Origin of the sequence: Amycolatopsis sp. NPDC057786 (genome assembly GCF_042797905.1) — a bacterium.
Classification (GTDB): domain Bacteria; phylum Actinomycetota; class Actinomycetes; order Mycobacteriales; family Pseudonocardiaceae; genus Amycolatopsis.
Window position 1 is genome coordinate 1 of record NZ_JBHVKW010000052.1, and the last position, 55,405, is coordinate 55,405.

55 protein-coding genes and 1 pseudogene are annotated in these 55,405 nt (G+C 68.4%); 32 read left to right on the top strand and 24 right to left on the bottom strand.

Annotated features, from left to right (window positions below):
- The first annotated feature begins 213 nt into the window (after positions 1-213).
- The 3 genes from hxlB to ACFVM3_RS24350 are packed head-to-tail and all read left to right on the top strand — an operon-like array spanning position 214 to position 3,225.
- Complete coding sequence (hxlB, locus tag ACFVM3_RS24340; RefSeq protein ID WP_378441992.1) at positions 214-801, top strand: 6-phospho-3-hexuloisomerase; 588 nt, start codon at positions 214-216, stop codon at positions 799-801.
- Positions 802-851: 50 nt separating this feature from the next.
- A complete protein-coding gene (locus ACFVM3_RS24345; protein ID WP_378441993.1) occupies positions 852-1,808 on the top strand; it encodes a fructose-bisphosphatase class II family protein in 957 nt (318 codons plus the stop codon).
- Between the two features lie 34 nt (positions 1,809-1,842).
- Positions 1,843-3,225 (top strand): ATP-dependent 6-phosphofructokinase, encoded by a 1,383-nt coding sequence (locus tag ACFVM3_RS24350; protein ID WP_378441995.1) that lies wholly within the window; start codon positions 1,843-1,845, stop codon positions 3,223-3,225.
- A gap of 20 nt (positions 3,226-3,245) precedes the next feature.
- Here the strand turns inward: ACFVM3_RS24350 and ACFVM3_RS24355 are convergent, their stop codons facing one another.
- From ACFVM3_RS24355 to ACFVM3_RS24375, 5 genes and pseudogenes are all read right to left on the bottom strand, one after another.
- On the bottom strand, positions 3,246-3,668 hold the full coding sequence (locus tag ACFVM3_RS24355) for a YkvA family protein (protein WP_378441997.1): 423 nt from the start codon (positions 3,666-3,668) through the stop codon (positions 3,246-3,248).
- Positions 3,665-4,267 carry a Chromate resistance protein ChrB gene (locus ACFVM3_RS24360; RefSeq protein WP_378441999.1) on the bottom strand — a complete coding sequence of 201 codons (603 nt, stop codon included), beginning with the start codon at positions 4,265-4,267 and terminating at the stop codon, positions 3,665-3,667. The genes ACFVM3_RS24355 and ACFVM3_RS24360 overlap by 4 nt, the downstream gene beginning before the upstream one ends.
- A 116-nt stretch (positions 4,268-4,383) precedes the next feature.
- On the bottom strand, positions 4,384-5,043 hold the full coding sequence (locus tag ACFVM3_RS24365; protein WP_378442001.1) for a CBS domain-containing protein: 660 nt from the start codon (positions 5,041-5,043) through the stop codon (positions 4,384-4,386).
- 151 nt (positions 5,044-5,194) lie between these two features.
- Positions 5,195-5,557 carry a hypothetical protein gene (locus ACFVM3_RS24370; RefSeq protein WP_378442082.1) on the bottom strand — a complete coding sequence of 121 codons (363 nt, stop codon included), beginning with the start codon at positions 5,555-5,557 and terminating at the stop codon, positions 5,195-5,197.
- An 82-nt stretch (positions 5,558-5,639) separates the two neighbouring features.
- Positions 5,640-5,810, bottom strand: a pseudogene (locus ACFVM3_RS24375) (transglutaminase domain-containing protein); the annotation flags it as partial.
- Between the two features lie 900 nt (positions 5,811-6,710).
- On the opposite strand from ACFVM3_RS24375, the gene ACFVM3_RS24380 reads away from it, so the two are divergent.
- The 3 genes from ACFVM3_RS24380 to ACFVM3_RS24390 all read left to right on the top strand — a co-directional run bounded on the left by ACFVM3_RS24380 (position 6,711) and on the right by ACFVM3_RS24390 (position 10,588).
- Positions 6,711-7,502: an ArsR/SmtB family transcription factor gene (locus tag ACFVM3_RS24380; RefSeq protein WP_378442003.1), complete on the top strand. Its 792-nt coding sequence runs from the start codon at positions 6,711-6,713 to the stop codon at positions 7,500-7,502.
- Between the two features lie 32 nt (positions 7,503-7,534).
- Positions 7,535-8,314, top strand: a complete 780-nt coding sequence (locus ACFVM3_RS24385) for a DUF3800 domain-containing protein (RefSeq protein WP_378442005.1) — start codon at positions 7,535-7,537, stop codon at positions 8,312-8,314.
- 105 nt (positions 8,315-8,419) lie between these two features.
- On the top strand, positions 8,420-10,588 hold the full coding sequence (locus tag ACFVM3_RS24390) for a germacradienol/geosmin synthase (protein WP_378442007.1): 2,169 nt from the start codon (positions 8,420-8,422) through the stop codon (positions 10,586-10,588).
- 124 nt (positions 10,589-10,712) lie between these two features.
- On the opposite strand, the gene ACFVM3_RS24395 is transcribed toward ACFVM3_RS24390, so the two are convergent.
- Positions 10,713-11,900 carry a glycoside hydrolase family 64 protein gene (locus ACFVM3_RS24395; RefSeq protein ID WP_378442008.1) on the bottom strand — a complete coding sequence of 396 codons (1,188 nt, stop codon included), beginning with the start codon at positions 11,898-11,900 and terminating at the stop codon, positions 10,713-10,715.
- 305 nt (positions 11,901-12,205) lie between these two features.
- Here ACFVM3_RS24395 and ACFVM3_RS24400 point away from each other — a divergent pair, with 305 nt between their 5' ends.
- The 4 genes from ACFVM3_RS24400 to ACFVM3_RS24415 all read left to right on the top strand — a co-directional run bounded on the left by ACFVM3_RS24400 (position 12,206) and on the right by ACFVM3_RS24415 (position 15,567).
- On the top strand, positions 12,206-12,826 hold the full coding sequence (locus tag ACFVM3_RS24400; RefSeq protein ID WP_378442010.1) for a sigma-70 family RNA polymerase sigma factor: 621 nt from the start codon (positions 12,206-12,208) through the stop codon (positions 12,824-12,826).
- 303 nt (positions 12,827-13,129) lie between these two features.
- Positions 13,130-13,864 carry a GAF and ANTAR domain-containing protein gene (locus ACFVM3_RS24405; protein ID WP_378442012.1) on the top strand — a complete coding sequence of 245 codons (735 nt, stop codon included), beginning with the start codon at positions 13,130-13,132 and terminating at the stop codon, positions 13,862-13,864.
- Positions 13,865-13,886: 22 nt separating this feature from the next.
- Entirely contained in the window at positions 13,887-14,600 is a 714-nt protein-coding gene (locus ACFVM3_RS24410) for a GAF and ANTAR domain-containing protein (protein WP_378442014.1), read from the top strand.
- A 52-nt stretch (positions 14,601-14,652) separates the two neighbouring features.
- Entirely contained in the window at positions 14,653-15,567 is a 915-nt protein-coding gene (locus tag ACFVM3_RS24415; protein WP_378442016.1) for a LysR substrate-binding domain-containing protein, read from the top strand.
- Here the strand turns inward: ACFVM3_RS24415 and ACFVM3_RS24420 are convergent.
- Complete coding sequence (locus tag ACFVM3_RS24420; protein WP_378442018.1) at positions 15,549-16,556, bottom strand: small ribosomal subunit Rsm22 family protein; 1,008 nt, start codon at positions 16,554-16,556, stop codon at positions 15,549-15,551. The genes ACFVM3_RS24415 and ACFVM3_RS24420 overlap by 19 nt on opposite strands.
- 132 nt (positions 16,557-16,688) lie before the next feature.
- On the opposite strand from ACFVM3_RS24420, the gene ACFVM3_RS24425 reads away from it, so the two are divergent.
- Entirely contained in the window at positions 16,689-17,108 is a 420-nt protein-coding gene (locus tag ACFVM3_RS24425; RefSeq protein ID WP_378442020.1) for a YciI family protein, read from the top strand.
- 30 nt (positions 17,109-17,138) lie between these two features.
- Positions 17,139-18,413, top strand: a complete 1,275-nt coding sequence (locus ACFVM3_RS24430; protein WP_378442022.1) for an RNA polymerase sigma factor — start codon at positions 17,139-17,141, stop codon at positions 18,411-18,413.
- Between the two features lie 56 nt (positions 18,414-18,469).
- On the opposite strand, the gene ACFVM3_RS24435 is transcribed toward ACFVM3_RS24430, so the two are convergent.
- From ACFVM3_RS24435 to ACFVM3_RS24460, 6 genes are all read right to left on the bottom strand, one after another.
- Positions 18,470-18,865 carry a sigma factor-like helix-turn-helix DNA-binding protein gene (locus ACFVM3_RS24435; protein WP_378442024.1) on the bottom strand — a complete coding sequence of 132 codons (396 nt, stop codon included), beginning with the start codon at positions 18,863-18,865 and terminating at the stop codon, positions 18,470-18,472.
- 124 nt (positions 18,866-18,989) lie between these two features.
- Entirely contained in the window at positions 18,990-19,862 is an 873-nt protein-coding gene (locus ACFVM3_RS24440; protein ID WP_378442026.1) for a nuclease, read from the bottom strand.
- A gap of 107 nt (positions 19,863-19,969) precedes the next feature.
- Positions 19,970-21,658, bottom strand: coding sequence for an L-lactate permease (locus tag ACFVM3_RS24445; RefSeq protein ID WP_378442028.1), 1,689 nt, complete (start codon positions 21,656-21,658; stop codon positions 19,970-19,972).
- A 1-nt stretch (position 21,659) separates the two neighbouring features.
- Positions 21,660-22,442: an IclR family transcriptional regulator gene (locus ACFVM3_RS24450; RefSeq protein WP_378442029.1), complete on the bottom strand. Its 783-nt coding sequence runs from the start codon at positions 22,440-22,442 to the stop codon at positions 21,660-21,662.
- 281 nt (positions 22,443-22,723) lie between these two features.
- Complete coding sequence (locus tag ACFVM3_RS24455) at positions 22,724-23,131, bottom strand: CoA-binding protein (protein ID WP_378442031.1); 408 nt, start codon at positions 23,129-23,131, stop codon at positions 22,724-22,726.
- A gap of 34 nt (positions 23,132-23,165) precedes the next feature.
- Positions 23,166-23,738 (bottom strand): hypothetical protein, encoded by a 573-nt coding sequence (locus ACFVM3_RS24460; RefSeq protein ID WP_378442033.1) that lies wholly within the window; start codon positions 23,736-23,738, stop codon positions 23,166-23,168.
- Positions 23,739-23,868: 130 nt separating this feature from the next.
- On the opposite strand from ACFVM3_RS24460, the gene ACFVM3_RS24465 reads away from it, so the two are divergent.
- Together ACFVM3_RS24465 and ACFVM3_RS24470 are read left to right on the top strand one after the other, a co-directional pair.
- Positions 23,869-24,666, top strand: coding sequence for a 2-keto-4-pentenoate hydratase (locus ACFVM3_RS24465; RefSeq protein ID WP_378442034.1), 798 nt, complete (start codon positions 23,869-23,871; stop codon positions 24,664-24,666).
- Positions 24,663-25,424, top strand: coding sequence for a 2-keto-4-pentenoate hydratase (locus ACFVM3_RS24470; RefSeq protein ID WP_378442036.1), 762 nt, complete (start codon positions 24,663-24,665; stop codon positions 25,422-25,424). Before ACFVM3_RS24465 ends, ACFVM3_RS24470 begins: the two co-directional genes overlap by 4 nt.
- Here ACFVM3_RS24470 and ACFVM3_RS24475 read toward each other — a convergent pair.
- Both ACFVM3_RS24475 and ACFVM3_RS24480 read right to left on the bottom strand, forming a co-directional pair.
- Positions 25,405-26,289 (bottom strand): alpha/beta fold hydrolase, encoded by an 885-nt coding sequence (locus ACFVM3_RS24475; RefSeq protein WP_378442038.1) that lies wholly within the window; start codon positions 26,287-26,289, stop codon positions 25,405-25,407. The genes ACFVM3_RS24470 and ACFVM3_RS24475 overlap by 20 nt on opposite strands.
- A 32-nt stretch (positions 26,290-26,321) precedes the next feature.
- Complete coding sequence (locus ACFVM3_RS24480) at positions 26,322-26,513, bottom strand: hypothetical protein (protein ID WP_378442040.1); 192 nt, start codon at positions 26,511-26,513, stop codon at positions 26,322-26,324.
- A 349-nt stretch (positions 26,514-26,862) separates the two neighbouring features.
- On the opposite strand from ACFVM3_RS24480, the gene ACFVM3_RS24485 reads away from it, so the two are divergent.
- The gene (locus ACFVM3_RS24485; protein WP_378442042.1) at positions 26,863-27,285 is read left to right on the top strand and encodes a hypothetical protein; all 423 of its coding nucleotides are present in this window, start codon (positions 26,863-26,865) and stop codon (positions 27,283-27,285) included.
- Here ACFVM3_RS24485 and ACFVM3_RS24490 read toward each other — a convergent pair.
- Positions 27,282-27,737, bottom strand: coding sequence for a cupin domain-containing protein (locus ACFVM3_RS24490; RefSeq protein ID WP_378442043.1), 456 nt, complete (start codon positions 27,735-27,737; stop codon positions 27,282-27,284). The genes ACFVM3_RS24485 and ACFVM3_RS24490 overlap by 4 nt on opposite strands.
- A gap of 61 nt (positions 27,738-27,798) precedes the next feature.
- On the opposite strand from ACFVM3_RS24490, the gene ACFVM3_RS24495 reads away from it, so the two are divergent.
- From ACFVM3_RS24495 to ACFVM3_RS24510, 4 genes are read left to right on the top strand one after another with little or no spacing between them, the layout of a single operon-like run.
- Positions 27,799-28,341 carry a TetR/AcrR family transcriptional regulator gene (locus ACFVM3_RS24495; RefSeq protein ID WP_378442045.1) on the top strand — a complete coding sequence of 181 codons (543 nt, stop codon included), beginning with the start codon at positions 27,799-27,801 and terminating at the stop codon, positions 28,339-28,341.
- Between the two features lie 38 nt (positions 28,342-28,379).
- On the top strand, positions 28,380-29,972 hold the full coding sequence (gene boxC, locus ACFVM3_RS24500) for a 2,3-epoxybenzoyl-CoA dihydrolase (RefSeq protein ID WP_378442047.1): 1,593 nt from the start codon (positions 28,380-28,382) through the stop codon (positions 29,970-29,972).
- A 7-nt stretch (positions 29,973-29,979) separates the two neighbouring features.
- Positions 29,980-31,401, top strand: coding sequence for a benzoyl-CoA 2,3-epoxidase subunit BoxB (gene boxB, locus ACFVM3_RS24505; protein WP_034308181.1), 1,422 nt, complete (start codon positions 29,980-29,982; stop codon positions 31,399-31,401).
- A gap of 19 nt (positions 31,402-31,420) precedes the next feature.
- The gene (locus ACFVM3_RS24510; RefSeq protein ID WP_378442049.1) at positions 31,421-33,028 is read left to right on the top strand and encodes a benzoate-CoA ligase family protein; all 1,608 of its coding nucleotides are present in this window, start codon (positions 31,421-31,423) and stop codon (positions 33,026-33,028) included.
- Positions 33,029-33,278: 250 nt separating this feature from the next.
- Here the strand turns inward: ACFVM3_RS24510 and ACFVM3_RS24515 are convergent, their stop codons facing one another.
- Complete coding sequence (locus ACFVM3_RS24515; RefSeq protein ID WP_378442051.1) at positions 33,279-33,740, bottom strand: MarR family winged helix-turn-helix transcriptional regulator; 462 nt, start codon at positions 33,738-33,740, stop codon at positions 33,279-33,281.
- Between the two features lie 97 nt (positions 33,741-33,837).
- Between ACFVM3_RS24515 and ACFVM3_RS24520 the strand changes: the two genes are divergently transcribed.
- Genes ACFVM3_RS24520 through ACFVM3_RS24535 form a run of 4 tightly spaced genes read left to right on the top strand, consistent with a single transcriptional unit; the run spans position 33,838 to position 36,979 of the window.
- Positions 33,838-34,797, top strand: coding sequence for a ring-cleaving dioxygenase (locus tag ACFVM3_RS24520; protein WP_378442053.1), 960 nt, complete (start codon positions 33,838-33,840; stop codon positions 34,795-34,797).
- Positions 34,794-35,426, top strand: coding sequence for an alpha/beta hydrolase (locus ACFVM3_RS24525; RefSeq protein ID WP_378442055.1), 633 nt, complete (start codon positions 34,794-34,796; stop codon positions 35,424-35,426). Before ACFVM3_RS24520 ends, ACFVM3_RS24525 begins: the two co-directional genes overlap by 4 nt.
- A 9-nt stretch (positions 35,427-35,435) precedes the next feature.
- Positions 35,436-36,584 (top strand): dipeptidase, encoded by a 1,149-nt coding sequence (locus ACFVM3_RS24530; protein ID WP_378442056.1) that lies wholly within the window; start codon positions 35,436-35,438, stop codon positions 36,582-36,584.
- A gap of 38 nt (positions 36,585-36,622) precedes the next feature.
- Positions 36,623-36,979, top strand: coding sequence for a lipopolysaccharide assembly protein LapA domain-containing protein (locus ACFVM3_RS24535; RefSeq protein ID WP_378442058.1), 357 nt, complete (start codon positions 36,623-36,625; stop codon positions 36,977-36,979).
- Between the two features lie 99 nt (positions 36,980-37,078).
- Here ACFVM3_RS24535 and ACFVM3_RS24540 read toward each other — a convergent pair whose 3' ends face one another.
- A complete protein-coding gene (locus ACFVM3_RS24540) occupies positions 37,079-38,026 on the bottom strand; it encodes an AraC family transcriptional regulator (RefSeq protein ID WP_378442060.1) in 948 nt (315 codons plus the stop codon).
- A 173-nt stretch (positions 38,027-38,199) separates the two neighbouring features.
- On the opposite strand from ACFVM3_RS24540, the gene ACFVM3_RS24545 reads away from it, so the two are divergent.
- Positions 38,200-38,598, top strand: coding sequence for a pyridoxamine 5'-phosphate oxidase family protein (locus ACFVM3_RS24545; RefSeq protein ID WP_378442061.1), 399 nt, complete (start codon positions 38,200-38,202; stop codon positions 38,596-38,598).
- On the opposite strand, the gene ACFVM3_RS24550 is transcribed toward ACFVM3_RS24545, so the two are convergent.
- Positions 38,561-39,430, bottom strand: a complete 870-nt coding sequence (locus tag ACFVM3_RS24550; RefSeq protein ID WP_378442063.1) for a maleylpyruvate isomerase family mycothiol-dependent enzyme — start codon at positions 39,428-39,430, stop codon at positions 38,561-38,563. The genes ACFVM3_RS24545 and ACFVM3_RS24550 overlap by 38 nt on opposite strands.
- Before the next feature lie 80 nt (positions 39,431-39,510).
- On the opposite strand from ACFVM3_RS24550, the gene ACFVM3_RS24555 reads away from it, so the two are divergent.
- The 8 genes from ACFVM3_RS24555 (at position 39,511) to ACFVM3_RS24590 (ending at position 51,559) form a co-directional block, all read left to right on the top strand.
- Positions 39,511-40,293 carry an Abi-alpha family protein gene (locus tag ACFVM3_RS24555; RefSeq protein WP_378442065.1) on the top strand — a complete coding sequence of 261 codons (783 nt, stop codon included), beginning with the start codon at positions 39,511-39,513 and terminating at the stop codon, positions 40,291-40,293.
- A gap of 7 nt (positions 40,294-40,300) precedes the next feature.
- Complete coding sequence (locus tag ACFVM3_RS24560; protein WP_378442067.1) at positions 40,301-41,545, top strand: DUF445 domain-containing protein; 1,245 nt, start codon at positions 40,301-40,303, stop codon at positions 41,543-41,545.
- Between the two features lie 181 nt (positions 41,546-41,726).
- Positions 41,727-44,699: a patatin-like protein gene (locus ACFVM3_RS24565; RefSeq protein WP_378442068.1), complete on the top strand. Its 2,973-nt coding sequence runs from the start codon at positions 41,727-41,729 to the stop codon at positions 44,697-44,699.
- A gap of 223 nt (positions 44,700-44,922) precedes the next feature.
- Positions 44,923-45,414: a diaminobutyrate acetyltransferase gene (ectA, locus tag ACFVM3_RS24570; protein WP_378442070.1), complete on the top strand. Its 492-nt coding sequence runs from the start codon at positions 44,923-44,925 to the stop codon at positions 45,412-45,414.
- Between the two features lie 38 nt (positions 45,415-45,452).
- Positions 45,453-46,703 (top strand): diaminobutyrate--2-oxoglutarate transaminase, encoded by a 1,251-nt coding sequence (gene ectB / locus ACFVM3_RS24575; protein WP_378442072.1) that lies wholly within the window; start codon positions 45,453-45,455, stop codon positions 46,701-46,703.
- A 44-nt stretch (positions 46,704-46,747) separates the two neighbouring features.
- Positions 46,748-47,137 carry an ectoine synthase gene (locus tag ACFVM3_RS24580; RefSeq protein WP_007033454.1) on the top strand — a complete coding sequence of 130 codons (390 nt, stop codon included), beginning with the start codon at positions 46,748-46,750 and terminating at the stop codon, positions 47,135-47,137.
- Between the two features lie 24 nt (positions 47,138-47,161).
- Positions 47,162-48,061, top strand: coding sequence for an ectoine hydroxylase (gene thpD / locus ACFVM3_RS24585; protein ID WP_378442074.1), 900 nt, complete (start codon positions 47,162-47,164; stop codon positions 48,059-48,061).
- A 708-nt stretch (positions 48,062-48,769) separates the two neighbouring features.
- Positions 48,770-51,559 (top strand): BTAD domain-containing putative transcriptional regulator, encoded by a 2,790-nt coding sequence (locus tag ACFVM3_RS24590; RefSeq protein ID WP_378442075.1) that lies wholly within the window; start codon positions 48,770-48,772, stop codon positions 51,557-51,559.
- Positions 51,560-51,766: 207 nt separating this feature from the next.
- Here the strand turns inward: ACFVM3_RS24590 and ACFVM3_RS24595 are convergent, their stop codons facing one another.
- From ACFVM3_RS24595 to ACFVM3_RS24615, 5 genes are all read right to left on the bottom strand, one after another.
- Complete coding sequence (locus tag ACFVM3_RS24595) at positions 51,767-52,417, bottom strand: DUF4190 domain-containing protein (protein ID WP_378442076.1); 651 nt, start codon at positions 52,415-52,417, stop codon at positions 51,767-51,769.
- Positions 52,418-52,578: 161 nt separating this feature from the next.
- The gene (locus tag ACFVM3_RS24600; protein ID WP_007033450.1) at positions 52,579-53,463 is read right to left on the bottom strand and encodes a hypothetical protein; all 885 of its coding nucleotides are present in this window, start codon (positions 53,461-53,463) and stop codon (positions 52,579-52,581) included.
- Positions 53,460-53,936: a DUF6932 family protein gene (locus ACFVM3_RS24605; protein WP_125782200.1), complete on the bottom strand. Its 477-nt coding sequence runs from the start codon at positions 53,934-53,936 to the stop codon at positions 53,460-53,462. Before ACFVM3_RS24605 ends, ACFVM3_RS24600 begins: the two co-directional genes overlap by 4 nt.
- Positions 53,937-54,027: 91 nt before the next feature.
- Positions 54,028-54,456, bottom strand: a complete 429-nt coding sequence (locus ACFVM3_RS24610; protein ID WP_378442079.1) for a hypothetical protein — start codon at positions 54,454-54,456, stop codon at positions 54,028-54,030.
- Positions 54,457-54,463: 7 nt separating this feature from the next.
- The gene (locus tag ACFVM3_RS24615; RefSeq protein WP_378442080.1) at positions 54,464-55,180 is read right to left on the bottom strand and encodes an OmpA family protein; all 717 of its coding nucleotides are present in this window, start codon (positions 55,178-55,180) and stop codon (positions 54,464-54,466) included.
- Positions 55,181-55,405 lie beyond the last annotated feature (225 nt).

A 55,405-nucleotide genomic window follows, 5' to 3' on the forward strand; every position in this document is an offset into this window, starting at 1 on the left:
CGCCCCCTGTTTCGGTTCCCGGCGCCCGGGGGGGCCGGGGGGGCCGGCCGACCGCGCGCTGATCACGGTGTCCATTCGTTTTCGTGATCAGGGGATAGCGGTTCCCGATGCCGGACGTCTTGAGGGGTTTCACCCCGGTGGGCAATCATTTTTTCTCAATGAAGCGAGTGGACGGTGAAGACCACCCGTCCCGCGATGCGGAGGAAGATCTCGATGACGCAATCGATTTCGAAGAATCTCGATCCCGGTCGTTTCTCGGACGCGACGCGTGCCGTCGTCGGAGAAGTGGACAAGGTCAGCGCCGGCGTGCACTACCCGGCCTGGACGCGTGCCGGAGCGTTGTTGCTCAAGGCGCCGAAGGTGTTCACGATCGGTACCGGGCGGAGCGGTCTGGCCCTCCAGATGGCCGCGATGCGGTTCATGCACCTCGGGCTCCCCACCCACGTCGTCGGTGAGGTGACCGCGCCGGCGATCGGCTCGCGCGACGTGCTAGTGGCGGCGTCGGGCTCGGGGACGACCGCACGGGTGGTCCGGGCCGCGCAGACCGCACGCGACCAGGGCGCGGACGTGATCGCGCTGACCACGGCGGCCGACTCGCCGCTGGGGAAGATCGCGACCGAGGTCCTCGTCGTCCCGGCCGCGGACAAGCAGGACTTCGACGGAACCGCGTCCATCCAGTACGCGGGCAGCCTGTTCGAACAGTCCGTCCTGCTGATCACCGACGCGTTGTTCCACACGCTGTGGAAGTCCGGCGGTACCCAGGCCCGCGAACTCTGGCGCCTGCACGCGAATCTCGAGTGACCGGTACCGCGATCTCGTCCTGATGCCACGTCCGAACAGAGGAGTCCAAGATGCAGGTCGCACCGCGGAACACCGCCGACATCCACACCTTGGAGGCGGTGGCGCTGGCCGCCACCTGCCGCGCCGCGGTGGCCAGCTACGCGTGGGTGGGGCGGCACGATCAGAAGGCCGCGGACGCGGCGGCGACCACGGCCATGCGGGAAGCGCTGGCCGACGCGCCAGGGCGGGGGACCGTCGTCATCGGGGAGGGGGAGAAGGACGACGCCCCGATGTTGTTCAACGGGGAGATCGTGGGCGACGGCCAGGGGCCGGACTTCGACATCGCCGTGGACCCGCTCGAAGGAACCTCCTTCTGTGCCAAGGATCTCCCCGGTTCCCTGGCGACGATCGCGTTCGGCGAGGCCGGCACCCTGTGGTCGCCAGGGCCGGGGTTCTACATGGACAAGATCGTGGTGCCGCCCCCGGCGAAGGACGTCATCGATCTCGACGACTCTCCCGAGCGCACCTTGAGCAAGGTCGCCAGGGCGCTCGGCAAGAAGGTCTCCGAGCTTCGCGTCGTCATCATGGACAAGCCGCGGCACAAGGACCTGATCGCCAGGGTGGTCGACGCGGGCGCGGCGGTGCAGACACCGGCCGGGGGCGATGTCGGGGGGAGCCTGGCGGTGCTCCTGCCGACGCTCGACGTCGACCTGCTCCTCGGGGTCGGCGGCACGCCGGAAGGGGTGATGACCGCCGCGGCGGTCCGCGCGCTGGGTGGCGGCATGCTGGGCCGCCTTGTCCCGCAACGGGACGAGGAGGCGGCGGCGATCCGCGCGGCGGGCATGTCCGTCGACCGCGTCTACGAGCGTGACGAACTCGTGGCGGGCGACGCCTTCTTCGTCGCCACCGGCGTCAGCGGCGGGCCACTCGTCGGACGGCCGAGAAAAGGTGACGGCGGGACGATCGTCGAATCACTCCTGATCTCCAGGGGCCAGGTTCGGCACGTCACGCACACGATCTTCGGATAGCCAGCCGGAAAGCACCTACGATCAAGGAGATTCGGTGACGTTGCACCTGGACGACCTCCGCGTTCGCCGCCTCGGCGAGTGCCGTTTCGATTCGCCGTTCTCCGAGATGCTCTCCACCAAGCAGACCTCTCCGCATTACGTCGCGGAGGGCGACCGTGTCCTGCTCGAGGACACCGTGTCCATGCTGGCAGGCCACGACCTCCCGGCCGGTGCGGTCCCGAGTTTCGAAGCCGCCGGGCCTCGCCGGAAGATCTATTTCGACCCCGCGAACGTGACCGCCGGCATCGTCACCTGCGGAGGACTGTGTCCCGGTCTCAACAACGTCATCCGCGGTCTCGTCCAGGAACTCGCCGTGCACTACAAGGTCAAGCGGATCCTGGGTTTCCGGAACGGCCTCCAGGGGCTGACGGCCGAACACCGCCACGACACCGTCGAACTGACCCCCGAGCGCGTCCGCGACATCCACAACGCCGGTGGCACCATCCTTGGCAGCTCACGCGGTGGCCAAGACGCCGACGAAATGGTCGACAGCCTCGTCTTGCGAGACATCAACATCCTGTTCGTCATCGGTGGCGACGGGGGGATGCGCGCCGCGACGTTCCTCAGCGAGGCGATCAAGGCACGTGGTCTCGACATCGCGGTCATCGGTGTGCCGAAGACGATCGACAACGACCTGCCCTTCACCGATCAGTCGTTCGGTTTTCAAAGCGCGTTCGCGCGGGCCACCGACTTCATATCGTCGGTCTCCGTCGAAGCCGCGTCCAGCCCGAACGGTGTCGGGATCGTGAAGCTGATGGGCCGGCATTCCGGGTTCATCGCCAGCTACGCCGCGTTGGCCGCCAACGGCGCGGACATCGTCTTGATCCCCGAGGTCCCCTTCGCCCTCGGGGGAGCGGACGGCCTGCTGGCCCATGTCGAGCGGCGCGTGCGAGCCAAGGGCTACGTGGTCATCGTCCTCGCCGAGGGGGCGGGCCAAGACCTTCTCGAAAAAGAGGGCCTGCTTCAGCTCAACGGTCGTGGCACCGACGCCTCGGGCAACCTCAAACTCGGCAATATCGGGGAGCTGCTCAACGAGGCCATCGCGGCCCACCTGACCGCGGTCGGCCTTGTCCCCACGATGCGCTACATAGACCCGAGTTACGCGATCCGCAGCATCGCCGCCAACGCTTATGACAGCGTCTACTGCCTGCGTCTGGCCCATGCCGCGGTGCACGCCGCCATGGCAGGTCGTACCGAGGCCGCTGTCGCACGCTGGCGGCGACGCTTCGTCCATGTCCCGTTGTCGCTGATGACCAGCCGTCGCAACCAGGTCGACCCCGACGGCGATCTGTGGATGTCCGTGCTCGAAACCACCTGCCAACCGGGTGAATTCGGTTCGGCGCCAGACCGTGAGAAGGTCCGCGCAGGGTTCTGCTGACACCTTGGAGTTTCCCGCTTTCACGGGGCGAGGTGCTTCAAGCCGGCGAGGCGGGTGACGGCGGCGAACCCGTCGTCGGTGCCGGGCCAGTGTCCGCGGACGGCGTCGATACCCGCGCGGCGGACGACGCCGCGCAGGACAACGGTGACGATGATGGCGTCGTCGGCGTAGCCCAAGATCGGGATGAAGTCGGGTATCAGGTCGATCGGGAGCGCCAGGTACGCCAGCAGCAGACCCAGCCGGATCCGGACGCCGCGAGGCAGCGTCTTGTCGGCTGCCAGCCGACGCACCAGGCGCAGTAGGTCTGGCAGCAGCCGTAAAGCTTCCCGTAGCAGCCCGCCACGCGGTCGGGCGATGGCCAGCACGATGACCAGGGCGAGCCAAGTCAGCAGCAGCGCGGCGGTGATGCCGAGGAGCAGGTCGGCCCAGAACGAGCCGGTCACGGCCGATCCGCCACCCGTAGGCGCGGTGCGGCCTCGCCGGTCGGGGTGGGTTCGGGAGCTTCGGCGCGCAAAGCGGCTTCCTCGAACGCGGCCAGCTCGGCGGCTGCCTCCTCGATGGCGTCGCGGGCGGCCTGGCCGCCGGGTGCGGCGAAGTAGTCGCGGGCGGAGATCTTGCCCAGCCAGGCACGGAAGCGTTCCAAGTCGGCTTCGGACTCCTCGACCTCGGCGTAGGTGGCGTTGCCGCGAGCGCGTTCGTCGGCCAGTTCCTGGCGCAGCGCGGGTAACCGTTCGAGGACTTCGGCGTATTCGGCGTCGCGGGCGACGTTGAGATCGGCGATCACCGCCTGCTCGTCGCCGTGGTCGGTGAACGTCATCCGCAGCACGCGGGCCTGCCCGCCCTGGTGGTGGATCCGGTCGGTCAGCCGCCGCACCTCCCGCACCACCTCGGGCCGGGCGGGCAGCAGGCACACCGACTGCTGCAGGTAGAGCGCTCCGAGCGAGCGCAGCTTGCGCCACACCTGTACCCGCAGCGTTCCGGCCGCGCCCGCGGTGGACACGCTGATCACCAACCAGGTCGACTTGTGCGAATCATCGGTCACACAACTATGTTACACCCGTAACAACGCGGCGATACGCGTGCTCGACCTGGTGGCATGGCTCTGGACCTGCGTCAGCGCGTCGTACCGGCTGGACAACGCGCCTTCGCTGCGCATGATCAGGTGCACATCTGGTCGTCGAATTCGAAGCGCAGGTTGTTGTGAATGGCGACCACGCCGGGGACGCCGCATGCCGTCCGACCGGCGTGTTCGACGGTGCTACGCAGGGCGAGTGTGCCGTCAAGGGTGACGATTCCAGCACTGACCTGGACGGTCACGTCGTCGGCTCCGTAACGGGCGCCGACGGCGAGTTCCTCGATGTCGGCCTTGATGGCGGCGTCGCTGCGCAGGAACAGGCGCAGGGCGTCGGGGCGGGCGAGCACGCCGACCAGCAGGTCGGTGTGATCCACCACGCACAGTTGGCGGAGCTGCGCGCAAGCAAGACTTCGCATAGCGGCACTGAGTGGAGCTTCGGCGCCGATCGTGGTTGCCGGCGCGGTCATCAGGTCAGCCGCGGTTGTCGCCGAGGACTTGCGCCATCGTGCCCGGGTCTGGGCGCCCGCCAGCAGTGGCCGCGCGTCGGTACCGCAACGGAATTCGAGCTTGGCCAGAACGTCCGCCTCGTCGACGACCCCGATGAGCCGACCTGCAGGGTCGATCACCGGCAGCGCGCTGGCCCCGGTGTCGATCAATGCGGAGACAATCTCACTGAACGTCGTATCGGGTGCCGCGGTGACGGTGGCTCTGGTCATTACGTCGGCGACGGTCGGTTCGCGCAACTCGTGCCTCTCAATGCGATGCACTCAGTGTCCACTAGGGATTTCAGACCCACCAACATTAGCAAGTATCGACCGCGATGCCAGTTGTCGGACAGTTCGATGTCGCGGATCGCCACATCCGGTTTCAGTACCGGTTATCCGCGCGGTCGCCTCACGACTGGGCCGACGACAACGTGCGAGGGTTCACGGCGGTACGTAGCCGCGCGCAGTCTACGCCGGGCAAGGCCGCGCCGCACTGCCCGCACCGCTGCCCACGCCTGCAGGCCGGTGTGTGGCCCCCGGTGCCTACGCCTGACCACAGTGCCACGTCCACTGTGGACTGGTCGACGGTGCCGTGAGCGGCCGCAGCCAGGTCGCGGACCGTCGTGCCCGCGGTACACGAGACGCGCTGCTTGCATAGCAGGTCCTTGGCCTCCCGGCAGGCACCGAGTACCGCGCCGATGTCCGGCTGACGTCGCCGTCGCCACGCCCGCGCACCCTTGGCCAGCGGGATCCCGGCGAACCAGGCCACCATCAGCGACGCGAGAGTGATCAGGACCGGACCGAACGGGAATGTCCAGCCGTCGTCTCCGGTGCCGTCCTCCCCGTGGCCGGAAGCCGACCACCAGCCGAGCCGGGATGGCGAGGGTCCGCGCGAGGGCGACGTACGCGCTCGCGAACTGCTCGCTCGTACCCAGTTCGGTCTCGAAGAGGAACTTCCGTAGTTGCGGCCAGCTGTGCCCGCTCGGCAGGTCGGCTCCGGTGGCCAGCCGGTAGTGCTCGCGCAAGAACCGCTCCAGTGATCAGATTGCGGTGAGAGCGGCCGCCGAAGGGGCCGCCTGATCGGTTTCAGGACGCGACGGCCAGGGTGGACGTCAGTATGGTCATCCACTTTTGCGAAGCGGGTGTCTGCACCCCAGGGCAGTCGTGCATACCGGACAACGGAATGTTCTGGCAAGGCAAACTGGCCGGTATCAGTGGATGGTGCCTCGGTGAAATGGAATGGAATCCTGCCTAAGGCAACTTCGAGCACCTGCGCCCGATCTGCCGGGCTTTAACGCTGAGCCTACCGGACACGCAGTCTCCGATTGGGCTCCGTTGCCGAAGTAGAGCCCGACACGGCATGGCACGGCGCGACACCCGCCGCAGTCAGAGGTCCGCGTTGACCTGCATGGATGGTCAAAATTCGGCACTTCGCGGCACTGGCTGACATGGCTGCGGAGGGGACTTGTAAACAGAAGGTCAGGGGTTCGAGCCCCCTTGGCGGCTCAAGATCGACCGTCCTCAGGGCGTCGCCGTCTCCCGCGCCGGGCGAATCCGGCTCAGCCGCGGAAGGCTGAAGCCGAACAGCGGGACACCGAGCGGGGCTGACGGCAGGATCAGCTTGGGGAACCGCCGCCCGGGCCGCGCTTTCGGCGCCCTAGCCGTGCACCAGGCCACGCTGCTCAGTACATGGAGTCAGAGCAACGGCTGTCTCGCGTGTTTGGTCCGTGATTTCTTCCCCCATGTGGTCGAAGCCGGGATGACGCGCCCTTAGGGGGAGGCACGGCCCGATTCCGAGGTCCTCGACGGTGACGGCGGAAACAGCGGAATTCGTGCGGGGAAACCTGAGCGACCGCTTGACATGCAGCCACTTGGCTGCCTAACCTGCAAAGGCAGCCAAGCAGCTGCATATCAGGGAGAGCGGCATGGACGAGGTCTTCAAGGCATTGGCGGACCCCAGTCGTCGCCGGTTGCTCGACGACCTGAACGCCCGCAACGGGCAGACCCTGCGTGAGCTGTGCGCGGGGCTGGACATGGCGCGGCAGTCGGTCAGCAAGCATCTTGGCGTCCTGGAAGCGGCCAATCTGGTGACCACGGTGCGTCGTGGCCGCGAGAAGTTGCACTACGTGAACGCGGAGCCGATCAACGCGATCGCCGAGCGCTGGATCGACCGGTACCACCAGGGCCGCGTCGACGCGCTCGCCGACCTCAAGAAGGCATTGGAGCAGGAACCCATGAGCACCGACGAATTCGTGTACACCAGCTACATCAGGACGACGCCGGAGCGGCTTTGGCGGGCGCTCACCGATCCGGCCTTCACCAAGCGGTACTGGGGTTGTGAGTTCACTTCGGACTGGAAGCCCGGGTCGACGGTGGCCTGGGAGCAGCTCGGCGTGAAGCTGGAGGACCCCGAACAGGTCGTCCTCGAATCCGACCCGTACCGGCGGCTGTCCTACACGTGGCACACTTTCACGCCGGAGTTCGCCAAGTCGGTGGGGCTCGACGACGACGTGTCGGCGAAGCTCCAGGCGGAATCGCGGTCGAAGGTCACCTTCGATCTCGAACCCGCCGGTGACACGGTGAAACTGACCGTGGTGCACGACGGTTTCGACCCTGGCAGCACCGCGCTGGAGATGGTCAAGGGCGGTTGGCCGTCGATCCTGTCGAGCCTCAAGACGTTGCTCGAGACCGGTGAGCCGCTGCCCGAGCCCGCGTAACCGGCTCGACGTCGCCGGGGTGATCGGGCACGATGCGCGGCGTGCCCCTGGAGATCTCCTGCGACGAGTCCGGGTCCGAGGGCGAGAAGCTGATCGGCGGGGAGACCGACGTGTTCGCGCACGCCGGGGTCCGGCTGAGTCCCGAAGAAGCCGCCGCCTGCCTGGTCGAGCTGCGGCGGAGGATCCGTTCGCCGGCGGTCGAGTACAAGGCGAACCATCTTCTCCGGACGAAGCACCGGCGTGTCCTCGAATGGTTCCTCGGGCCGCTCGGCCCGGTCCACGGGCGAGCCCACGTGTACCTCGTGGACAAGAAGCGGCTGCTGGCGAACGAACTGCGCGCGCTCGCCGGGCCGGGGATCCGGCCGGACGACGAACTCCTCGCCGCGTTCAACGACGTGCTGCGGGCCAGGAATCGCGGGGATCCGGCGGCGGAGTCGTTCTTCGCCATGGTCGGCGACAGCGCGGAATTGAGGGCGAAGGTCGCCGCGGCGCGTGACGCCAAGATCCTCGATCCGCTGGTGCCCGCGATCCTCCGCGCCGTCGAATACTGGAGCGGGGGCGGGGAGCGGGTCTTTCTCGTCCACGACGAACAACCGTCGCTCAAAGGGGACCGGCTCGCCCGGATCGAGTCGAGCCCTGGATTGGCCGGGGTGAAATTCGTGGATTCACGGACCGATCCGCGGGTGCAGGCCGCCGATTTCCTGGCCGGTGTCGCCCGCCGGATCGCCGAGGACGCTTTGAACGGGAACGGCGACCCGATCTTGACCGGATTGCTCGCGCCGTATGTCGATTCGGCGTCCCTCTGGTCTTGATTCACTCGATGGCACCGTGAATCGCTCGGGTGGACGGTTGCCCGGCGCGGCCGCGGGCTGGAAACGTCGGAACTGATCCGACACCGGCCCGGGAGGCACTCGCAGATGCAGGCTTTCACCTTGCCCGAGTTCTACGTGCCGCATCCGGCCAGGATGAATCCGCATCTCGAAGCGGCGCGGGCGCACAGTATGGCTTGGGCAAGGCGAATGGGGATGCTCGATTCACCGTCGCCGTCCGGCGATGTCGTCTGGACCGAACAGGCACTCGCGAAAATGGACTACGCGCTGCTCTGCGCGCACACCCATCCGGACTGTGACGGGCCGTCCCTCGATCTGGTCACGGACTGGTACGTGTGGGTGTTCTTCTTCGACGACGATTTTCTCGCGCAATTCAAGTACACCCGGGACATCGAGGGCGCGAAGGCTTATCTCGACCGGTTGGAACTGTTCATGACCGGGCCGGGGGAAACGTCACCGGAACCGGGGAATCCCGCCGAAGCAGGGCTCGAAGATCTCTGGGCGCGGACCATTCCCTCGATGTCGGAGGCCTGGCGACGACGTTTCGTCACCAGTACGCACAACCTGATGGTCGAATCGCTCTGGGAACTGGACAACATCGACCGCGGCCGGATCGCGAACCCCATCGAATACGTCCAGATGCGTCGCCGGGTCGGCGGTGCGCCGTGGTCGGCGAACCTCATCGAATACGCCGTCGGCGCCGAAGTGCCGGACGGGATCGCGGCGACCAGGCCGATGGAGGTCCTGCGCGACACGTTCGCCGACGCCGTCCACCTTCGCAACGATCTCTTTTCCTACCAACGCGAAGTACGCGAAGAGGGAGAGAATTCCAACGCGGTCCTCGTTTTCGAGAAGTTCCTCGACTGCCCGACGCAGGATGCCGCCGATCTCACCAACGACCTGCTGACCTCGCGGTTGCAGCAGTTCGAGAACACCGCGCTGGTCGAGGTGCCCGCGCTGCTGGCCGAACGCGACGTCTCGCTGTCCGAGCAGATCGCGGTCGGCCTTTACGTCAAGGGCCTGCAGGATTGGCAGTCCGGCGGGCACGAATGGCACGCGCGGTCGAGCCGGTACATGAACGAGGGCGTGACCGAGCCGACGGGGCTTTCGCCGAACCGGCTGGGGCTCGTCCAGCGGGTGCGGCAGCAGGCGCCCCCGCCGTTCGCGAAGGCCGGGCAGCTGCCCCTGCCGGATTTCCGCATGCCGTATCCCGTGCGCACCAGCCCCCACCTCGCCGCCGCCCGCGAGTACGCGCCGGGCTGGGCACGGGAGATGGGGATGTTCGAGGAAGGCGGGATCTGGGACGAGCGCCGCATGCGCGGTATCGACCTGCCGCACTGCGCCGCGATGATCCACGCGGACTCGGATCTCGAACAGCTCAAACTGTCGTCGGACTGGCTGACCTGGGGAACCTACGGCGACGACTACTTTCCGCTGGTCTTCGGGATGAGAAGGGACCCCGTCGCCGCGAAACTGTGCGATGACCGGCTTTCCCTCTTCATGCCGCTCGACGGCGAGCCGGTGCCGAAGCCGTCGAACCCGGTCGAGCGCGGCCTCGCGGACCTGTGGAACCGCGCCGCCGGACCGCTGACCCCACCCGCGCGGGCGGAGTTCCGGCGGGCGATCGAGCGGATGACCGCGAGCTGGGTCTGGGAGGTGGCGAACCAGGCGCAGAACCGGGTCCCCGACCCGGTCGACTACGTGGAGATGCGGCGGCGGACGTTCGGTTCGGACCTGACTAAGAGCCTCGCCCGGCTCCGGCTCGGCGAGGTCGTGCCGCCGGAGATCCACCAGAACCGGGTGCTGTTCGAGCTTGACACCGCGGCTCAGGACTACGCGACTTTCGCCAACGATCTCTTCTCCTATCAGAAGGAGATCGAGTACGAGGGTGAGGTGCACAACCTCGTCTTCGTCGTCGAACGTTTCCTGGAGGTCGGCCGGATCGAGGCCCGTGACATCGCGGCCCGGCTGATGAACGCGCGGATGGAGCAGTTCGAGCAGCTCGCCGACGAGGGGCTGCCGCGGATGTGCGACGACCTCGGGCTCGACGACGACGTCCGCGCGGTGCTGACCCGGTACGCGGACAACATGAAGGACTGGATGGCCGGAATCCTGGAATGGCACCGGAAATGCGTGCGGTACACGCCGGAGGAGCTGGAGCGCCTGAGCACTCCCGAGCCGCCGCCGACGACGTTCTCGCGCGTGCCGAGCGGGATCGGCATGTCGGCCTGGCGGATCGGGAGCGGGGCGAGGTAAGGCGAACGTGGCGTGTTGCGAACTATCGGGGTAAGGCGAACGTGTCGTGTTGCGAAAGCCACTTTCGCAACCTTCACCGTTGCGAAAGTGGCTTTCGCGGCAGGAGCGCCTGGCCGCCCGGACCCTAGAACGCGGTGAGGACGATCCGCGCCGTCCGCGGGTCGCCGTCGTGCACCAGCGACTCGAAGTGCCCGACGTCGTCGAAGGCGAAACCGTACGCCTTCCCGTCGACCATCTGCTCGTGCACGATCCGCGAGTAGTGGTCGGTCACGGGCTGCTTGTAGAACTGGCCCGCGTCGTAGGTCGGCTGCGTGTGCAGGGTGCCGAGCGTCGAGCGGTGCAGGGCCGCGCACAGTGTCCGCGCGATCGGGCCGACGACCTGGTCGTTCGGCGCGTGCAGCCGTCCGTCGCAGTTGAAGACGTCACGGGTGCTCGGCTTGCTGAACGACGCCACCGTGGCGCCCGAGGTGTCGGTGAAGCGCAGGACGTCGTCCCCGCCGGTCCGGCCGGTGAACTTCTTGCCGGGTTCGGCTTCGAACGGGACCACGGTCAGCGGTGTCGACTTGTAGGTGTTCCAGGCGCTGGTGACGTAGCCGTCGAGGTAGGTCCCGCTGAACTTGCCGGTGTCGAGCCCCTTGCCGGGAGCGAGCACCCGCAGCCGGTCCCGCACCAGGTTCGAGAAACCGGACTGCCCTTGGACGGCGTTGAAGATGGCTTCGCGGCCACCCGCCTTGAGCCGTCCGGCCTCCTTGTTCGTCCCCGCCCCGTTGGTGAGCCCGACGGCGTGCGGCACGCTGAACATGTCGACCTGCGAGCTGTTGATGAACAGCCCGCCGTTGTCGTAGGTGAATTCGCTCCAGTCGAACAGGATGTCGCGGTTCGGGTCGCCGTCGGCCCACGGCGCGGGCTGCACGAGCCCGTCCGGCGTCAGGAAGAACTTGATCTTCTGCCCGAACGACATGTAGACCCGGCCCGAGAGCATCCGCGGGATCCGCAGCGTGGTCGAGCCGCCGTTGCCGGGGCCCGCGATCGAGACGTCCGGCGCGGGGCTCGGCGGGTTCGCGCCCGGCGGCCACGGGGTGAAGGTGCCGCCGGCGTCGACGTAGCCGAGTTTCCCGGTGTTGAGGTTCGTGCCGAGCACGTAGAGGTGGACCGCGTCGGAGCGGCCCGAATCGTTGGTGACGGTCAGTGGCAGCGGATCGGGGCCCGCGGCGACCGCGGCGGGCGCCGAAAGCGCCGCTACTCCGGTGACCAGGGGGAGGGCGACCGCCAACGCGGTCAAAACGCGCCGGATCTTCTTGCGGATGCGCACAGTTCACTCCTCGGCGGAATCCCGCCGCGGAGCGCGGACGCGCCACGGCGGTGCTTGCGGATGTCGGCCGGGGGCGCGTTCCCGGCCTTGGCGTGACCTTGGCGAGGGGTCTCAGCACGGGAAGTTACGTCGCCGGACGCTGAGATGTCCAGACCATTGGTGGGAATCTGTCCGGTTTTCCGCCGGGCCGGACAATTCGTCGCGGGCCTTTCGTCGATTGAGGTGGCCGGATTCGTCGACTACCGTGGGCCGGGTTCCGTCCTGGACCCCGGCGGCCGGGTTTTCTCATCCGTGGGGAGCGGGACATGAGCGACGAGTTTCCGATGCGAAGAACCGGCGGCGGCGAGACGTGGATTTCCCCCGCCTGCTGGGACGCCCTCGCCAAGGCCGCGGTGGACGGCGCGCCGCACGCCATGGACGACCTCATGGCCGCCCTCGTGCGGTGGGCGCGGCAGTACGCCGAGACCCGCCTCGGCGGCCATGAACTGACCTATCCCGAACCGGCCGACGTCGCGCAGGAGATCTGCCTCGCGGTCTTCGTCGCGCTCCCCGGCTACGGCCGCCGCGGCGGCTCCTTCCTGTTCCTCCTGCGCGCCATCGCGGCGAACAAGGTCGCCGACGTCTTCCGGAAGGCCGCGCGGAGCAGGCAGGTGCTGACCGGCGAACTCCCCGAACGTCCGGCGGGGGCCGCGGAGGAGCCCGAGCAGCGCGCCCTGCGGACCGACCTCGGGCTCCGGCTCGGCAGGCTGATGCGGACACTGCCGATCTCCCACCGTGAGGTGCTGGGAATGCGGGTGATCGGCGAGCTGACGTCGAACGAGACCGCGGCGGCGCTCGGGACGACGTCGTCACGGGTGCGGGTGACCAAACACCGCGCGATCAGCAGGCTGCGCGCCAGCGCTCAGCGCCAGGACGCCTTGAGCTGAATGCGGATCAGCAACCGGACGAATGGATTCTCGCGTTTGGCACGGGTTTCGAGAATGCGAACGCACATGGCCCCTCCAGAGCTCGCCGACGAGTTGCCGTTGCCGGGGGCCGGGGACAAGCGGTCTCGGATTCCACCCTAGGCGCGGACCGGTGAACCGGAACCGGCCGAACGGACCATTGGGGCCGGGGAATTCGGCTCCGAAACATGGGAGAATGGCCCTGGTGCGGACAAGTCGTACGCACTGTTCGCCCTTGCTCCCGGCGGGCCCGTCCGATACCGGGCAACGCCGGGGAGGCACGCCATGGGGATTCGACGGCACGATCGCGCGGCTTCGGTCTGGGCGAAGATGTGTTTTCTCGCTTCGGAAACCGATTCACCGGTCTCGATCGAACACGCCTGCGTCATTTGCGGAGAGGTACTCGACGCCGTGGGTGTCGGGCTCGCGCTCACCGGCGGCGGAGATCTCGCCGAGCCGGTCTTCGCCACGGACGAAAGAAGCCGTGAATTGGAAGATCTGCAGTTCACCTTGGGCGAAGGTCCCGCGGTGGAAGTGGTGCGCGGCGGTATGCTCGTCGTCGTAACCGATGTGACCAGTTCGGAGGCATCACTCCGATGGCCGATGTTCGCGCCGGAGGCGAGTGACCGGCGCGTGAAATCGATCATCGCGGTGCCGATCCAGGCCGGTGCGATCAAAGTGGGCGTCGTCGACTGTTATCGCGAATTCGCCGGGGCTCCGTCGAGGGAGGGCCGGGCGCAAGCACTCGTCTGCGCCGAAGCGGTGCTGACCCTCGCCGTCGCCGAGGCCGAGGCGGGCGGGCCGGGGCTGGCCGGAATGATCGATCGCGGATTCACCGGCCATCGCGACCGGGTGCACCAGGCCGCGGGCATGGTGTCGGTCCAGCTCGGCATCGGGCTCGCGGACGCGCTCGCGCGTTTGCGCGCCTATGCCTACGCCAACGACCGGAAGCTCGACGAGGTCGCCATGGACGTGGTGCTTCGCCGGGTCACGTTCCGGTCCGAGCCTCGACGGACGTGAGCCCAAGGAGACAGCAGAGACGATGACCGACCCGACGGCCGGCTTGCGCGAGACCTTCGTCCAGTTGGCGGACACCCTCGTCGACGACTTCGACCTCGTCGAGTTCCTCGATCTGTTCACGTGCAGATGCGTCGAGCTGCTCGGTGTCGGCACCGCCGGGCTGCTGCTCGCCGACGCGCGCGGCACCCTCACCATGGTCGCCGCGTCCGAGGAAAAGACCCGCCTGCTCGAATTGTTCCAGCTGCGGAACTCCGAGGGGCCTGGCCTGGACAGTTACCGGTGCGCCGAGCCGGTCGCCTGCCCGGATCTGGCGCGGGCGGGCGGACGCTGGCCGAAGTTCTCCAGGGAGGCGGAAAACGCCGGATTCCGTTCCGTGTACGCCTTGCCGATGCGGCTTCGTGAAGAGGTGATCGGCGCGCTGAACCTCTTCGACACCCGTCCCGCGCCGCTCGACGACGACGGATTGCGCCTGGGGCGAGCGCTCGCGGACATCGCCACGATCGGCATCCTGCATCACCGGACGTGGCAGCGGCAGGAGATCGTCGCCGCGCAGCTCCAGACCGCGTTGAACAGCAGGGTGACCATCGAGCAGGCGAAAGGCGTTCTCGCCGAACGGCTCCGGGTTTCGGTGGACGACGCGTTCGGCGTATTGCGGGCCTACGCGCGGAGCAACAATCGCAAGATCCTTTCCGTGGCGAACGGGATCATCGACCGCACGGTGGAAATCCCGCGCTGAACGATACCGATTCGGCGCTTGTCCGCCCGTCGGCGATACCTAGACTGGCTGGGTGTTTTCCCTGGAGCAGCTGGTCAGTTTCGTCGCGGTGGCCGAGGAACTGCACTACGGCCGGGCGGCGGAGCGGCTCTCGATGACCCAGCCGCCGTTGAGCAGGCGGATCCAGTTGCTGGAGCGTGAACTGGGGGTCGAGCTTTTCGACCGGACGCACCGCGCGGTCCGGATGACCCCGGCGGGCCGCGTTTTTCTCGCCGAGGCAAGGAAGATTCTTCGTTCGGCACAAGAGGCGACGCTGTACGCCCGGCGGGCGAAGAAGGGCGAGGCCGGGGTCGTCACGCTCGGTTTCACCGCCACGGCGGCGTATTCCTACCTCGAACGCGTCATCGCGGTGGCGAACGCCGAAATGCCCGGCGTCGATCTCGTGCTCCGGGAGATGGTGACGTCGGCGCAGGTGGAGGAACTGCTGACGGGCGGTATCGATCTCGGCATGATCCGGCCGCCGGTCACGGGAGCCGACGTCGTGACCCTGCCACTGTGGCGGGAGCCGCTGCTGGCGGCGTTGCCGTCGGCGCATCCTTTGGCGCGGCGCAAGAAGAATCCCGAAGTCCGCGACTTCGACGGCGAACCGTTCATCATGTATTCGCCGTCGGAGGGCCGCTACTTCCACGACCTGGTCGTGGCGGTGTTCCGCGCCGCCAGGGTGCTGCCGGAGTACACGCAGTACCCCTGTCAGGTGCATACGGTGCTCGCGCTGGTGAAGGCGGAACTCGGGGTCGCGCTGGTGCCTGCCGCGGCCGCCGCGCTGCGGTTCGAGGGGGTGGCGCTCCGTCCGGTGGACGGTGTCGAAAACCGCCCGGTCGAACTCGAACTGATGTGGCGGCGGAGCAACGACAATCCGGCGCTCGGCGCGTTGCTCGCCGCCGTCGGCGATCAGGCGCGGCGCGGTCGTCAGTCCATAGTGGACTGAGCGGGCCAGGCGTCGCCCCATTCGGCGTCGCGGGCCGCGCGGTAGGCCGGGCCGTGCCGTTTGGTGACGATCGTTTCGGTGAGCCCGGCTCCGGCGCAGAGGGAGAGGCCGACCATGCCCTTGCGTTTGGCCGGATGCCGCAGGATGCGGGCGTCGGCGCGTTCCGGTGCCGTGCGCGACGCGACGACGTAGGAGAACTTCTCGTCCTCGAAGCCGAGCGTGCCGGCCTTGAGCTGACGGTGCAGGCCGGTGCGCGGGAGACGCGCGGAGAAATGACACCAGTCCTTGCCGCGCGGGATCGGGCACGCGCCCTCGTGCGGACAGGGCGCGACCAGGGAGAGCCCGAGCTCGACGAGCTGATCCCGCGCTTCGACGATCCGTTCGTAGCCGGCGGGGGTGCCGGGTTCGATCAGGACGAGCATCCCGGCCTTCGCCGACAGCCAGCGAACGGCGTCGGCCCGGCGTGCTTCGGGCAGCTCGCCGAGGACATAGGAGAGCGTCACCAGATCGGCCTCCGGCGCGGGAGCCGACGGGTCGATCAGACCACGTCGCCAGGTCGAGTAACGGACGGCCTTGTCCCCGGCGTTCCCCGCGAGCCGCCGCCCCAGCGCGATCGCGCCCGCGACCTGCTCGACGACGGTGCTCTCCTCCAGCGACGGCCACACGCCGGCCGCCGCCCAGATCGCGGCACCGGTCCCGCCGCCGACGTCGATCTGCGTCCGGGGAGCGAACCCGGGAGCGCGGAGGGCGGCTTCGGCGAGAACGGCGTGTACGGCCGCGTACGTCGCCGGCATCCGGTAGCCCGCGTACGCCGCGATCTCGACCTCGGAAGAGAGGATGGGCGCGCTCGCGGGGTTGTTCTCGCGGTAGCGCGTGCTGAGCCGCTCGACGGACTGCGTCAGCCTGTTCTGCGGGTACTTGCCCAGCTCTTCGTCGAGGGCGGAGCGGAGGGTTTCGGGGAGGGGCGCCACGGGGGGACATTCTCGCATGGGCGCTTGACCTGCGGTTTTCCGGCTGCTCGAATAGCCGCGGAAAAAGTTCGGGGACCGTGTCGAAACCGGGGGTGCCCGATCGACGCGTAGATGTGGCAGGGACGAGCCCCGCCGGAACGGAGACGCGAGATGCGGTTCATGGTGATTGTCAAGAGCGACGAGAAGACCGACGCGGCCGGTGCCCAGCCGAGCGCCGAGGACCTTCAGGAGATGGGGAAGTTCAACGAGGAGCTGGTGAAGGCCGGCGTCATGCTCGCGGGTGAAGGCCTGCTCCCCAGCGCCGAGGGTTTCCGCATCCAGTACGACGGCACCACCGAGGCCAGGGTCGTCGACGGGCCCTTCGCCGAGAGCAAGGAACTCATCGCCGGTTTCTGGATCCTGCAGGTCAAGGACAAGGCCGAGGTCGTCGAATGGATGAAGCGCGCGCCGTTCCGTGAGGGCGAGATCGAGATCCGCCGGATCGCGGAGCTGGAGGACTTCGACAACGCGACCCCGGAGATCGTCGAGCACGAGCAGAAGCTGCGGGAGCAGGCCGCCGGAGCGAACTAGTGGTTGCGGTCGTCGCGCCGACGATGTTGATTGGTCGGCGTGACGGCAACAGCAGACCCCCGTTCGGCGATCGACGCGGTGTGGCGGATCGAATCGGCCCGCCTCATCGCCGGCCTCGCGCGGATGACGCGCGATGTCGGACTCGCGGAGGAACTGGCGCAGGACGCGCTGGTCGCCGCGCTCGAACAGTGGCCTGAGTCGGGCGTCCCGAGAAACCCGGGCGCCTGGCTCATGACCACGGCGAAACGCCGCGCCGTCGACACCTTCCGGCGCAACGAGCGGTACGAGAAGAAGCTCGGCGAGATCGGCCGCGAGCTGGAGTTCGAGGAGGATCCCGACTTCACCGCGGGGCTCGACGACCATATCGAGGACGATCTGCTGCGGCTGGTGTTCACCGCCTGTCACCCGGTGCTGTCGACCGAGGCCAGGGTGGCGCTGACGCTGAAGATGATCGGCGGGCTCCAGACGCACGAGATCGCGCGGGCGTTCCTCGCCAAGGAGACGGCCATCGCGCAGCGGATCGTCCGGGCGAAGAAGACGCTCGGCGACGCCAAGGTGCCGTTCGAGGTGCCCGAGGGGGAGGACAGGGTCGCGCGCCTGTCTTCGGTGCTCGAGGTCATCTACCTGATCTTCAACGAGGGCTATTCGGCGACGGCGGGCGAGGACTGGATGCGGCCCGCGCTGTGCGAAGAGGCCTTGCGGCTCGGCCGGATCCTGGCCGGGCTGATGCCGAAGGAACCCGAGGTGCACGGGCTCGTCGCGCTGATGGAGATCCAGGCGTCGCGGGCCGCCGCGCGCGTCGGGCCGAACGGCGAACCCGTGCTGCTGATGGACCAGGACCGGACGAAATGGAACCGGCTCCTGATCGGCCGCGGGCTCGCCGCGCTGGAGCTCGCCGAGTCGCTGGCGGACGGCGCTTTCGGCGTCTACGCGGCGCAGGCCGCCATCGCCGCCTGTCACGCGCGGGCGCGAACGGGCGACGAGACGGACTGGGCGCGGATCGCCGTCCTGTACGAAGGGCTCGGGAAGCTGAATCCGTCGCCGGTGATCGAACTGAACCGGGCGGTGGCGCTGTCGATGGCCGTCGGGCCGGAGGCGGGGCTGGAGGTCGTCGACAAGCTGCTGTCGGAGCCCGCGCTGAAGGCGTACCACCTGCTGCCGAGTGTGCGCGGCGACTTCCTGGCGAAGCTCGGCCGCCTCGACGAGGCCCGCGCCGAGTTCGAGCGCGCGGCCGAGATGACCGGGAACGACCGCGAGCGCACTCTGCTGCTGAACCGGGCCGCGGAATGCACCCCCCGCGATTAGTCCTCTGAATGCGGTAGTGCGTGGTGCGAACTAACGCATTCAGAGGACGAAACGCGTCAGGCGGGGGTGGGACGCAGTGCGCTCAGCGCCCGGTGCTGCCCCAGCCGGACGGCCTGGACGGAGCAGCCGAGCGCCAGCGCGGTGTCGTCGGTGGAAAGGCCGACGAGCGACCGCAGCACCATGATCTCGCGCTGCCGGCCCGGCAGCCCCGAAAGCGGGTTCGGCAGCTCGGCGGCGGTCCGGTGGAAGTCGTCCACCAGGCCGCGCGTGACGTCGTAGGCGAACCTGAGGAGCTCGGGCGCGCCGTCCGCCCCGGCGAAGATCTCGCGGCAGCTGTCCTTCGCGATCGCGTCGGCGATGTCGTAGCTGCCCGAGCGGCGGCCGACCCGCGCCCGGCAGTAGCGCACGACAAGGACGCGGATGGTGTCGACGAGTTTCGAAGCCGTCTCCATCCGCCCACCGGCCTCCTCCGGCCGCCGTGAACCGTGTCCTCGCATCGGCTCCCTCTCCCGCCTTTCAGATGAGCACGGCGGAAGGGGAGGGAGGTACGGTGTTTTTGCCGACACGGGGCATGGTTCAGGCCTCGATGAAGACGATCCGCTCGGGCTCGGTCGTCAGGTTCGCGGTCTGCCGCTTCACGTTCACCAAGGTCTCGAATTCCGTGGCGTGCCCGTCCGGGACGGTGAACAGGCGGTCGTTGCGGGAATCGAGGAAGTCGGAGAAACCGCTCAGCGAGACCCCGCCGCTTTCGTCGAGCGCGAGGTAGTCGACCAGCCTGCGGAACAGTTTCGGCAGGATCACCAGTTCGTCGGCCAGTTGCCGCCGAGACGAGAGCTTGAACCCGGAGTTCGTGACGTCCTGCGGCCACAGCCCGAGCCCGTTCTGCCGCGCTTCGACCGCCGCTCCGGCCAGGGCGTCGCGCAGATCGGGGTAAAGCAGTGAATAGAACGTCGGGTAGACGAGCCCGTCCGCGACCTGCCGGTAGTTCGCGGAGCTCTTCAGCGTTTTGACGTCGAGATGGACCTTGGAAAGATCCGCCGACCGCCCCGGCCGTTGTCCGGGAAAGGCGAACGCCACCGCCCGTCCGTATTTGTCGGCGAATCGCGTCAGTATGTGACCGGGTACCTTGATCGGCGTCGACGAAGTGACCGTTCCCCGTTCATCGCGTTCGACCGTCTTGAAGCCGAGTGCCTTCAGCAGGTTCGCCGCGGCGGCGTCGGCGAATTCCGCGGGCTGATGCCACATCCCGCCGGTTCCCCTGGCCTGGTAATGCGTTTCGAGCGCGTCGATCGCGTCGAGCCGCAGCTGCATCCCGCCCCGCGAATTGAGCCGGACCTTCAGTCCCGCCTTCTTGGTCGCCTGTGGATCTTCGGGATAGAACCGGACCGAATCGCCGTCCGGTGAGGCTCCGACGAGCTGGAACGTACCTTTGATCAGCGTCATGGGCATGAGGACAACGGTAGTTCCCATTCCGGTGAACGAACCTGGCGTTCATCCATCCAGCCCAATGGCCGGTAAAGATCGGGTGACCATTGTGGACATTCCCGCATTCTCGTTCACGACGGGATCATGAACTCCAGCACGGTCGCCTGCAGCAACGCGATACCTCCGACCACGGCGGTCAGCACGACCGACCACAGGAAGGTCTGCCGCAGCAGCGCGCCCTCCTGCCCGGACCGCCCGATCGCGGTGGCGCCGATGGACAGGTTCTGCGGCGAGATCATCTTGCCCATCACGCCGCCGGAGGTGTTGGTGGCGCCGGCAAGGATCGGGTCGACGTGCAGTTGCTGGGCCGAAATCACCTGCATCGGCCCGAAGAGACTGTTCGTCGACGCGTCCGACCCGGTGAGGAAGACACCCAGCCAGCCGATGTAGGCGGAGAACAACGGGAACAGCACCCCGGTCGTCGCCAGCGCGAGGCCGAGTGTCTGCGTCGCACCCGAGTAGTTCATGACGAACGCGATCGCGAGGATCATGAAGATCGTCGCCAGCGCCCAGCGCATCTGGTGCAGTGTCCGGCGGTAGGTCGCCAGCAGCAGCCGCGGTTTCGCGCCCATCAGGAATCCCGCCACGATCGCCGCGATCAGGGCCACCGTTCCCGGCGAATAAAGGAAATCGACGGTCAACGTCGCCGCGTACGGGGTGTCCTTCGGCGTGATCGGCGCGTGCTGGACGACCTCCTTGTGCAGCCCCGGCCACGCGAACACCCAATCTGCCTTGTGCAGCAGTTTCGTCAGGTCCAGCCATTCGGGAAGGTTCTTGAAGATCGTGCCGATCCGGGACAGGAAGATCGCCGCGATCAGGATGATGTACGGCGCCCACGCGTACAGCGCGCCGCGTCCGGCTTTCGCCGCACCGAGGCTCGCCCCGGCCCGCACCGGTTCTTCGCCGTCGAACCGCCAGACCGCCGACGGCTGCCAGAACCGCGTCAAGATCCACAGCGAGGCCATCGCGGCGAGCGCGGCGACGACGTCGACGAGGCTCGGACTGATGAAGTTCGAGGTGACGAACTGCATGACCGCGAACGACAGCCCGGCCGTCAGCACGGCGGGCCAGACCTCGATCATCCGTTTCCAGCCAGCGAGGACCACGATCAGGAAGCCGGGAACGATCAGCGCCAGCACCGGGAGCTGACGGCCCACCATCGACGAGAACAGTTGCGTCGCCTGTTCGGGATTCTCGCCGAGGATCGGCGCGGTCAGCCTGCCCAGCACGATCAGCGGGTTGCCGAGGCCGCCGAACGCGACCGGCGCGGTGTTCGCCAGCAACGCGAGCACGACCGCCTTCACCGGCGGGAAACCGAGCGCGGCCATCATCGCCGCGGTGATCGCGATCGGCGAGCCGCCGCCCGCGATCCCTTCCAGCAGCGCGCCGAAACCGAACGCGATCAGCAGCGCCTGGAGGCGGCGGTCCTCACTGAACCCGGCGAGGACCGCCTTGATGTCGTCGAATCGTCCCGTCGCGACGGTGACGTTGTGGAAGTACACGGCGTGGAACGCGATCCAGGCCACCGACCACACCCCGAACACGAGGCCCATGGCCGCGGAATCGAAGGCGAGCCCGGCGGGCATCCGGTACAGCAGTACCGCGACCAGCAGCGCGGTGATCAGCGCCAGCGCCGCCGAGAGACGCGCCGACCGGCGCAGGACCCCCAGCGTCACCAGCAGCACGATGATCGGCAGCGCCGCCAGCGCGGCGGACGGCCAGAGCCCGCCCGCCGGCTGGTAGTCCTGGATCCAGCCCACGTCAGACCCTTTGCGCGCGCACGTAACCCAGCCGGAGCGACAAGGCGGCCGCGGTGCCCGCCACTGTCGCGCCCAGTTCGTCGGTGCGGCGGAGCACCCGGCCGGCGGGGCCCGCGATGCTGATCGCGGCGATCGGCCGTCCGGTGTGGTCGCGGACGGCGGCGGCCACACAGCCGACGTCCGGTTCGTTTTCGACGTCGTCCACCGCCCAGCCACGACGGCTGGTCCTGGCGAGGTCGTCGAGGAGCCGGGCCGGATCGTTGATCGTCTTGAGCGTGAGACTGTCGAGTTTCATCCGGCGGATGCGTTCGACGCGGTCCTGTTCGGGCAGCGCGGCCAGCCACGCCTTGCCCAGCGACGTCGCGTGCTGCGGGCGGCGGGTGCCGAGGCGGCAGGCCAGGGTGACGGCGTTGGCGCTGCGTTCGGTGGCGACGTAGACCATCGTGTCGTTGTCGGGGACGGCGAGATACGTCGTCTCGCCGCTGCGTTCGGCGAGCGACGCGAGATAGCGCGGCGCGCAGCGGTGGAGGTCGGTCGCCGCCATCGCGCGGGCGCCGAGTTCGACCAGCCGCGTGCCGAGCCGCACGCGGCCGGTGGTGCGATCGGCTTCGAGGTATTCGAGGTTCTTGAGGGTGCCGACTATGCGGTACGCGGCGCTCCGGGAGAGACCCAGTTGCCGGGCGATAGCGTTGGTGGAAATCTCCTGGTTCTGACCGACGTGCTCGAGAACCGCGAGCCCGCGCTCGAGTGTGCCACTGGAATCCAGGCCGCGTGGTGTGCCCACTTCGCCCTCCGTTGGACCGGGGTACCGATGGCCGGCACCTGTTTCCGCTAAGCGGATTCGGACGTTAACAGCTCGCCCGACCCTTGGGAAGGTTTCTTAACAAACTGGCGGCCGGACAAGTTTTCCCAGTTCGGAGGCTTCTCGTCAAGATCACCGGTTTGGACCAATCCGTTCGGATGATCGGAATCGGGGCCATGATTGCAAGGGGCGTACTTTTGTTCACGGATATGAACGAACCCCCGCCGGAAAATCGCGGCGAGGGTTCGGGGCGAAGTGCGTTTCTAACGCACAGACAGGTTCGCGACCGCTCGGACGACGGCGGTGCAGCGGTCTTCGACGTAGGCCAGCCCGCCTTCTTCGGCGATCCGGCGGGACTCGGCGGAGACGATGCCCTGCTGCAGCCAGAGTGCCTTCGCGCCGATCGCGACGGCCTGTTCGGCGATTGGCGGGGTGTCCTCGGACGGCCGGAAGACGTCGACGATGTCGACGGGCTCCGGGATGTCGGTGAGCGAGCGGTAGACCTTCTCGCCCAGCAACTCGTCGGCCGTGGGGTGGACGGGGATGATCCGGAACCCGTGTGCCCGCAGCACGGCGGCGACCCCGTGCGAGGCCTTGGCCGGATCACGGCTCAGTCCCACGACGGCGATCGTCTTCGCTCCGGTGAGGATCTCGGTGGCGCGATCGGTCATGCCGGGTTCAACGGCGACGAGCGCCGGGGAATTCCTAGAGTTTCCAGAGCCGCAGGCCCCGCACCCGGTACACCGGCCAGAGGACGTGCCAGGCGCGGCGGCGCAGGAAGACCGCGGAGCAGGTGAGCACACTGCGCGCGGACGTCGTCGCGACGTCGTGGCGGTCCGGCCAGAGCTCGCCGTGCCGTCCGGCGGCGATCCGGAAGACGTTGACCAGGCCGCGGCCCTGCAGGTCGAACTTCGCCCCCGTGTCACCGGAATCCGGGGTCAGGGAGGCGATCTCCGGGCCGAACGCGGTCGCGGGCGCCGGCCCCGCGTCGGCGGGGAGGTCACCGACGGTCGCCGAGATCGCCTTGCCGTAGAGACGCCGGGTGTAGCGCTGGAGCAGAAGCCGCTCCCACAGCGGCAGGACACGGCGGTGTTTCAGCAGCGCCGAACACTCCGCGTGCCCGATGGCGAAGATGTCGGTCAGCTCGTCGTAGGCGTTGTGCGCGGTGGGCTCGTTGAGGTGCACCCGCACCTCGTAGCGGATGCGCGCGGTGAGCTCGTCGAGCTCTTCGCGGCGGTCGATCCTGGCCTTCGCCCGTGAGAGCGTCCAATCGGACATGGGAGCAGGCTAGGTGATGATCGGGGTCGTGCGAGACCCTTTCGGCCTAATCTCTTCGTACCGGCCAGTGGAACGGTCGTCTTGTGCGGGTACAGGCGACGGGGCAGAGTTCGGCTGTCGGAAGGAGCCCATGGACGCCAGCACGCTGCAGGAGGCCGCGGCCGCGCTGCTCAGCGCGTACGAGACCGGCAAGCCGATCGCGCCCCTCATCGAGACGTATCCCGCCGCGACCCTGGAGGACGCGTACCGCGTCCAGCAGCGGCTCGTCCGCCACTGGGCAGAACGCGGCGACGAGGTGCGCGGGCACAAGGTCGGTCTCGCGTCCGCCGCCATGCAGCGGCAGATGGGTGTCGACCAGCCCGACTACGGCCATCTGACCGCCTCGATGTTCCACCTCGAACACCAGCCGATCCCGATCGGCGGTTTCCTTCAGCCGAGGATCGAACCGGAGATCGCGTTCGTGCTCGGCTCACGGCTGCGCGGCCCCGGCGTCACGGTGGCGGACGCCCTGCGGGCGGTGGACTTCGTCGTCCCGGCGCTGGAGATCGTCGATTCCCGCATCCAGGACTGGAAGATCAGCATCGTCGACACCATCGCGGACAACGCGTCCTCGGGCGGTGTCGTCCTCGGCAGCAGGCCGACCGCGATCGGCGACATCGACCTGCGGCTGGTGGGCTGTGTCCTGCACCAGAACGGCGAGATCGCGGCGACCGGGGCGGGCGGCGCGGTGCTCGGCTCGCCGGTGAACGCCCTGGTGTGGCTCGCGAACACGGTCGGACCGCTCGGGGTCGCGCTCGAACCGGGGCACGTCGTGCTGCCGGGTTCGATGACGCGGGCGATCCCGGTGAGCTCCGGCGACACCGTCGTCGCGACGATGGCGGGGCTCGGCAGTGTCACCGCGAAGTTCTCCGGGGAGGAACGGCCGTGAGCCTTGGTGTGCGGGAGGCGGCGGAAGCGCTGCTGTCCGGGGAAGAACGCGAACCACTGACCGACGCGTGGCCCGATTTGGACGTCGATACCGCTTATGCGATCCAGGACGAGGCGTTGCGGCTTCGGCGGGCGCGCGGCGAGACGGTGGTCGGTGTCAAGCTGGGCCTGACCTCGCGGGCGATGCGGCGGCGGATGGGGATCGACTCGCCGTTGCTCGCGTGGCTGACCGACGCGATGGTGCTGCCCGCCGGCGTCCCGGTGCCGCCGCTGATCCACCCGCGTGCGGAGCCCGAGCTGGCTTTCGTTCTGGGTGAACGACTCGCGGGACCCGGGGTCACCGCGGCGACCGCGATGGCGGCGGTGGACCGGGTCCACGGCGGTATCGAGATCGTCGACAGCCGCTACCGCGACTACCGGGGCACGCTGCCGGACGCAGTGGCGGACAACGGTTTCTCGGCGTACTTCACGCTGGGCCCGGTCGGCGTCGAACCGTCCACAATGGATCTTTCGCTGGAGGCGGCGCTGCTGGAGGTCGATGGCGCCATCGTCGACACCGCCACCGGCGCGGCCGTGCAGGGCCATCCGGCGGAAGCGCTGGCGCTGGCGGCCAACACCCTCGGCGCGCGAGGGCTCGCGCTGGAGCCGGGCTGGATCGTGCTCACCGGCGGGATGACCGACGCGGTCGACGTGCGCCCGGGTTCACGGGTGGCGGCGCATTTCTCGCATCTGGGCTCGATCACACTCGCCGGGCCTTGACGTCTGCGCGGTCGGCCGTGCGGATCAGACCGCGCGTCAGCCGCGGCCAGATCGCGCGCGGGAGGTCGTGCCCCATCCCGGGGACGATGTCCACTTCGGACTCTCGCAGCGCGCGGGCCGTCGCCCGGCCGCCGGAAACGTGCACGAGCGGATCCTTCGAACCGTGCACGACCAGTGCGGGCACTTCGAGTTTCCGCAACGCGCGAAAACGATCCCGGCTCGAAACGATCGCCGCCAGCTGCCGCGCGGTCCCGCCGGGATCGACGCCACGATCGAACGACCGCTCCGCACGTTCCCGCATCCGCGTCTCGTCGAACGGGTAACCGGGCGAGCCGATGACGCGGAAGGTGCGCACCAGCGAATCGACGTACTCCTCGCGTCCGCGTGGAGGCGCCGAAAGCAGCATCGCCATCGCCTTGGCGCTCGGCCGCCCGACGAACCGGTTGCCGGTGGTCGACATGATCGACGTCAGCGATCGCACCCGCGACGGGTACTCGATGGCGAGCGTCTGCGCGACCATCCCGCCCATCGACGCGCCCACGACGTGCGCGCTCCCCACGCCGAGCGCGGTCAGCAGCCCGGCGGCGTCGCCCGCCATATCCGCCAGGGAGTACGGCGCCGAGCGCAGGGCGTACGCGAGCGGCAAGTTCGCCCGGCCGGACATCCGGCTGGACCGGCCGGCGTCCCGGTTGTCGTAGCGGATGACGTAGAACCCCTCGGCCGCGAGGTTCTCGCAGAGTTCGTCGTCCCACCAGATCATCTGCGATGCCAGGCCCATGATCATCAGCAACGGCCTGCCGTCCGGCGGTCCGAACGTCTCATGGCACAGCTGGATGCCGTTCACGTCGGCGATCTTCTCCGGCATCAGAACAGTGTGACCGGCCAGGGTGAAAAGAGCTACGCGTCCTCGATGTGGACGGCTTGGCTCTCCGGCCCGGCGGCTCGCTGCGTGCCCTCGTCTTCGGCGATCTCCTCCGGTTCGGTGTCGGCCGGCTCGCCGCCGTCGGGCCTGCTGAGCTGGATGGCCTCTTCGGAGGCGTCGGCCGGGCTCGGGCCGTCGGCTGCTTCGCGGTCTTCCTGGTCGGACATGGTTCCTCCGATGGATCGGGTCCTTGCCTTCCACCGGTTACCCGCTCACTTGCCGCGATACGCGCGGGCCTGATCTCGTAAAGCTCGCGGGGCGCGTTGCCTGCGCTCGGGGGCGAGTCGGCCCGGTGGTCTCAGGTGACCGTGTGGGTTTTGGGGCGTCAGATGTCCCAAAATCCACACGGTCGGTCAGCGTCGCTACGCGGGGTGAGGGGTGTGCGGAAATAGGGACACTCAACGTCTCTATTTCCACACACCCGCCCGCCCCGCGGTAGCAAAGGTCCCTTCATCTCTCGCCCGCCATGGGCTACGCTCTCGCTAGAGCGATCTATCAAGTCGCAAGGGGGCGAACATGGAAACTCTTCAGGACCGGGGACTCACCGCGTTACGGCTGATCCTGGCCTTCACGCTGCTGTCCACCACGCTGCACTACGCGCACAACGTGATCAGGGCGGCGGACTACCCGCAGGTCGAAGGGATCTCGGTGGGTATGGCCGCCACCTTGGTCGTCGTCGCGTACGTCGTCTTCACGGTCTTCGGCGTGCTCGGCTACCGCGACTACCTGCGCGGACGTTACTGGCGGGCGCTCGCCTTCCTGATGGTCTACTCGCTCTCCGGTCTCGCGAGCCTCGGCCACTTCCTGGTCGCCGTGCCGCAGATCCCGGCCTTCTGGTTCGCCACGATCTACACCGACACGGCCGCCGCGCTGGCGTTGTGGGCGTTCGTGACCTGGGCGGCGACGAAACTCAACCGGGTGCCCGTACGCACGGCCTAGCCGTCATAGGTGATGCCGTGCGGCGCGGCGACCTTGTTGATCTTCGCCGGATCGATCTCGCCGCCGGTGAAGACGGCCGGACCTGCCTCGAACAGGTCCTCCAGATAGTGCTCCCAACCGCCGGGGGAGGAGATCTGCAGAACGCGGGGCGGCTCGGAGACGCGGCGTAGGGCGTGGGGGACGCCGCGCGGCAGCAGGACGAAGGTGCCCTTCGCGGCGATGTGGCTCTCGTCGTCGAAATCGATCCCGAGTTCGCCTTCGAGGACGTAGATGCACTCGTCGGCCTCGTGGTGCACGTGCCGCGGGATGTCCATGGCGACGGTGACCTCCAGCAACGAGAACCTCGTCTCGGTGTCCTCGGTCATCGCCTTGACGCTGAACGCGGGCGGCAGCCGCACGCGGCCGGGGCGGGCTTCACCGGGTTTGAGCAGGAGGAATCGGTCCTTCGACATGCTATGCTGCCCCTTCGTTCGGAAACGGACTCCGTTTCCACTTAATCCCGAGGGGGGCAGGTTGTCAACCAAGCCGCGAGCCGACGCGGAACGCAATCGGGCCCGGGTGGTCGATGCCGCGCGAGCGTTGTTCGCCGAACGTGGGGACGACGTGCAGATGCCGGAGATCGCTCGCGCGGCAGGCGTGGGCGTGGGGACGGTGTACCGGCATTTCCCGGATCGCCAGGCGCTGGTCGAGGCGGCGGCGGAACACCGGTTCGCGGAGATCGAGGAGTACGCCCGGGCGCACTGCTTCGGCGAAAGTTCCGGCCTGGAGTGCTATCTCCGGTATGTCGGCGAACTGTTGTCCCGCGATCGCGGGCTTACCGCCGCCATCGATTCGGCTCGTGGGCGGCCCGGGAGCGAGCCGCGCGGTACCGCCCGCGAGCGGCTCGAAACCGTGGTCGCCGAGGTCATCGCCCACGATCAGGCGGCAGGCCGCCTCCGCTCGGACTGCACGGTCGCCGACGTCTATCTGCTGGTCGGCGCCCTGTCGTCCGTCATCCGCAAGGGTGGTGACTGGGCTCGTTTCCTCGACCTGCTCCGTGACCAACTTTCTACATAACATTGACGCTTATCAGTGCAATGTAGACAATCGGAAGGGTGACGCGGACCACATCGGTGACGTTCGAACGTCATCCCAGCGGCTACCGGCACTGGAAGCTGTCCACCGACGGCGAGGTCGCGTGGCTCGAACTCGACGTCGACGCGGACGGCGGTCTCGTGCCGGGTTACGAGCTCAAACTCAACTCGTACGACCTCGGCGTCGACATCGAGTTGTACGACGCGACGCAGCGGCTGCGGTTCGAGCATCCCGAGGTCCGCGTGGTCATCGTGACCAGCGCGAAGGACAACGTCTTCTGTGCCGGCGCGAACATCCGCATGCTGGCCTCGTCGTCGCACGAGTGGAAGGTGAACTTCTGCAAGTTCACCAATGAGACCCGCAACGCCATGGAGGATGCCACCGCGCACTCCGGGCAGATCTATGTCGCGGCGGTCAACGGCACCTGCGCCGGCGGCGGCTACGAAATCGCGCTCGCCTGCGAAAAGATCCTGCTGGTCGACGACAACTCCTCGACCGTCGCGCTGCCGGAGGTGCCGCTCCTCGGCGTCCTGCCCGGTACCGGCGGGCTCACCAGGGTGGTCGACAAACGCGGCGTGCGGCGGGATCTCGCCGACGTCTTCGCCACTCGCCCCGACGGGGTGAAGGGGCGGACCGCGGTCGACTGGCGGCTCGTCGACGAACTCGTGCCGCGGCAGGGTTTCCGCGAAGCCGTGCTGGCCAGGGCGAAGGAGTTCGCGCGGACCAGCGAGCGGCTCGACGGCGAAGGCGTCGAACTGAAGCCACTCATGCATCGCTATGTCGACATCGTCCGCGGTAAGACCGAGGCCACGATCACCGTCAAGGGTCCGGAGGACGACGACGGCTGGTTGCTCGACGTCACCCGCGAACTGGACGACGCGATCCTTCGCCTGCGCACCAACGAGCCCGAACTCGGCACGTGGGTGCTCCGCACCGAAGGCGATCCGGCGAAGGTCCTCGAACACGAACGCGCCGTGTTCGACGCGAAAGACTGTCTGAGCAACGAAATCGTCCACTACTTCAAGCGGACGCTGAAGCGGCTGGACGTCACCAGCCGCAGCCTGATCGCCCTCGTCGAGCCGGGCGGCTGCTACGCCGGGCTCCTGCTGGAGCTCGCGCTCGCCGCGGACCGGCAGTACATCTTGGACGGTCCGCCGATCGAAGACGAAGACAGTGAAGAACGTGCGTCGATCACGTTGTCGGAAGCCAACTTCGGCCGTTTCCCGATGGGCAACGGCCTGACCCGCCTCGAGTCCCGGTTCTTCGGCGACCCGGAACACGTCACGCGGCTCGCGGAGGTGCGCGGCAAAACGCTGAGCCCGGCGGAAGCGAACGAGCTCGGCCTGGTCACCGACGCCCCGGACGACCTCGACTGGGAGGACGAGATCCGGATCGCGCTGGAAGGACGGGCTTCGCTCAGCCCGGACGCTTTGACCGGAATGGAGGCGAACCACCGGTTCGTCGGCCCTGAGACGCTGGAAAGCAAGATCTTCGGCCGCCTGGCCGCTTGGCAGAACTGGATTTTCACCCGTCCGAACGCCTCCGGTCCCGAGGGCGCGCTGCGCCGCTACGGCACCGGCCAGAAGGCCGTCTTCGACAGGAAGCGGGTTTGAACAGCGGATGCCCACCAAGATCGATTACGACGCCAAGATCCCCAACAACGTCGACCTCTCCGGTGATCGGCGCCTCCAGCGCGCGTTGGAGGGCTGGCAGCCGAAATTCCTGGACTGGTGGGGCGAAATGGGCCCCGCGCTGCGGACGCAGGGGGTCTACCTGCGGACCGCGGTCAGCGTCGGACGGGACGGCTGGGCGCATTTCGACCACGTCGACGTGCCCGACTACCGCTGGGGGATCTTCCTCGCGGAGCCGGATCCGGACCGTGTGATCGGCTTCGGCGAGCACAAGGGCGAGCCCGCTTGGCAGCAGGTGCCCGGCGAATACCGCGCCGATCTGCAGCGGCTCATCGTCATCCAGGGCGACACCGAACCCGCGTCGGTCGAGCAGCAGAAACTGCTGGGCCTCACCGCGCCGAGCCTCTACGACCTGCGGAACCTGTTCCAGGTCAACGTCGAAGAAGGCCGCCATCTGTGGGCGATGGTGTACCTGCTGCACGCCTACTTCGGCCGTGAAGGCCGCGACGAAGCGGAAGGATTGCTGCTCCGGAATTCCGGAAGTCCGGACGCGCCCCGGATCCTCGGCGCCTTCAACGAGGAGACCGCGGATTGGCTCGCGTTCTACATGTTCACCTATTTCACCGATCGTGATGGCAAATACCAGCTCGGCACGCTCAAGGAAAGCGGCTTCGACCCGCTTTCCCGCACTTGTGAATTCATGCTCAAGGAAGAGGCGCACCACATGTTCGTCGGCACCACCGGGGTCGACCGGGTGGTCACCCGCAGTGCCGAACTGATCCGCGAGCACGACACCTTCGACATCGCCGGGCACGGCGGGATCCCACTGGACGTCATCCAGCGTTACCTCAACTTCCACTACACCGTCTCGCTCGACCTGTTCGGCGGCGAGACGTCGACCAACGCGGCGAACTACTACACCGCCGGGCTGAAAGGCCGCTGGCAGGAGGCCCGCCGCAAGGACGACCACAAGCTCACCGACGCCGCCGGATCGCTGTCCCGGCCGAGGGCCGACGGCACCTGGGAGACCGAAGAACTCGCCGCGATCCTGCTGCTGAACCTCGACCTGCGGGAGGAGTACCGCGCCGACTGCCAGACCGGTGTCAACCGCTGGAACAGGATCCTGGACGAGGCGGGCGTCGACTTCCGATTCGTCCTCCCGCACCCTGGATTCAATCGCGAAGTCGGCATAAACTCCGGCCACCATGTGACGCCCGACGGCACCGTTGTCGACGAGCGGACCTGGCTGGCCGGCAAACGCAAGTGGCTGCCCACACCCGAAGACCTGACCTTCGTCCGATCGCTGATGCACCCGGTGTACGAGCGAGGAAAGATCGCGAGCTGGGTGGCACCGCCACGTCAGGGCATCAATGGGAAACCGTTCGACTATGAATACGTTTACCTGAGCTGAGCCGATAGAAGGTGCGCCCGTGTCCGCTGCTGCTACCGGTTTCAACGCGGCGAGCTACCTGCTCGACCGGCATCTGGCGGAAGGGCGCGGGGCGAAGGACGCGGTCGTTTCCCCGAGGCGGAGCCTCACGTACGCGGGGCTGGCGGCCGAAAGCCGCCGGGTCGCGGCGGGGCTGAAGGCGATCGGCGTCCGCCCGGAGGAGCGGGTCCTGTTCTGCATGGTCGACGACGTCGAACTGCTCACCGGGATCCTCGGCGCGATGCTGGCCGGAGCGGTCGCCGTGCCGGTGTCCACCATGGTCACCGGGCTGGACCTCGGCAAACTGCTCGCCGATTCGCGGGCAAGGGTCCTGTGTGTTTCGGGCGAGTTCGCCGCGCAGGCGACGGTCGCGCTGGGGCTGGCGCCGGAGGTGACCGACGTCGTGCTGGACCGGGCCAAGGCGGCCGAACTGCCGTCCGGGGTCCGCGCGCACGAGTGGGGCGAACTGTCCACAGTGGACGACGACGGTTTCGAACCGGCTCCGACCTGGGAGGATTCGCCCGCGCTCTGGCTGTACACGTCGGGAACGACGGGCAAGCCGAAGGGCGCGATGCATCGCCACGCGAGCATCCGGGCGGTCTGCGAGACGTACGCGCGCGGCGTGCTGGACATCGGCCCGAACGACCGGTTCCTGTCCGTCCCCAAGCTGTTCTTCGCTTACGGGCTGGGGAATTCGGCGTTCTTCCCGCTCACGGCCGGCGGGACGACCCTGCTCGAACCGGCGAGGCCGACCCCGGGGCTGATCGCCGCCAGGGTCCGCGCGGAGCGGCCGACGTTGTTCTTCGCCGTCCCGACGTTCTACGCCGCGCTGCTCGCCAGCGACATCCCCGACGACACGTTCTCCTCGGTGCGCCAAGCGGTTTCGGCGGGTGAACCGCTGCCCGCCGTGCTGTACGAACGGTTCCGCGACCGGTTCGGCGTCGAGATCCTCGACGGGATCGGCTCGACCGAAGCGTTGCACATCTTCCTGTCCAACCGGCCGCGTCAGGTCCGGCCGGGCAGCACCGGGGTGCCGGTGCCGGGGTACGAGATCGCGCTGCGCGACGAACAGGGAGAGCCGGTGCCGGACGGGCAGCCCGGTGAACTGTTCGTCGCCGGGCCGTCGATCGCGACCGGGTACTGGGCGCGGTACGAGACGACGAAGCACGTCTTCCAGGGCGAATGGCTGCGGACGGGCGACAGCTTCGTGCGCAACGCCGACGGGAGTTACACCTGCCTCGGGCGCTTCAACGACATGCTGAAACCGGGCGGGATCTGGGTGTCGCCCGCCGAGGTCGAGGACAGGCTGCTGCAGCATCCGGCGGTGGCCGAGGTCGCGGTGGTGGCCGCCTTCGACGCCGACGGTATCGAGAAACCGGTCGCGTGCGTGGTCGGCGTGCCCGGCGGCAGGCTCGACGCGGACGAGCTGATCGAGTTCTGCCGGGCCGGGCTGGCGTCCTTCAAGCGGCCGCGGAGCATCGTCGAGCTGGGCGAACTGCCGAAGACGGCGACCGGGAAGATCCGGCGCAACGTCATCCGGGAACTGGTGCGGGACATGTACGAGGTCCGGACGTACCAGCCGGACCCGGCCTCGCCCCTGCCCGGCTGACCCCGATCTCGCGCGAGTTCGCTTCCTGATCACGCGAGTTACGCCTCCAATCACGCGAGTTCGCTTCCTGATCACGCGAGTTCGCCGGTGCCGCAAGCCAGGCTCGCGTGAGCGAACGGACGACACACGTGATCAGGCGGACGACACGCGTGATCAGAAGGCGGACTCGCGTGATTGAAGGCGTAACTCACGTGATTGAAGGCGTATCTCGCGAGTTACGTGTCTGATCACGAGAGATACGGCGAAGGTGTCAAGCGCCGTTGACGGTGCGCAGGGTTCGCATGGCCTCGGCCAGGTCGTGCGCGCCGTCGCCGAGCGGGGTCAGGACGATGCGCCGCAAAATCTCGGCACACGCTTCCCGCGCCTTCTCGGCGACGTCGAGACCGTGGTCGGTGAGCGCCGCGAACGTGACCCGGCGATCGTCCGGGCTGGGCACGCGGCAGATCAGGTCCGCGGCGACCAGCCGGTCCGCGACCTTGGTGAACCCGCCGCTCGACAGCGCCGCCTCGACGGCCAGGCGCGTCATCGGCATCCGGTGCTCCGGTGACCGCACGAGCCGCAGCAGGATGTCGAACGACGCCGGCGCCAGGCCGAACCGTTCGGCGATCTCGCCCATCAGCTTGTCCTGGGTGGCCAGGTAGCCCTCGATCACCAGACCCCACCACGTGACCACTTCGTCGTCGTTCGGTTCCTCCGCTTTCACCACTGTCACGCGAGCGAGGGTACACCAAGAACTCTTCCTGGAATATATCTTGCGCGCAAGAGGTTATCGGGTTAGCTTGAGTTCACCGGCTCCAGAGGAGGGCACCATGTCGATCAAGACTTCGGGCCTGCACCACGTCACCGCCATCGGTGGCGACCCCCAGCGCAACGCGGACTTCTACACCCGGGCACTCGGCCTGCGGCTGGTGAAGACCACCGTGAACTTCGACGATCCCGGCACGTACCACCTCTACTACGGCGACGAGTCGGGCAAGCCCGGCTCGCTGATGACGTTCTTCCCGTGGCGGGACGCGCCGAAGGGCCGTCACGGCACCGGCCAGGCGACCACGACTTCGTTCTCCGTGCCGGAGACCTCGCTCGGCTGGTGGACGCGGCACCTCGCCGAGAACCGCGTCGAGACCAGTCAGGTCCGCAACTCCGACGGCGAGGAGACGCTCACCTTCCTCGATCCGGACGGCCTCGAACTCGCGCTCGTCGCGCATCCGCAGGGCGACCCGCGTGACCCGTGGGACACGAAGCTGGTCCCCGCCGAGCACGCCATCCGCGGGCTGCACTCCGTCACGCTGTCGGTGTCCCAAGAGGACGCGACCGCCGGGATGCTGACCGACGGACTCGGCCTGACCTTCGTCCACCAGGACGGCAACCGTCTGCGGTTCTCCGCCGGCGAAGGCGGCCCCGGCGCGCTCGTCGACGTCCTCGTCACGCCGGACGCCCCGCGCGGGCTGGTGGCGGCGGGCACCGTGCACCACGTCGCCTGGCGCGCGCCGGACGAGGACACCCAGGCCGCCTGGCGCGACGAGCTGATCGACGACGGCGTGAACGTGACGTCCATTTTGGACCGTCAGTACTTCCGCTCCATCTACTTCCGCGAGCCGGGCGGCACGCTGCTCGAGGTCGCGACCGACGAACCCGGTTTCGCGATCGACGAGCCGCTACTGGAGCTCGGCCGCGCGCTGAAGCTGCCGCCGTGGCTGGAGCCCAAACGCGAAGACATCGAGGCCATGCTGCCGAAGCTGGACCTGCCGAGCGAGAACAACCCGCGATGAGCACCTTGGAGCACAAGTACGTCGAAGGGGCGCCCGACGAGCCGGTGCTGCTGATCCTGCACGGCACCGGCGGCGGCCCGGACGATCTCGTGCCGCTCGCCCGGCGGCTGAGCCCGGAGTCGGCGCTGCTCGCGCCCGCCGGGCCGGTGTCGGAACACGGTGCGGCCCGGTGGTTCCGCAGGCTGGCGGAAGGCGTTTTCGACCACGAGGACGTCGTCTTCCGCGCGAACCAGCTGGCCGATTTCGTGCTCGCCTCGCGTGAGGAGTACGGCCTCGGTGACCGGCGGCTGGTCGCCATCGGGTTCTCCAACGGCGCCAACATCGCCGCCGCGGTGACCCTGCTCCGCCCGGACGCCGTCCGAGAGGCCGTGCTGTTCGCGGCGATGTCGCCGCTCCCGGAGCCGCCGCGGAACGATCTGTCCGGAACCCGGGTCTTCCTGTCGAACGGCGAGCAGGATCCGATGGCGCCGCTGGCTTCGGCGGAGATGCTCGCCCGTGACCTGCGCGAGCGCGGCGCGGACGTCGTCGCCCACCGCCATCCCGGCGGACACCAGGTCACCGGCAACGGTTCGGTAGCGGCCGCGGGGTGGCTCAACGGGGAGCAGGGAGAGCAAAGCACGCGAACGTAGCATCGTCCGATGACTAACGGGGACCTCGTCCGCGCCCAGGCCCTGCTCGACAGGGTCCTCCTCGCGGACGGGCACAACGATCTGCCATGGGAGCTGCGGGTCACGACCGGGCCGGACCCGGTCGAGGCCGTGGCCGGCACGGATCTCACGGTCCGTCAGCCGCATCTGCACACCGACTTGCCGAAGCTCGCCGAAGGCAGGCTCGGGATGCAGTTCTGGTCCGTCTACGTGCCTTGCCAGTTCGAGGGCCACAGCGCGGTGACGGCGGTGCTCGAACAGATCGAGATCGTGCACCAGATGGCCGAGCGCTACCCCGATCGCCTCGCCCTCGTGGACACCGCCGACGAGGCCGAAGCCGCTTTCCGCGACGGCAAGATCGCGTCGCTGCTGGGCGCCGAGGGCGGCCACAGCATCGCCGAATCCCTTGGTGTGCTGAGGATCCTGCGCCGTCTCGGCGTCCGCTACATGACGCTCACGCACAACTACAACACCACCTGGGCCGACTCCGGCACCGACGAACCCGAGCACGGCGGGCTCACCGAATTCGGCCGCGACGTCGTCCGCGAGATGAACAAGATCGGCATGCTGGTCGACCTCTCGCACGTCGCGCCGAGCACGATGCGCGCCGCGCTGGAGGTCAGTTCCGCGCCGGTGATCTTCAGCCACTCCTCCTGCACCGCGGTCAACGACCATCCCCGCAACATCCCCGACGACGTCCTGGAAACCCTGGCCGCCAAGGACGGCGTCGCGATGGTGACGTTCGTGCCGGGCTTCATCTCGCCGAAGGTCGCCGAGTGGGACGACCAGCTCCGCCAGGACATGGAAGCCGCGGGCAAGGACTACCGCAACATCGACCAGCGCACGAAGTTCACCGCCGAACGAGGCGGCCCCGAGAAGCCGAAGGCGGGTATCGACGACGTCGTCGCGCACATCGAGCACGCGCGCGAAGTCGCGGGCGTCGACCACATCGGACTCGGCGGCGACTACGACGGAGTCGCGACGCTGCCCGAAGGCCTCGAAGACGTTTCCAAGTACCCGGTGCTGTTCGCCGCGCTGCTGGAACGCGGCTGGAGCGAAGAGGACTGCGCGAAACTGGCCGGGAAGAACACCTTGCGCGTGTTGCGCGCGGCGGACGAGGTCACCCGTTCGGACGCTTGAGAGCGCGATCAAGCCCGCTTCGGCGGACACTGTCCTGCATGACGCAGCCGGAGGAGGGCGCCGCCGAGGTTCCCGTCAAGCCGTCCGAAACCGCGGGTGGCGCACGCCACGCCGGTAAGTTCGAAGCCGGCCCGAAGCTCAAACGGACGCGGGTGAGCGGCACCTGGATCGCCGTCATCGTCGCGTTGATCGTGCTGGTGTTCCTGCTCGTGTTCATCCTGCAGAACCAGGACACGGCCACCGTGCACTTCCTCGGCATGTCCGGGAGCATGCCGCTGGCGGTCGCGATGCTGTTCTCCGTGATCGCCGGTGGCGCGCTGGTCGCGCTCGTCGGCGGCGCGCGGATCCTGCAGTTGCGCAAGCAGGCCAAGAAGTCGCGGCATCAGCTGCGCTGAACGCCCGGTGGTGGACCCGCCTCCGCGATCGACGCCGGCAGGACGCTGCCCGGTCGTTCATCGCGGGGCCTTCGGCCGGGCGGGTTCACGCGTTTCGTGCTACGTCTTCAGCTCCGCGGGCAGGCGCTGAGGGACCCCGCGCCGGAACTCGCTCGGGTTGACGCCCCGCACGCGTTTGAACGCCGCGCTGAACCCGAACGCGTCGGAATAGCCGACGGTGCGGGCGATCTCGGAGATGGTCGCGGGCTCCGGACCGGCGAGGAGATCCGCCGCGAGGGTCATCCGCCAGCGGGTGAGGTAGGTCAGCGGCGGTTCGCCGACCAGGTCGGCGAACCGTTTGGCCAGCGTCGACCTTGACACCCCGGTCCGCCCGGCGAGCGTGCCGACGGTCCATGGTGCCGCCGGTTCCGTGTGCAGCAGGCGCAGGGCGTCGCCGACCACCGGATCCCGCTGCGCGGCCCACCACGCCGGAGGCCTGCCGCCGGGCCGGTCGAACCACTCGCGCAGGGAACAGACGAGCATCCAGTCCAGCAGCCGGTCGAGGACCACTTGCTGCCCCGGCGCGTCGACGGCGACCTCGGCGGCGAGGTGCTCCAGTACGGGGTCGCCCGCGCCGCCGGCGTCCACCCGCAGCACGACGGGCAGCGCGTCCAGCAGCGGACGGCCGATCTCGCCGCGCACCGGGTACGCGCCGACGATCAGCGTCGTCTCGCCATCCTGGTCGCCGACCCAGCCGAGCCGGTGCCGCGTCCCGCCCTGTTCGGGCGTCGCGCAGTGCTCGCCGCACGCGATCGGTTCGGCCGGGGTGCCGATCTCGTCGACGAAGGTGAACGTCGCGGGGCCGCGCACGATGACCGACTCGCCCGCGCGAAGCGGCTCGGGCGGGCCGTCCTCCGGGACGATCCAGCCCGCGCCGGTGAGCACCGCGCACATGGTCAGCGGCGCGCCGTCCACGAAGTGCAGGTTCCACGGCGGGGAGAGGGTCGAGCTGCCGAACAAGGAGCCCTGGGACCGTACGCCGCGGATCAGGTCACTGAACACGTCCACCCGGCCGAGGTTAGAGGAGCTGAAGGGGACTTTCACCGCATGCGACGCAGGGAAAGCGCCCTTCGCCGCGTGAGACGCGGGGAAAGTCCCCTTCAGCCGCGCTGGACGAACGCACAGGCGATCCGGTCTTTCACCTATGGGATCGTCCGAATCCGCCGGGTTGAATCGAGCTCATGCTCACCCCTGACGACCTCGAATTCCTCCGCCGTCCGCTGCACGGGTTCCTGACCGTGGCAGGCGGCCCGGTCCGGCCGGTGTGGTTCGAGGCTGCCGACGACGGCACGATCCAGCTGTTCACGCCCCGCGAGTCGCCCAAGGTCCGGCGGCTGGACGACGATCCCCGCGCGTCGATCATCGTGGCCGCGCCGGTGGGCGAACGCGAGCGCTGGGTCTCGGTCTCCGGCAGCGCCACGGTGGAGCCCGACGGGGCCCACGACCTGGCCGCGCGGCTCGCCGAGCGCTACTGGGACCTCGAAGACCCGGCCCACGCGGGCGAACTCGCCGGGATCCAGACCCTCGATCTCGTGCGGCTGGTCATCCGGCCGGAGAAGGTGAGCCGTTACCTGATGTGATGATCGACGTCATCCCGAGCAGGGCGGCGCAAACGTTTTCGTCGCCCTCGGCGGTGACCCGGCCGCGGTCCGCCGGGTTCCGGGTGCACAGCCGCCAGAAGGTGTCCGCGTCGGTCGTCACCGAGGCCAGCGGCGAGCGTGACGTCGGCGCGGCCCGGTCGAGTTCCCAGCCGTCGGCGGTGCGCCGCGCCGTCCACTTCCCGCCACCTTCGCCGGTGACGGTGTAGGCGACCTGCCTGCCGGTGCGCGCGTCGACGTCACGCAGGGTGTGCGGCAGCGCCCGCATGAAGGTGTCGACCACCGGTCCGCGGAACTCCGGCTCGTCCAGTGTCCGCGCGCCGACGGCCTCGCGGATCTGCTGCTGGTGCACCCAGAACTCGGTGTACTCGCGGGCGACGTCGAGCCAGACCGGCGCCGGTTCGTCCCCGGCCCAGCTCACCGGCTCGCCGATGGCGTCGAGGTCGGCGCGGCCCCACATCTCGGCGATCTGCGAGGTGCTGTCCACCAGCATCGAGAACAGCACCTCGGGGGACAGCCGACGGCACGCGACCACCCATTCGTCGTTGATCCGGTCGATGAAGTCCTCGAAGCGTTCGCCCTCCCGCGGCGCCGTCGCCCGGTAGCCGTCACGGTCGCGGGACAGCCTGCCGAGTTTGTCACCGAGGACGTGGGCGGCGAGATCGTGCACCGTCCAGCCCGTGCACACCGTCGGCGCGGCCCATTGGTCCGCGTCGAGTCCCGTCAGCACGTCGAGCAGGGCTTGCTCCTCCCGCGCGAACAGCGGGAGGACGTCGATCGGCGGACCCCAGCGCGTGAAGCTCATGGTCACCATCCAAACACCCAGGTCCATCACATTTTCGGCCATTCGGCCTACTCGCAGGTAGCATCAGCGCGAACGTGAGGGGAGTGCTCGTGAGCAACGATCGACCCGCCGGTGACGACCTGGCCGCTTTCGCCAAACGAGCGGGACAGCTGGCGGGCTGGGCCGCCCGCACGGGTTTCGAGTTCACCCGCAAACTCCCCGGTGTCGAAATCGCGGAACAGATCGTCAAACAGGGCGAGCGGCAGCTGCTTTCGGAGCTGCGCCGCCGTCTGGACGAGGTCGACGACCCGTACCACGCCGCGCTCACCGCCGCGTCCGCGATGAACCGGCCCGACACCAACGGTTCGCGGCCGGTCGAGGCGACCGTCACCCTCGTGCACACCCGCGCCCAGCTCGAACCGCTTCGCGCCGCGATGGCGGAGCTGCTCAATCACTCGATCGGCTTCGGCCGTGAGCGGGCCCGCGAATACCTCTACGCGATCATCCTGCGGCAGCTCACGCCGGACGAGGCCCGCATCCTTTCCGCGCTTTCCGACGGCTCGCCGTTCCCCGCCGTCGACGTCGCCGAGCGGACCAGCCTCGGCGCGGCCGGGCGGTTCGTGCTCCGCAACGCTTCCACCGTCGGCAAGGCCGCCGGGGTGTCCCTGCCGGACCAGGTGCCCGGCTACCTCACCAGGCTGATCGGGCTCGGCCTGGTCGAGCTGGACGAAGAGGTGCCCGCGCTGGAGACGCAGTACGAGATCCTGCTGACCGACGAGACCGTCCGCGAGGCGGAGAAGTCGCTGAAACGGGTCAAGTTCGTGAAGCGCACGGTCCATATTTCCCGGCTCGGCGCCCAGTTCTGGCAGGCCTGCGACCCGAGCGCCGGCTGACTTCGGCATGGGTGCGTTCCTCAACGGGATCCTCGCCGATTTCGGCGAGCACTGGCCGCTCTACGTCTCCATCCCGGTCGTCGCCGCCCTGATCGGCTACACCACCAAACTCGTCGCGATCCGGATGATGTTCCAGCCGGTCGAGTTCGTCGGCATCAAACCGTTCCTCGGCTGGCAGGGCATCGTGCCCAAACGCGCCGCCCGGATGGCGAGCATCGCCTGCGACACGATGACCGAGCAGCTGATCAAACCGGCGGAGATCGTCGCCCGGCTCGATCCGCAGAGAATCGCCAAGGAGATCGAAAAACCGCTCCAGGCGGCCGTCGAGGACATCGTGCGCGACGTCGCCGCCCACTACCAGCCGGGGCTGTGGGAATCCCTGCCGGTGGGCATGCAGCGGCTGGTGATCCAGCGCGTCCAGGCCGAGTCGCCGCGGATGGTCGCGGCCGTGCTGGAACTGATCAAGTCCGATGTGGACAGTGTGTTCGACCTCAAGGGCATGGTGGTCACCGCACTGGTCAAGGACAAACGGCTGCTGAACCGGATCTTCCAGGAGGCGGGCGACAAGGAGTTCAAGTTCATCGCCCGTTCCGGCATCTTCTTCGGCGGGCTCATCGGCGTGATCCAGATGGTCGCCTGGGTGCTGTTCAAGTTCCCGCTGATCATGCCGCTGTTCGGGCTTTTCACCGGCTGGTTCACCGACTGGCTCGCGCTGCGGATGATCTTCTATCCGATCGAGGAACGCCGGTACTTCGGCGTGCGCTGGCAGGGCCTGTTCCTGAAACGGCGCGGCGAGGTCGCGGAGGCGTACGGCGCGCTGATCGCGAAGGAGATCATCACCCCGCACAACGTGATCGAGGCGGTGCTGCACGGCCCGTTGTCGGACCGCGTGCTCGGGTTGATCCAGCGTCAGCTCGACGAACAGCTCGGCCGACGGGTCGGCGTCGGTAAACCGCTGGTGGTGTTCGCCGTCGGCAGCAAGCGGTATCAGGACATGAAGCTGAACATCGCCGAGAAGATCATGGACAGACTGCCGGACACCATGCGGTACATCGAGGACTACGCGACCGACGCGATGGACATCCGGAACGTGCTGGTGACGAAGATGAAGGAGTTGTCGCCGCGCGAGTTCGAGGGACTGCTGCGGCCGGCCTTCCAGCAGGACGAATGGATCCTGATCGCGACGGGTGCCGTCCTCGGCTTCGCCGTCGGTGAGGCACAGGTCCTCCTGCTGGAGCACTTCGCGGCCTGACGACCCGCATTCGGTCCTCTGGATGCGGTCCTTCCGCGTATCCAGGCGCGGCGAACGGCCACCTGATTGCAGGGGCGTGAAACTGCCCTTACGGGCGAACGAACTTCGGCACTAACGGTGGTACATCGGTTCGCCCGTCCGGTCTAAGGTGCTCGGTGCACAAGCCTTGGGGAGGGCGCACATGGCCGACGCGGGGAGCCCGTGGCCGCAGGAGATCCGGCTGGCGATGACCATGGTGGGCGGGGCGAGCCTCGCGGTCTGGATGGGCGGGGTCGCCACCGAGACCTCGCATCTGCTCCAGGCGTCGAGAGCGCCGGAATCGAAAAGCCCGTACCGGGCCTTGCTCGATCTGCTCAACGCCACCGTCTCGCTCGACGTGCTCACCGGCACGAGCGCGGGCGGTATCAACGCGGCGTGCCTCGGGCTCGCCGAGGCGTTCCGGTCGAGCCCGCAGGTGCTGCGCGACACGTGGATCAGCACGGGATCGCTCGACAACCTGATCCGCGATCCCGGCGAGAAGGAACCGCGTTCGCTGCTCGACGGCGACAAGGTGCTGCTCGGCGATCTCAAGGACGCGTTGCACCGGATCACCGACAAGGCGACGGTGAAACCCGACTGCCCCGACATCACGGTGCTGCTCACCGGCACGATGATCGACGGCGAGACGACCAGGTTCGACGACGCGCTCGGCAATCTGGTGCGGGACACCGAACATCGGCTCCTGTTCCGCTTCGATGGTCCTTTGTGGACGGACGACGTGATCGGCCCGCTCGCGCTCGCGGCAAGGTCGACCGCGTCGTTCCCCGGCGCCTTCGAACTCTCCCGGATGCCGATCGGCGAGAAGACCGGACCGCTGCATCCGGACATGACGAAGTACACCGACGTCACCCGTTCGCATTGGCTCACCGACGGCGGCGTCCTGCTGAACAAACCGCTGCGCCCGGCGCTGCGGGAGATCTTCGAGCGGCAGTCGCATTCGGACGTCCGGCGGTTGCTGCTGTACGTGGTCCCGACGGCGGAACGCGAGGCCGAGCGGGTCGCGGTCGATCCGGAACGGCCGCCGCTGCTGGGCAGCGCGATGAGCAAGGTCGTCGGCACCGTGCTGAGTCAGACGATCAGTGCCGAGCTGGAGGACCTGACCAGGCACAACGACGCCGTCGTCCGCACCAGGGGCACTCGCGTTTCCCTTGCGGCGATGGGGGTTCGCGGTGGCCCGGACTCGCTGGTCGACCAGCGGCTGATGAACGACTACCGCGACCGGCGGGTGCAGGAGGACGCCACCGCGCTGGTCCGCGAGGCGACCCGTAGGCTCTCACTGTCCGATGTGGAGGATCAGGGGCGTCAGTGGGCGTCCGGCACGGCGGCGCAGCTGCGCGCCGCCGCTTCGGCCGGGTTGCGGGACGGCCTGCCCACCGAGCCTCCGAAGGACACCTGCGAGCTCGCGGACGTGGTCGCGTTCCGCACCACCGCGCTCGACGATTCGGTCGCCACCGGGCTTCAACTGGTGAACGCGGGCTTCCGGCTCGATCCGTCGCCGGAGCAGGCGGTGCAGCTCAACCGTTGCCGCGTGTTGCTGCACGAAGCGCGGCACAAGGCCGCGCGGGGCAAGCGGCTCGCGGGCTGGGTCACCGAACAGGAGCCGCCTGCCTCCGACGTCACGCTGGCGGCCTGGATCGAAGGCCTCGCCAAGGAATGGGCATCGCTCGGCCGTTCGGACACGCTGAAGGAGGCGTGGCCGCTCGTCGTCGCCGCCCTCCGGCAGGCCACCCCGATCCTTTTGCCGCTGGCACAGGCGAAACCCGACACCGAAGCCGCCGACACGGTCAGCACGCTGCTGGCCTGGACAGGGCTCACTTCGGACGAAACGAGCGCCGGTGACGCGGTCGTCACTTCGCGGCTGGTGCGCCTCCACATCGCGACCAGGGGACTGCTCGCGCAGCCGCCGTCGGTCGACCAGCGGGTCGATCTCGTCCAGGTGAGCGCCGATTCGCGAACGCTGCTGGACATGAAGCGACGCCGTTCGTGGGACAAGCTCACCGGGATGCAGGCCGACTACTTCGGCGCGTTCTACAAGGCGTCCTGGCGCGCGAACGACTGGATGTGGGGCCGGGTCGACGGCGCGGGCTGGCTGGTGCAGTGTCTGCTGGACCCGAAACGCCTGCGCCTGCTGCGCGACGTCGTCGGGCGGGAGACGTTCCGGACGCGGGTGCGGGACACCTTCAAGGCGATCGGCTGGCGACAGCCAGGTACGGAAGACGGGCTGTCACAAGAGGAAGCGGACGCCCTGCGCGCGCAATTGGCCGGAGAGCTGGCTTTCCTCGGCCTCGACGGCGAACTGGCCGATGTGGAAGGAGAAGCGGCGCTCCCGGTCAGCATGCCGGTGACGGCGATGGTGCTCGCCAGGGTCCGGCAGCTGGAAATCGCCCGCGAGGAGCTGCCGTGCGTCGGCCTCCATTGCGGACACGACGCGGAAACGGCCAAGGGCAACGGGAAACCGTCGGAACGGTTCCGGCGGCTCATCGAGAACGAGCCTGAAACCGAAGAGCAGACCCAGCGCGCGTTCCAGGCGTGCCAGGTCTCCGGCGAACGGTTCGAACACGAACGCGGGACGATGCTCCTGACGAAGACGCTGGTCAAGGCCGGTGCCGCCGGGCTCAACGCGGCCGCGGGGGCGACACGGGTGCCGAAATCGGTCCAGCCGGCCGTGACCTTCGCCAAGGCCGCCGGCCGCAGCGCGTGGTGGATCACCCGCGGGGCGGCCACCCTGCCGTCACCGTGGAACGTGCTCGCCGCGATGATCACCGTGCTGGCCGGCTTCGTCCTCGGTGGACAGGGCGGCCCGGTCCTGCAATGGGTCGGTGTGCCGGTGGCCGCGGGCGCCATCGTGTTCCTGGTGGTGAGCCTGATGACGTTGCGCAAGACGTGGCGGATGGTGCTCACGGTGCTCGGCGTGCTCGTGGTGGCGGCCTTGCTGTTCGCCGCCTTCCTGCCGCCGGTACGCGACCCGCTGTTCGGCTGGCTCGGCGACGTCGTCGCGGGCTGGCGGCGCGGCGAGGCGCCGGTCTGGTGGCTGGTCGTCTGCCTGCTGCTCGTGCTGCCCGCCATCTGGACGCCGCTCGGCTCGCTCGCGGGTCGCAAGCGGCGTCGTGAATAGCGGAATCGAGCGTCGAATAGCGCCCTGACCCTGCGACGAAGCGGTAACGGTTGGTATCGTCACATGCAGTGAGACCGCAGCGAAGCGGCCTTACCCACAAGTGCTGCGCTTCAAACGTTACCGTTACCTTTGTCACGTGTGTTTCAGGGTTGTTGCAGGTAGCCGCGTTGCCGCCGCCGCGCTGATCTGACCGCGCCCGAATCCTCCGGTACGTTTCTTGGACATGTCCGGAAAGCACTTGATCGAAAATCCGACCAAGGCAGACGGTGCCGCGCTCTGGAGAATCGCCCGCGATTCCAAGAAGCTGGATCTCAACACGCCTTACGCCTATTTGCTGTGGTGCCACGATTTCGCCGACACCTCGGTCGTCGCGAAGGTCGACGGCACACCGGTCGGCTTCGTGATCGGGTACCGGAAGCAGGACACCGGCTTCGTCTGGCAGGTCGCCGTCGACGCGTCCCAGCGAGGAAAAGGCCTGGCCGGAGCTCTGCTCGACGAGCTCTTCGGCCGGTTGACCGCCCAGGGCGTCCGGTACCTCGAGACCACGATCACGCCGGACAACGAGGCTTCGATCCGGTTGTTCGCCTCGTTCGCCAAGCGGTGGAACGCCACCGTGGAACGCCAGGATCTGTTCTCCGCGACGGATTTCCCGGCCGAGGAAGGAACGCATGAGCAGGAGGACCTGTATCGCATCGGTCCGCTCAGCAGTCAATAGAACGTAAATCCGGGGATCTCAGGGAGAAAGAAAACGTGATGAGCATTTTCGAGGAACTCGAATCCGAGGTACGCAGTTACAGCCGCGGCTGGCCCGTCGTGTTCGACAGGGCGCAGGGGAGCTACCTGTACGACGAGGACGGCAAGGCGTATCTCGACTTCTTCGCCGGCGCGGGCGCGCTCAACTACGGGCACAACAACCCCGCGCTGAAGCGGGCGCTGATCGACTACATCGCCCGTGACGGCGTGACACACGCGCTCGACATGTTCACGGTGGCCAAGCGGGACTTCCTCCAGACGTTCCAGGAGAAGATCCTCCGCCCGCGGGAACTCGACTACAAGGTCGTCTTCCCCGGCCCCGGTGGCGCGAACGCGGTCGAGGCCGCGCTGAAGCTCGCCCGCAAGGTGACCGGCAAGGAATCGGTCATCAACTTCACCAACGCCTTCCACGGGATGACGCTGGGCGCCCTCTCGGTGACCGGTAACTCGATGAAGCGCGGCGGCGCGGGTGTCCCGCTGGTGCACGCCACCCCGATGCCGTACGACAACTACTTCGACGGCTCCATCCCGGACTTCCTCTACTTCGAGAAGCTGCTCGAAGACTCCGGCAGCGGCTTGAACGAGCCCGCCGCCGTGATCGTCGAGGGCGTGCAGGGCGAGGGCGGCATCAACGCCGCGCGCGTCGAGTGGCTCAAGGCGCTGGACGATCTGTGCAAGAAGCACGGCATCCTGCTGATCCTCGACGACGTCCAGATGGGCTGCGGCCGCACCGGCCCGTTCTTCAGCTTCGAGGACGCGGGCATCAAGCCCGACATCGTCTGCCTCTCGAAGTCCATCGGCGGCTACGGCATCCCGATGGCGCTGACGCTGATCCGCCCGGACCTCGACGTCTGGGAGCCGGGTGAGCACAACGGCACCTTCCGCGGCATCAGCCCGGCGTTCGTCACCGCGACCGAGGCGCTGCGCGTCTACTGGAGCGACGACGAGCTGGAGAAGTCGACCAAGGCCAAGGGTGAGCGCATCGCCGCCGCCTTCCAGGGCATCGTCGAGGCGTACCCGGACGCGAACCTGTTCGCGAAGGGCCGCGGCCTTGCCAGGGGCATCGAGTTCGCCGACGGCGACCTCGCGGGCAAGGTCTGCGCCGCCGCGTTCGAGCGCGGGCTGCTGATGGAGACCTCCGGCCCCGACGGCGAGGTCATGAAGGTCCTCCCGCCGCTCACGCTGACCGACGACGAGCTCACGAAGGGCCTCGCGATCATCGACGAGGCCGTCGCCGCCGTCCTCTCCTGACCCGAACCGACCGCCCTCGACCAGGAACGAGAAGGAGTTTTCCTTTGCTTGTCAGAACACTCGACGAGGTCACCGACACCGACGCCGACATCAAGACCCCGAACTGGCGCAGCAAGCGCATCGTGCTGGCCAAGGAGGGCGTCGGTTTCTCGGTGCACGAGACCACGCTGTACGCCGGGACGGTCAACGACTTCTGGTACGCGAACCACATCGAAGCGGTGTTCATCACCTCTGGTGAGGGCGAGCTCGAAAACACCGCGACCGGCGAGGTCTTCCAGCTGAAGCCGGGCACGTTGTACCTGCTCAACGACCACGACAAGCACCAGGTCCGGCCCAAGACCGAGATCAAGTGCGTCTGCGTGTTCAACCCGCCCATCACCGGCCGCGAGGTCCACGACGAAAACGGCGTGTACCCGCTCGTCACCGAACCCTAGAAATCGCTCGAGGAGGCGACTGCATTGACGCTGACCGACACCCGAGTCGACGACAGTTACCCGACCCGCATCACGGGTAAACCCGAACACCTGCCCAGGACGCACCCCACCGTCTGGGGCACCGAGGCCGACGGCCCCTTGGACGCGGCCACGCTCGCCAACCACGAGACGCGTGGTTACACCGTCGTCGACCAGTTGCTGTCGCCCGGCGAGGTCCAGACCTACTGGCAGGAACTCGTCAGGATGTCCTCCGGGGACCACAGTGGCGACGAGCGTGTCATCACCGAGGCCAAGACCGGTGAGGTCCGCTCCATCTTCGACGTCCACGAGACCAGCGAGCTGATCGCGGAACTCGTCCGCGACCCGCGCGTGCTCGACCGGGCCCGGCAGATCCTCGGCTCCGAGGTCTACATCCACCAGAGCCGCGTGAACTACATGCCCGGCTTCAAGGGCACCGGGTTCTACTGGCACTCGGACTTCGAGACCTGGCACGCGGAGGACGGCATGCCCGCGCCCCGCGCGGTCAGCTGCTCCATCGCCCTCACCGACAACTACCCGTTCAACGGCGGGCTGATGGTGATGCCGGGTTCGCAGCGGACCTTCGTGCAATGTGCCGGGGAAACCCCCGAGGACAACTACAAGAGTTCGCTGAAAGAGCAGCGCGTCGGCGTCCCGCGCGAGGAGGACATCACCGCACTCGCCGCCGAATACGGAATCGACCAATTCACCGGGCAGGCCGGTTCCGCGCTCTGGTTCGATTCGAACGTGATGCACGGTTCGTCGAACAACATCACGCCGTACCCGAGGTCGAACATCTTCCTGGTGTTCAACAGCGTCGAGAACGCGCTGCGGGAGCCGTACGCCGCGATCGAACCGCGCCCGGCGTTCATCGCGGGCCGCGACTCGACGCCGCTGTCGCGCTGACGAAACCGCAGGTCGCGAAGGCCATGGCGGGGCGCTTGTAGCCGTCGGTGTGCGCCCTGTTACGTTGTCGCCACGTGAGCGGGCCAGTGGGCTCGCTCACGTAGGTGTTGTCGACGACCGAACGGGTTCTTCGCTCGGGGTGAGCCCACCCGGACGGACGTGGACGCCGATGTCCGGTGTGGGTCGCGCCCCCAGGCGGCCCAAATCGGATATCTCCCGGCTCCGTGCCATCAGATCGGGACTGATGGCACGGAGCCTTTTCTTTTTCGTGAGTGCCGCGTCCTGTGTGCGCGGTTCGCGAGCCGGAAGTACATGAAGGGGTCCTTCCTGTACTGGGGAGGGTCGAATTTCCTCGGCTGAGCCGCGGGAACGGGGCCTCACGTGCCACCTGCCGCGGCCGCGCGGCTCCGGCAAGCCTGTGGTGTCCTGAAGGGCCCCTTTGAGACGTCCAACGTCCCCAAGGGCACCTTCAGGACACACAGGGGAGCGCCGGTCACCCGCCAGCCGCGGTCCACAGTGGACGCAACCCGCCCGCTTAGCGCGCTTTGTCCGTATCGCCCCGTATCGCCAAGGCCGTGAAGGCCTCCTTCCCTGCCCTGAAAGTAGGGAAGGAGGCCTTCACGACCTCGAACGTCCTGGTTGGCGGCGTCTCCGCGCGGTAGGTTGGCTACTCCGGTAAGGGGAGAGATCGGAGGAGGGGGGCTCGTCATGGGCGAAAGCGGTTCCCCTGCCCGCTTCCAGCTCCTCGGTCCCGTGCGCCTCCTCGACGGCGAACGGCCGGTCCCCGTCGGCGGCCCCGGTGTCCGCGGCCTGCTCGCGTTGCTGGCGCTGAAGGTCAACAAGGTCGTCGGGCTCGACGAGATCATCGACGCGCTGTGGGGACACGACCCGCCCGCCACGGCCCGCACGATCGTCCACGGCAACGTCTCGCATCTGCGACGCGTGCTCCGCGGTATCCAGGCCGATCATCCGCGCGGCGCCCGGATCCTCACCGCGCCGCCCGGCTACCAGCTCACCGTCGAACCCGAGCGGATCGACGTCCACCGCGCCCGTTCCCTGCTGGAGCGGGCTTCGGCGGAGGACCCGGAGAAGGCGTCCGAACTGCTCACCGAGGCCCTCGCGCTTTGGCAGGGGCCCGCGCTCGCCGGCGTGCCGGGGTCGGTCCGCGCTCCCGAGCTGGAGGATCTGCGGCTCGCCGTCCACGGCGCCAGGGTCGACGCGGACCTCGAACTGGGCAGGCACGCGGAACTGATCGTCGAGCTCAGCCCGCTGGTCCGCGCGAACCCGCTCGCCGAGCGCACGGCCGGTCAGCTGATGCGCGCGCTCTACCACGCCGGCCGCCGCGGCGACGCGCTCGAGCTCTACCGCACGGTGTCCAGGGCGACCCTGCGCACCCTCGGCGTCGAACCCGGCGCGGAACTGCGCTGGCTGCACGAGCGCGTCCTCAACGACGACCTGCCGGTCAAGGTCGTCGCGGAACCGAAGGCCGAGGCGGCGCCCGTCCAGCAGTTGCCGCCCGCGGTGCCGAACCTCGCCGGACGCGAGGCCGACCTGGCCTGGCTCGACGAACTAGCCGAGCGGGCCGAAGCGGGCGAGACCGCGGTCGGCGTGGTCACGGGGACGGCCGGGATCGGCAAGAGCAGCCTGGTGGTGTGGTGGGCGCATCGGGCAGGCCGCCGCTTCCCCGACGGCATCCTTTTCGCTTCGCTGCGGGGTTTCGACCCGCATCATCCGCCGCTGGAGCCCGCCGACCTGCTCACCCAGTTCCTGCTCGGGCTCGGCGTCCCGGCCGAGGGCGTCCCGGAACAGGTCCACGAACGCGTCGCCCTCTACCGCTCGATGATCGCCGGGCGCCGGATGCTGGTCATCCTCGACAACGCCCGGAGCGCCGAGCAGGTCCGGCCGCTGCTGCCGCCCGGTTCGCGGTCGATGACGCTGGTGACCAGCCGCTCCCGGCTCGACGGGCTCGCCGTGTCCAACGCCGCCAAACTGCGGGTGCTCGGCACCCTCGCGCCCGGCGACGCCGTCCGGCTGATCGAGGAACTCGCCGGTCCCGCCGGCTACGACCTCAACCACGCGCTCGCCCGGCTCTGCGGCTATCTCCCGCTGGCGCTGCGGATCGCGGGTGCCCGGCTCGCCGCCAGCGCGCAGTGGTCCGCGCAGGATCTGGTCGACGAACTCGGCAACGAGCGGACCAGGCTGGCCGCGCTCGACGTCGAGGGCCCGGACGACGGCGTCCGCGCGGCGTTCGACGTCTCGTTCCGGGGGCTGCCGCCCGAGGTCGCGGACACGTTCCTGCGGCTCGGCGTGGTCCAGTGCGTTTCGGCCGGTTCGCATCTGACGGCGGCGATCGGCGGGATCACCGTCGCCGAGGCGCGGCGGCATCTGCGGGTGCTCGCCGCGCACAACCTGCTCGCCGAAACCGGCCGCGACTCCTTCGTCCCGCACGACCTCGTCCGCCTGTTCCTCCGTGAGCTGGCGGAGAACGAACTCGACGATGCCGACCGGGAAGACGTCCTGTCGCGCTCGGTGCGGTTCTATCAGGCCGTCGCCGACCGGGCCCGGCGCAAGATGCTGCGGATCGTCGACCCGCTCGACTTCACCGGGGCGCTGACCGACGAGCGGACGCCGCCGATCGGTTCCTTCGACGAGGCGCAGGACTGGTTCACCGCGGAATGGGAGAACCTGATCGAGGTACTCGAAGCCGCCCGCGCCGCCGGACGCCACGACGACGTCTGGCGGCTGGCCAGGGTCGCGCACACCTATCGCGCGGTGTACCCGCTGCTGGACGAGTGGACGCGGCTGGTCGAGATCGGGCTGGAGGCCGCGGAGCGCTCCGGCGACGTCCTCGGCCGGTGCTGGATGCTGATCTCCCGGTGCGCCATCGCGCTGACCTTCGAACTGCCGCAGGGCTGCCTCGCCGACGCCGAACGCGCGCTGGAACTCGCGACCGCGATCGGCGACGACCGGCTGATGATCTCCGCGAACATCCATCTCGGCTCCGCGCTGACCCTGCTGGGGCGGCACGACGAGGCGATCAGGACGCTGCGGCTGGCGGTCGAGGAGACCGAGCGGACCGGTGATCTCGAATTGCGCGGGCAGGCGCTCAACAACTGCGCCGAGGCAGAAAAGCGGGCCGGGCGGTTCATCGAGGCGATCGGGCACCAGGTCGCTTCGCTGGAGATCGACCGGACCCTCGGCGACGACAGCTACGCCGTCGTCTCGCTGAACAATCTGGCCGAATTGAGCATGCGGATCGGCGAACTCGCGGCGGCCGAGCGGTATGTGTGGGAGGCCGTGGACCTGACGATCAGCAGACGGTTCGTCCTCCAGGAGGGCGTGCTGCGGCTGACGCTGGGCCGGGTGCTGCGGGCCGGGTCGGATGTGGACGGTGCCCGCGAACAATTCGCGCTCGCGCTGAAAATCCTCGCGGACGCCAATCCCAAGCTCGCCGCGCTGGTCCGTGCGGAACTGACGGACCTCGGCGAAAGTCCGTGAGTGATCCTTAGCGGATTCTTAGTGGCCTCGCCGCGTACGCGCGTAGGGTCCGATTCGGTGTCGATCGAGCCCTAGGGGAGGGGCATGCGGTAGTGATCGGCGCTCGGGCGGGCCGGTTCCGGGTCCGTCCGAAGAGCCGCCAGGAGCGGCTCGTGGCGGTCCGGCCGGTGGAGGTGGGGGCGATACCGGCCGGCCGCCAGGCGGGGATCAGCCGGTCCCGGCCGTGCACAGGGCGATGGTCTGGCCCTTGTTCTCCGCCACCTTCTTGCCGTTGACCAGGATCGTGCAGGCGATCTGGTTGCTGACCGACGAGTTCCGGGTGTCCGCGGTGACGGTGAGCAGGTAGTCACCCGAGTTGAACGACGCCGTGCCGCGCCATTCGTCGGTACTGGCCGGGGTCGTCTCGGTCCGCTGGTCGTTGAGCGAGCCGTACCGGATGGTCGCGCCGCCGGAGGCGCTGACGACGAACTCGACGGTGTTCTTGTCCCCGGCGACCGCCGGGACGTGCAGTCCCGACTCGCCGGTGGCGAAGAAACTGGTGTAGACCAGTAACCCGCCGGCGGCCAGCAGTCCGGTGATCGAAAACGCGAGCCCCGCGATCCCCATTCCCTTCTTGTCGGCCTCGCCCTTCTTGATTTTGGTCAAACCGATCACGGAAAGAACCAATCCGATCACGGCGAGCGGCCATGCGGCGATCCCGGCGACCGGGACGAAGGCGACCCCGAGTGCCGCCACGCCGACCAGGAAACCCGCGATGACCACGCCGTTCTTGGGTTTGCGGTGCCGTGTTCCGTGCGCGGCGAACCCAGGGCCGTAGCGGGTGGCAGGCGGGTGCGGGAGAGGTGGATCGGTCGGCATACATGCCCTTTCGGAGGCTTCCGTCCGAAGACGTTAGCCCATCGTTCGGGGTAATGGCCGAAATTGTTACCTGCCGGAAAAAGTCATCATTCAACGATGATCAAGCGGTCACCGATATTTTCTGACGAGAATTGTGGCATCGCCGAATGTCGGAAACCCGATCACTGATCGAACAGGCTGACTTCCGGAGTGATCTCCAGCAGCTCGTGCACCGGGCGGCCGCGGCGGCCGTCGATGGTCGTGGTGCGCACGACGCGCAGCCGCGCGGTCACCGGCCGGTCGAGGTTCTCCTTGATCTCGTCGAGCAGATCCGGCGCGACCGCGCCCTGGATCGTGCCGCCCGATTCGCGTTCGAGATAGAAGATCCGGCGCCGCGTGCGGACGCCGTCCAACCTGCCGCTGACCGTCTCGTAGCCGACGGCCTCACGGGACTCGCGCAGGCTGCCGGACAGGATCCGGGCCTGCTCGGTGGTCATGCTGCGGGTCAGCTCGTCGCCCGCGGTCGGGGTCAGCGCCATGCCGATCCCGGCGTGTTTGCTCACCGCGTTGACGATGTCGCTGACCGCGTTGCGGACGGTGTCGCGCTGCAGCAGCACCGCGTCCAGCGCGCCGTCGTCGGAACCGTTGGCCGGCAGGAAGTCGCACAATTCCTTGACCGCGCGTTCGGACAGCGACTCGATCCCGTCGTGGATGAGCGCGTCGTCGAGCGCCGGTTCCGGGAAGCCGAAGAAGATCGCGTTGCCCGCCTGTCCACGCTGGATCAGCGGGGCCTTCTCGCGGTCCGCCGGCTGGACGAAGGTCACCTCGCCCGACGGATTGCGGATGATGTGCCCGATCTTCGCCGTCGCGTCCTGCAGCGCCCGGCTGATGTCGGAGAAGGTGTACGCGTCCAGATGCGACTCGCCGAGCACGGAAACGCGAAGCAGCGGCGAACGTGACGTCCGCTCGAACTTGGCGTACGCGGCCATCGCCGACGCGCGGGCGAGGTCGTCGAGCCAGGTGCCGCCGGGGATCTCGTCGGCGATACGCCGGAATTCGTTCCTCACCAGATCACTTCCGGAATTCCCCTGCCACCCGATGCCCACACTTCCTCCCAGATCTCCTCGTCGCCGGGGCGGCAGAGGAAACCGTCGAGCATGCCGCCGACGGGCTGGACCTGGTCCAGGTACATGGCGGGCTGGCCGACGATGACCCCGCGCAGGGTCAGCAGCCCGTACAGCGCCGAGCGACCCGCGTCGTCGAGCCGTTTGAGCGCGCCCCATTCGTCCGGGATCAGCACCACGTCGAGCCCGATCGGCGCGTGCGGGGTCCTGGCGGTCAGATCGCCGCCGATCCACGCGCGGCCGGTCGGCATGATCCGCCGGGCGACGCCGAGATAGCTGTTCAGCGCGCTGAACAGGATTTCACGGTCGTTCTGGTGCGGCGCGTCGAAGACCAGCCGTTCGTAGACGTCGGCCAGATCGGCGGGATGGCGGCCAGGAGGCAGCAGGTTGTGCGGCGTCCAATAGGGGAGCGCCAATCGGAGCCTCCTTCGTGTGCCGGAGCTCCCGATCGAAGAAACGTACCCGGCGTCCCGCTCACAGTGCGTAGCCGAATTTACCAGGCGAGTGTCAGCCGCCCTGCCCCGGCCGGTGCCCGGCGGGTGGCCAGTCCTCGTCGCTCGGCCAGACGGGTTCGGGTTCGTGGCCGCCTTCGCCGTTGCGGGCGGCCGGTTCCGGCGGCTCCGGGTGGTAGGACCGCACCGGTTCCGGCGTCAGCTGGCCCTCACGGTGGCCTTCCGCCTCCTGGTCGTACGGCTCGTCGTTGTCCTGGATCCGCGCGGGCGGGAGGAACTGCGTCCGTTCGGTGGAGAGCAGCTCGGGCACCGGTTCGGGTTCCGGCTCCGGCGGCACGGGTACCACGCGTTCCGGCTCGCGGGGCACCGGTTCCGCGGCCGGCCGCTCACGTCGTTCGCCGCGCATCAGCAGCCAGGTGACACCGCAGCCGAGAGCGAACGAGATGAGCAGCCAGAGCCAGATCTGCCCGAAGAGCCAGAGCATCAGGCCATCACCTCTGTTCTGCCGTGATGTCGACGCGGCGGCCCTCGCCGTTCGCGCCGTCGGAGTTCCTGCGCTGGGTGGAGTACGCCTGGTCGCGTTTGACCCCGTTGCGCTCCAGCAACCGCTCCACCGTCAGCGCGCGATTCAGCGAGAGCTTCCGGTCCGAACCGGTCGCGACCTGCCCGGTGATCCGGAACCTCAGGTCGCGGGGCGCGTCGGTGAGCAGCTTCGCGATCTCCAGCGCGCCGCGTTCGCCGTCGGCGGTGAGTTCGGTGGTGTCCGGTTCGAACGTGATGGGCGTGGCAGCCAGCAGCCGGTCGACCTCGGCCTGGAACCCGGCCTTGTCGACCGGCTTGGCCGACGTCGGAGCAGGGCTGGGCGGAGGGCTCGGGGGTGACTGGCTCGACGGCTCGCCGCTGGTCGTCACCGGGCCCGCCGGTGGTGCGGTGTCGCCGGAGATCTCGACCGTCCGGACCCCGTCGATCCGCTGGATGGCGTCCATCGCCTGCGCGGCCTTGTCCGGCGGGAAGCCGATGAGGTTCGCGTCGCGGCCGGAGAAGCTCACCTGGCCGCCGGTGACGCCGACGTCGGCGAGCGCGTTCTTGGCGCGCGCGGTCAGCTCGGCCTCGATGTCGTCCGAGGCCGACCAGACGGTGATCGCCGTCAAGGCGAGCGTGACCAGCAGCGCTGTAGGCAGCAAGCGGCTCCAGCGTGTACCGGGCATGGAGGGACTGTAAGCCGCCTACGACCGGTTGGCGAACCGGCTTTCCCCATGCCCGGCGCTCTCCGCGAAGTGCCACGTACCCGGCCTGGCCTGCGACGTCGACCGCGGCCCGGACCCCGCCTCGGCTCGGGCGTGGTCGGCACATGACCCTTCTGGGTGACATCGATCGATGGCCCGGAAGTACGTGAAGGCCCCCTTCATTGCGTCTAGCGCAATGAAGGGGGC

Excerpts from the sequence above, each read along its gene's own strand:
- hxlB (WP_378441992.1), top strand. The coding sequence starts at position 214 with ATGACGCAATCGATTTCGAAGAATCTCGATCCCGGTCGTTTCTCGGAC.
- ACFVM3_RS24345 (WP_378441993.1), top strand. The coding sequence starts at position 852 with ATGCAGGTCGCACCGCGGAACACCGCCGACATCCACACCTTGGAGGCG.
- ACFVM3_RS24370 (WP_378442082.1), bottom strand. The coding sequence starts at position 5,557 with ATGGTGGCCTGGTTCGCCGGGATCCCGCTGGCCAAGGGTGCGCGGGCG.
- ACFVM3_RS24380 (WP_378442003.1), top strand. The coding sequence starts at position 6,711 with ATGGACGAGGTCTTCAAGGCATTGGCGGACCCCAGTCGTCGCCGGTTG.
- ACFVM3_RS24385 (WP_378442005.1), top strand. The coding sequence starts at position 7,535 with ATGCGCGGCGTGCCCCTGGAGATCTCCTGCGACGAGTCCGGGTCCGAG.
- ACFVM3_RS24390 (WP_378442007.1), top strand. The coding sequence starts at position 8,420 with ATGCAGGCTTTCACCTTGCCCGAGTTCTACGTGCCGCATCCGGCCAGG.
- ACFVM3_RS24400 (WP_378442010.1), top strand. The coding sequence starts at position 12,206 with ATGAGCGACGAGTTTCCGATGCGAAGAACCGGCGGCGGCGAGACGTGG.
- ACFVM3_RS24405 (WP_378442012.1), top strand. The coding sequence starts at position 13,130 with ATGGGGATTCGACGGCACGATCGCGCGGCTTCGGTCTGGGCGAAGATG.
- ACFVM3_RS24410 (WP_378442014.1), top strand. The coding sequence starts at position 13,887 with ATGACCGACCCGACGGCCGGCTTGCGCGAGACCTTCGTCCAGTTGGCG.
- ACFVM3_RS24420 (WP_378442018.1), bottom strand. The coding sequence starts at position 16,556 with ATGCGAGAATGTCCCCCCGTGGCGCCCCTCCCCGAAACCCTCCGCTCC.
- ACFVM3_RS24425 (WP_378442020.1), top strand. The coding sequence starts at position 16,689 with ATGCGGTTCATGGTGATTGTCAAGAGCGACGAGAAGACCGACGCGGCC.
- ACFVM3_RS24435 (WP_378442024.1), bottom strand. The coding sequence starts at position 18,865 with ATGGAGACGGCTTCGAAACTCGTCGACACCATCCGCGTCCTTGTCGTG.
- ACFVM3_RS24440 (WP_378442026.1), bottom strand. The coding sequence starts at position 19,862 with ATGCCCATGACGCTGATCAAAGGTACGTTCCAGCTCGTCGGAGCCTCA.
- ACFVM3_RS24455 (WP_378442031.1), bottom strand. The coding sequence starts at position 23,131 with ATGACCGATCGCGCCACCGAGATCCTCACCGGAGCGAAGACGATCGCC.
- ACFVM3_RS24460 (WP_378442033.1), bottom strand. The coding sequence starts at position 23,738 with ATGTCCGATTGGACGCTCTCACGGGCGAAGGCCAGGATCGACCGCCGC.
- ACFVM3_RS24465 (WP_378442034.1), top strand. The coding sequence starts at position 23,869 with ATGGACGCCAGCACGCTGCAGGAGGCCGCGGCCGCGCTGCTCAGCGCG.
- ACFVM3_RS24475 (WP_378442038.1), bottom strand. The coding sequence starts at position 26,289 with ATGCCGGAGAAGATCGCCGACGTGAACGGCATCCAGCTGTGCCATGAG.
- ACFVM3_RS24480 (WP_378442040.1), bottom strand. The coding sequence starts at position 26,513 with ATGTCCGACCAGGAAGACCGCGAAGCAGCCGACGGCCCGAGCCCGGCC.
- ACFVM3_RS24485 (WP_378442042.1), top strand. The coding sequence starts at position 26,863 with ATGGAAACTCTTCAGGACCGGGGACTCACCGCGTTACGGCTGATCCTG.
- ACFVM3_RS24490 (WP_378442043.1), bottom strand. The coding sequence starts at position 27,737 with ATGTCGAAGGACCGATTCCTCCTGCTCAAACCCGGTGAAGCCCGCCCC.
- boxB (WP_034308181.1), top strand. The coding sequence starts at position 29,980 with ATGCCCACCAAGATCGATTACGACGCCAAGATCCCCAACAACGTCGAC.
- ACFVM3_RS24520 (WP_378442053.1), top strand. The coding sequence starts at position 33,838 with ATGTCGATCAAGACTTCGGGCCTGCACCACGTCACCGCCATCGGTGGC.
- ACFVM3_RS24525 (WP_378442055.1), top strand. The coding sequence starts at position 34,794 with ATGAGCACCTTGGAGCACAAGTACGTCGAAGGGGCGCCCGACGAGCCG.
- ACFVM3_RS24530 (WP_378442056.1), top strand. The coding sequence starts at position 35,436 with ATGACTAACGGGGACCTCGTCCGCGCCCAGGCCCTGCTCGACAGGGTC.
- ACFVM3_RS24535 (WP_378442058.1), top strand. The coding sequence starts at position 36,623 with ATGACGCAGCCGGAGGAGGGCGCCGCCGAGGTTCCCGTCAAGCCGTCC.
- ACFVM3_RS24545 (WP_378442061.1), top strand. The coding sequence starts at position 38,200 with ATGCTCACCCCTGACGACCTCGAATTCCTCCGCCGTCCGCTGCACGGG.
- ACFVM3_RS24550 (WP_378442063.1), bottom strand. The coding sequence starts at position 39,430 with ATGGTGACCATGAGCTTCACGCGCTGGGGTCCGCCGATCGACGTCCTC.
- ACFVM3_RS24560 (WP_378442067.1), top strand. The coding sequence starts at position 40,301 with ATGGGTGCGTTCCTCAACGGGATCCTCGCCGATTTCGGCGAGCACTGG.
- ACFVM3_RS24565 (WP_378442068.1), top strand. The coding sequence starts at position 41,727 with ATGGCCGACGCGGGGAGCCCGTGGCCGCAGGAGATCCGGCTGGCGATG.
- ectA (WP_378442070.1), top strand. The coding sequence starts at position 44,923 with ATGTCCGGAAAGCACTTGATCGAAAATCCGACCAAGGCAGACGGTGCC.
- ectB (WP_378442072.1), top strand. The coding sequence starts at position 45,453 with ATGAGCATTTTCGAGGAACTCGAATCCGAGGTACGCAGTTACAGCCGC.
- ACFVM3_RS24590 (WP_378442075.1), top strand. The coding sequence starts at position 48,770 with ATGGGCGAAAGCGGTTCCCCTGCCCGCTTCCAGCTCCTCGGTCCCGTG.
- ACFVM3_RS24595 (WP_378442076.1), bottom strand. The coding sequence starts at position 52,417 with ATGCCGACCGATCCACCTCTCCCGCACCCGCCTGCCACCCGCTACGGC.
- ACFVM3_RS24610 (WP_378442079.1), bottom strand. The coding sequence starts at position 54,456 with ATGCTCTGGCTCTTCGGGCAGATCTGGCTCTGGCTGCTCATCTCGTTC.
- ACFVM3_RS24615 (WP_378442080.1), bottom strand. The coding sequence starts at position 55,180 with ATGCCCGGTACACGCTGGAGCCGCTTGCTGCCTACAGCGCTGCTGGTC.